Annotated in this window: 45 protein-coding genes; 21 read left to right on the top strand and 24 right to left on the bottom strand. The window is 47.6% G+C overall.

Annotated features, from left to right (window positions below; all coding sequences use genetic code 11):
* Window positions 1-834 precede the first annotated feature (834 nt).
* The 7 genes from HPC38_RS10050 to fis all read left to right on the top strand — a co-directional run bounded on the left by HPC38_RS10050 (window position 835) and on the right by fis (window position 19,729).
* Window positions 835-14,088: a YadA-like family protein gene (locus HPC38_RS10050; protein WP_208121145.1), complete on the top strand. Its 13,254-nt coding sequence runs from the start codon at window positions 835-837 to the stop codon at window positions 14,086-14,088.
* 53 nt (window positions 14,089-14,141) lie between these two features.
* Window positions 14,142-14,891, top strand: a complete 750-nt coding sequence (locus HPC38_RS10045) for an OmpA family protein (protein WP_208121144.1) — start codon at window positions 14,142-14,144, stop codon at window positions 14,889-14,891.
* Between the two features lie 650 nt (window positions 14,892-15,541).
* Window positions 15,542-15,793 carry a YhdT family protein gene (locus HPC38_RS10040; protein WP_208121143.1) on the top strand — a complete coding sequence of 84 codons (252 nt, stop codon included), beginning with the start codon at window positions 15,542-15,544 and terminating at the stop codon, window positions 15,791-15,793.
* On the top strand, window positions 15,786-17,231 hold the full coding sequence (gene panF, locus HPC38_RS10035) for a sodium/pantothenate symporter (protein ID WP_208121147.1): 1,446 nt from the start codon (window positions 15,786-15,788) through the stop codon (window positions 17,229-17,231). Before HPC38_RS10040 ends, panF begins: the two co-directional genes overlap by 8 nt.
* A gap of 2 nt (window positions 17,232-17,233) precedes the next feature.
* A complete protein-coding gene (gene prmA / locus HPC38_RS10030) occupies window positions 17,234-18,118 on the top strand; it encodes a 50S ribosomal protein L11 methyltransferase (RefSeq protein WP_208121142.1) in 885 nt (294 codons plus the stop codon).
* Between the two features lie 309 nt (window positions 18,119-18,427).
* Window positions 18,428-19,399, top strand: coding sequence for a tRNA dihydrouridine synthase DusB (gene dusB, locus HPC38_RS10025; RefSeq protein WP_208121141.1), 972 nt, complete (start codon window positions 18,428-18,430; stop codon window positions 19,397-19,399).
* A gap of 33 nt (window positions 19,400-19,432) precedes the next feature.
* Entirely contained in the window at window positions 19,433-19,729 is a 297-nt protein-coding gene (gene fis / locus HPC38_RS10020) for a DNA-binding transcriptional regulator Fis (protein WP_208121140.1), read from the top strand.
* Between the two features lie 120 nt (window positions 19,730-19,849).
* On the opposite strand, the gene glnB is transcribed toward fis, so the two are convergent.
* From glnB to HPC38_RS09950, 14 genes are all read right to left on the bottom strand, one after another.
* On the bottom strand, window positions 19,850-20,188 hold the full coding sequence (gene glnB / locus HPC38_RS10015; protein ID WP_208121139.1) for a nitrogen regulatory protein P-II: 339 nt from the start codon (window positions 20,186-20,188) through the stop codon (window positions 19,850-19,852).
* A 9-nt stretch (window positions 20,189-20,197) separates the two neighbouring features.
* Window positions 20,198-20,776 (bottom strand): molybdopterin adenylyltransferase, encoded by a 579-nt coding sequence (gene mog / locus HPC38_RS10010; RefSeq protein WP_208121138.1) that lies wholly within the window; start codon window positions 20,774-20,776, stop codon window positions 20,198-20,200.
* On the bottom strand, window positions 20,769-21,683 hold the full coding sequence (gene ccmI, locus HPC38_RS10005; protein WP_208121137.1) for a c-type cytochrome biogenesis protein CcmI: 915 nt from the start codon (window positions 21,681-21,683) through the stop codon (window positions 20,769-20,771). Before ccmI ends, mog begins: the two co-directional genes overlap by 8 nt.
* On the bottom strand, window positions 21,680-22,126 hold the full coding sequence (locus tag HPC38_RS10000; RefSeq protein WP_208121136.1) for a cytochrome c-type biogenesis protein: 447 nt from the start codon (window positions 22,124-22,126) through the stop codon (window positions 21,680-21,682). Before HPC38_RS10000 ends, ccmI begins: the two co-directional genes overlap by 4 nt.
* Window positions 22,114-22,671: a DsbE family thiol:disulfide interchange protein gene (locus HPC38_RS09995; RefSeq protein WP_208121135.1), complete on the bottom strand. Its 558-nt coding sequence runs from the start codon at window positions 22,669-22,671 to the stop codon at window positions 22,114-22,116. Before HPC38_RS09995 ends, HPC38_RS10000 begins: the two co-directional genes overlap by 13 nt.
* The gene (locus tag HPC38_RS09990; RefSeq protein WP_208121134.1) at window positions 22,664-24,622 is read right to left on the bottom strand and encodes a heme lyase CcmF/NrfE family subunit; all 1,959 of its coding nucleotides are present in this window, start codon (window positions 24,620-24,622) and stop codon (window positions 22,664-22,666) included. Before HPC38_RS09990 ends, HPC38_RS09995 begins: the two co-directional genes overlap by 8 nt.
* Entirely contained in the window at window positions 24,619-25,182 is a 564-nt protein-coding gene (gene ccmE / locus HPC38_RS09985) for a cytochrome c maturation protein CcmE (RefSeq protein ID WP_208121133.1), read from the bottom strand. Before ccmE ends, HPC38_RS09990 begins: the two co-directional genes overlap by 4 nt.
* The gene (gene ccmD / locus HPC38_RS09980) at window positions 25,172-25,384 is read right to left on the bottom strand and encodes a heme exporter protein CcmD (RefSeq protein WP_208121132.1); all 213 of its coding nucleotides are present in this window, start codon (window positions 25,382-25,384) and stop codon (window positions 25,172-25,174) included. Before ccmD ends, ccmE begins: the two co-directional genes overlap by 11 nt.
* Window positions 25,381-26,121: a heme ABC transporter permease gene (locus HPC38_RS09975; protein WP_208121131.1), complete on the bottom strand. Its 741-nt coding sequence runs from the start codon at window positions 26,119-26,121 to the stop codon at window positions 25,381-25,383. The genes ccmD and HPC38_RS09975 overlap by 4 nt, the downstream gene beginning before the upstream one ends.
* A 10-nt stretch (window positions 26,122-26,131) precedes the next feature.
* Window positions 26,132-26,794 (bottom strand): heme exporter protein CcmB, encoded by a 663-nt coding sequence (ccmB, locus tag HPC38_RS09970; protein WP_208121130.1) that lies wholly within the window; start codon window positions 26,792-26,794, stop codon window positions 26,132-26,134.
* Window positions 26,791-27,438 (bottom strand): cytochrome c biogenesis heme-transporting ATPase CcmA, encoded by a 648-nt coding sequence (gene ccmA / locus HPC38_RS09965; protein WP_208121129.1) that lies wholly within the window; start codon window positions 27,436-27,438, stop codon window positions 26,791-26,793. Before ccmA ends, ccmB begins: the two co-directional genes overlap by 4 nt.
* Before the next feature lie 231 nt (window positions 27,439-27,669).
* The gene (gene folA / locus HPC38_RS09960) at window positions 27,670-28,167 is read right to left on the bottom strand and encodes a type 3 dihydrofolate reductase (protein WP_208121128.1); all 498 of its coding nucleotides are present in this window, start codon (window positions 28,165-28,167) and stop codon (window positions 27,670-27,672) included.
* 9 nt (window positions 28,168-28,176) lie between these two features.
* Window positions 28,177-28,644 (bottom strand): threonine/serine exporter family protein, encoded by a 468-nt coding sequence (locus tag HPC38_RS09955; RefSeq protein ID WP_208121127.1) that lies wholly within the window; start codon window positions 28,642-28,644, stop codon window positions 28,177-28,179.
* Window positions 28,644-29,429 carry a threonine/serine exporter family protein gene (locus HPC38_RS09950; protein ID WP_208121126.1) on the bottom strand — a complete coding sequence of 262 codons (786 nt, stop codon included), beginning with the start codon at window positions 29,427-29,429 and terminating at the stop codon, window positions 28,644-28,646. The genes HPC38_RS09955 and HPC38_RS09950 overlap by 1 nt, the downstream gene beginning before the upstream one ends.
* 95 nt (window positions 29,430-29,524) lie before the next feature.
* Between HPC38_RS09950 and proB the strand changes: the two genes are divergently transcribed.
* Together proB and proA are read left to right on the top strand one after the other, a co-directional pair.
* Window positions 29,525-30,655, top strand: a complete 1,131-nt coding sequence (proB, locus tag HPC38_RS09945) for a glutamate 5-kinase (protein ID WP_208121125.1) — start codon at window positions 29,525-29,527, stop codon at window positions 30,653-30,655.
* A gap of 9 nt (window positions 30,656-30,664) precedes the next feature.
* Window positions 30,665-31,921 (top strand): glutamate-5-semialdehyde dehydrogenase, encoded by a 1,257-nt coding sequence (proA, locus tag HPC38_RS09940; RefSeq protein ID WP_208121124.1) that lies wholly within the window; start codon window positions 30,665-30,667, stop codon window positions 31,919-31,921.
* Here proA and HPC38_RS09935 read toward each other — a convergent pair.
* From HPC38_RS09935 to HPC38_RS09925, 3 genes are all read right to left on the bottom strand, one after another.
* Window positions 31,908-32,075 carry a hypothetical protein gene (locus HPC38_RS09935; protein ID WP_208121123.1) on the bottom strand — a complete coding sequence of 56 codons (168 nt, stop codon included), beginning with the start codon at window positions 32,073-32,075 and terminating at the stop codon, window positions 31,908-31,910. The two genes, proA and HPC38_RS09935, sit on opposite strands and share 14 nt — an antisense overlap.
* 305 nt (window positions 32,076-32,380) lie before the next feature.
* Window positions 32,381-33,793, bottom strand: coding sequence for a surface lipoprotein assembly modifier (locus HPC38_RS09930; RefSeq protein ID WP_208121122.1), 1,413 nt, complete (start codon window positions 33,791-33,793; stop codon window positions 32,381-32,383).
* A 53-nt stretch (window positions 33,794-33,846) separates the two neighbouring features.
* On the bottom strand, window positions 33,847-35,547 hold the full coding sequence (locus HPC38_RS09925) for a transferrin-binding protein-like solute binding protein (protein ID WP_208121121.1): 1,701 nt from the start codon (window positions 35,545-35,547) through the stop codon (window positions 33,847-33,849).
* A 956-nt stretch (window positions 35,548-36,503) separates the two neighbouring features.
* Here HPC38_RS09925 and cyoA point away from each other — a divergent pair.
* Genes cyoA through cyoE form a run of 5 tightly spaced genes read left to right on the top strand, consistent with a single transcriptional unit; the run spans window position 36,504 to window position 41,314 of the window.
* On the top strand, window positions 36,504-37,454 hold the full coding sequence (cyoA, locus tag HPC38_RS09920; RefSeq protein ID WP_208121120.1) for a ubiquinol oxidase subunit II: 951 nt from the start codon (window positions 36,504-36,506) through the stop codon (window positions 37,452-37,454).
* 11 nt (window positions 37,455-37,465) lie between these two features.
* On the top strand, window positions 37,466-39,457 hold the full coding sequence (cyoB, locus tag HPC38_RS09915; RefSeq protein WP_208121119.1) for a cytochrome o ubiquinol oxidase subunit I: 1,992 nt from the start codon (window positions 37,466-37,468) through the stop codon (window positions 39,455-39,457).
* Window positions 39,457-40,092, top strand: coding sequence for a cytochrome o ubiquinol oxidase subunit III (cyoC, locus tag HPC38_RS09910; protein WP_208121118.1), 636 nt, complete (start codon window positions 39,457-39,459; stop codon window positions 40,090-40,092). Before cyoB ends, cyoC begins: the two co-directional genes overlap by 1 nt.
* Window positions 40,089-40,418, top strand: coding sequence for a cytochrome o ubiquinol oxidase subunit IV (cyoD, locus tag HPC38_RS09905; RefSeq protein ID WP_208121117.1), 330 nt, complete (start codon window positions 40,089-40,091; stop codon window positions 40,416-40,418). Before cyoC ends, cyoD begins: the two co-directional genes overlap by 4 nt.
* Window positions 40,419-40,429: 11 nt before the next feature.
* The gene (gene cyoE / locus HPC38_RS09900) at window positions 40,430-41,314 is read left to right on the top strand and encodes a heme o synthase (protein ID WP_208121116.1); all 885 of its coding nucleotides are present in this window, start codon (window positions 40,430-40,432) and stop codon (window positions 41,312-41,314) included.
* 64 nt (window positions 41,315-41,378) lie between these two features.
* Here the strand turns inward: cyoE and HPC38_RS09895 are convergent, their stop codons facing one another.
* From HPC38_RS09895 to HPC38_RS09885, 3 genes are all read right to left on the bottom strand, one after another.
* Entirely contained in the window at window positions 41,379-41,804 is a 426-nt protein-coding gene (locus HPC38_RS09895; protein WP_208121115.1) for a TOBE domain-containing protein, read from the bottom strand.
* A 203-nt stretch (window positions 41,805-42,007) separates the two neighbouring features.
* A complete protein-coding gene (torA, locus tag HPC38_RS09890) occupies window positions 42,008-44,485 on the bottom strand; it encodes a trimethylamine-N-oxide reductase TorA (RefSeq protein ID WP_208121114.1) in 2,478 nt (825 codons plus the stop codon).
* A 9-nt stretch (window positions 44,486-44,494) separates the two neighbouring features.
* Window positions 44,495-45,604 carry a NapC/NirT family cytochrome c gene (locus HPC38_RS09885; protein ID WP_208121113.1) on the bottom strand — a complete coding sequence of 370 codons (1,110 nt, stop codon included), beginning with the start codon at window positions 45,602-45,604 and terminating at the stop codon, window positions 44,495-44,497.
* A gap of 330 nt (window positions 45,605-45,934) precedes the next feature.
* On the opposite strand from HPC38_RS09885, the gene mutY reads away from it, so the two are divergent.
* From mutY to HPC38_RS09860, 5 genes are all read left to right on the top strand, one after another.
* Window positions 45,935-47,035, top strand: coding sequence for an A/G-specific adenine glycosylase (gene mutY / locus HPC38_RS09880; protein ID WP_208121146.1), 1,101 nt, complete (start codon window positions 45,935-45,937; stop codon window positions 47,033-47,035).
* 30 nt (window positions 47,036-47,065) lie between these two features.
* Window positions 47,066-47,338, top strand: a complete 273-nt coding sequence (locus HPC38_RS09875) for an oxidative damage protection protein (protein ID WP_208121112.1) — start codon at window positions 47,066-47,068, stop codon at window positions 47,336-47,338.
* 10 nt (window positions 47,339-47,348) lie between these two features.
* Window positions 47,349-48,440, top strand: coding sequence for a membrane-bound lytic murein transglycosylase MltC (mltC, locus tag HPC38_RS09870; protein ID WP_208121111.1), 1,092 nt, complete (start codon window positions 47,349-47,351; stop codon window positions 48,438-48,440).
* A 274-nt stretch (window positions 48,441-48,714) separates the two neighbouring features.
* Window positions 48,715-49,656 carry an alpha/beta fold hydrolase gene (locus HPC38_RS09865; RefSeq protein WP_208121110.1) on the top strand — a complete coding sequence of 314 codons (942 nt, stop codon included), beginning with the start codon at window positions 48,715-48,717 and terminating at the stop codon, window positions 49,654-49,656.
* Window positions 49,657-49,659: 3 nt separating this feature from the next.
* On the top strand, window positions 49,660-50,007 hold the full coding sequence (locus tag HPC38_RS09860; protein WP_208121109.1) for a hypothetical protein: 348 nt from the start codon (window positions 49,660-49,662) through the stop codon (window positions 50,005-50,007).
* Between the two features lie 31 nt (window positions 50,008-50,038).
* Here the strand turns inward: HPC38_RS09860 and hemN are convergent, their stop codons facing one another.
* Genes hemN through yihI form a run of 3 tightly spaced genes read right to left on the bottom strand, consistent with a single transcriptional unit; the run spans window position 50,039 to window position 52,405 of the window.
* Window positions 50,039-51,406 (bottom strand): oxygen-independent coproporphyrinogen III oxidase, encoded by a 1,368-nt coding sequence (hemN, locus tag HPC38_RS09855; protein WP_208121108.1) that lies wholly within the window; start codon window positions 51,404-51,406, stop codon window positions 50,039-50,041.
* Complete coding sequence (locus HPC38_RS09850) at window positions 51,399-51,851, bottom strand: DUF2489 domain-containing protein (RefSeq protein ID WP_208121107.1); 453 nt, start codon at window positions 51,849-51,851, stop codon at window positions 51,399-51,401. The genes hemN and HPC38_RS09850 overlap by 8 nt, the downstream gene beginning before the upstream one ends.
* Window positions 51,852-51,853: 2 nt before the next feature.
* The gene (gene yihI, locus HPC38_RS09845; protein ID WP_208121106.1) at window positions 51,854-52,405 is read right to left on the bottom strand and encodes a Der GTPase-activating protein YihI; all 552 of its coding nucleotides are present in this window, start codon (window positions 52,403-52,405) and stop codon (window positions 51,854-51,856) included.
* A 180-nt stretch (window positions 52,406-52,585) separates the two neighbouring features.
* Between yihI and radC the strand changes: the two genes are divergently transcribed.
* Window positions 52,586-53,248: a RadC family protein gene (gene radC / locus HPC38_RS09840; protein ID WP_208121105.1), complete on the top strand. Its 663-nt coding sequence runs from the start codon at window positions 52,586-52,588 to the stop codon at window positions 53,246-53,248.
* A gap of 205 nt (window positions 53,249-53,453) precedes the next feature.
* Here radC and HPC38_RS09835 read toward each other — a convergent pair whose 3' ends face one another.
* Entirely contained in the window at window positions 53,454-54,119 is a 666-nt protein-coding gene (locus HPC38_RS09835; protein WP_208121104.1) for a hypothetical protein, read from the bottom strand.
* Between the two features lie 160 nt (window positions 54,120-54,279).
* Between HPC38_RS09835 and HPC38_RS09830 the strand changes: the two genes are divergently transcribed.
* A partial coding sequence (locus tag HPC38_RS09830) for a DnaJ domain-containing protein (protein WP_208121103.1) occupies window positions 54,280-54,519 on the top strand: 240 nt, incomplete at its 3' end.

The following is a 54,519-nucleotide window of genomic DNA, read 5'->3' as shown; positions in this document are numbered from 1 at the left end:
CGCCGATGGTAGTGTGGGGTATCCCCATGTGAGAGTAGGACACCGCCGGGTTTTACCGAACAAGACACCTTGTAGTGATACAAGGTGTTTTTTTATGCCTAAATTTTACCTGTATCGATGACCGCACTTTGGACGTCTCTAACCGCACTTTCAAAGTGCGGTCAGCTTCTTTGTTTGCTCTGCGCATTGCATTCTTTAGGGTGCTTTTATTTACGATCGTCGTTCCAATATTTGCGCTCGCAGGTTTTTCTTACCCACTGCACCGTATATGCCACTTAGAAGCAGGGTATTGAATACACTATCCAGCTTTGGGCAAAAATAAAACACAAAGGGTAAAGTATGACAACGAGTCGATTTAATATTGTTGATTATCTTGATAGTGAGCAGGCGATGGGTGAATAGCCTTATTTTTCTACAACTGAAACGTACGCTCGCGTGGGTAAAACCGCACTTTTAAGCCGTGTTTAAATGCCGTTCAACCGCACTTTTTCGCCACACAATACGGCTGTGTGGGTGAAAAATGATCTGTGTCAATAAAAAGTAAAATATTTTTCCCGTCAAAATCGCTAAAACGCGCATAAAAAAGACAAAAGTGTGGCTTAACTGATTAAAAAATATAAAAAAATTACTTATGTCAAGTTTTGTCATAAATTGTGTTTTTTTTTTTTGATGTCAATTTTTGTAGATTAGGTGGTGGAGTTGTATTCAAAATTATGTTTTAATTACGCGGATTAACTATTTTGGCACAGTTGTAATTGTGTTTAGCGCAATATACAAAGCCTGCCAATTACAACATAAAATGCTATATAAAACAAAGTGTAACAAGGAATTCACATGAATAAGATTTTCAAATGTATTTATAATCATGCAACGGGTACTTTTGTGGCTGTTTCTGAGCTGGCACGCTCTAACGGCGTCAAATCGACCTCTCACTCCTCAACCGCTTCAACTGAAAAATCATCTGGCGTCTTATTCAAACTCTCCGCCGTTTTCGCCACTATCTTAACCGCACTTTCAGCCAGTACAGCGATGGCAGACGATGTTATGGTAGTGAACCCGAGTGGCTCAGAAAAAACTGTCGTAGTATCCGGTGGTGCAGGTGCGGATGCGGTACCAGCAACGGCTGTTTTAAATGGCGGCATTGCTATCGGCGGTAGCGCACATGCAGCGACGAACGGATCGATTGCTATCGGTGGCGGTAGCTCGGCTGGACTTGCGGATGCTAACTGGGCAGAAGCGATTGTACCTGCAACGGTAACGGTAAAAGATAAAAAAGGTACGATTAACTTTGTCAAAGGACAAAAATTTAAATCCCAAGAAGAATATCAACGCTTCTTGAATATAGATCGTAATGGATCTGATTACGGACCGAATGGAGAGGCAGAAACTACGTATTTCATTCGTTCCCATCAAGGCCATATGTATAACGTTGCTATCGGCGAAGGTGCGGTAGCGAATGGTGGGCGCAATATTTCCTTGGGTTTAGGTGCGGGTGCTCCTACAGGGGACCAAGATAATGGTGTATTTAAAGATAAAGCATTAGAAAAAGCCATTAAATCAGATAACTGGAATACTCATAATGTCAATATCGGTACTAATGCAGGATCTAATTCCCAAAAAGACTATAGTGTAGCGATTGGCTATGAAGCAGGAAAACTGAATGAAGCATCGGCTAAGCAGCAACGTGACTTGTATGCTCCTAAAGATTTTGGTAAACGTTCTCCTAGCGTACTAATTGGTAAAGGTGCCGGAAGTAACAGCATTAGCTACGGTACAATTGCAATCGGTAACGGCGCAGGTGCAGGCATGCGCTTGAATCGTAATAATCAAGAAAGCCGCTCTAATATTTTCTTAGGTCTTAATGCAGGCGCTGGAGCGACTACAGATGACGGTAAGTTATATAGAGCTCCTGATAATGGCTCTGGTTTAAATATTGGCCTTGGTAACTCTGCTCTACAAGCTGTTAATGGCGACGGTAACATCGGTTTGGGTCTAAAAGCTCTTCGTAGCAATACTGGTGATAACAATGTCGGGATTGGTAATATTGTGGCAGCTAATGGTGGATTACGTAATTCCGATCGCAATATTATGATCGGTACTCAAGTTGCTAATTTTGAGGGAGATCCAGTTCCAGGTGGTGGTTCAACACCAAATGCCAATTATACTAAGAACATTTTAATTGGTAACTTTGTTAATACAGGATCAGGTAAGGGTATTGATGTTTCTAATGCTATCGGTATCGGCTCCGAAGTTAATGCATTAGGCAATGGAAGTATTGCTTTAGGTGCAACGGCATTTGCTGCTCAAACGGCAAAACTTGCTACGGCTATGGGACCTGGTTCAAAAGTAAACTCCGCTAGCGCTCAAGCAATAGGTCATGAAGCTAATGTTGAAACTGGCGCTGATAGAGCGATGGCTATTGGCCAAGGTGCTAATGTAAAAACTGGTGCTGTTGACGCTATCGCTCAAGGCACAAGTGCGGTCGCCGAAGGTGAATCAGCCATCGCGATGGGTAACGGTGCGAAAGCGAAAGGCGAAAAATCCATCGCCATCGGTACAGGCAACAATGTGACAGGCGCGAAATCAGGCGCAATCGGTGATCCAAACACAGTGTCTGGCACAGGTTCTTATTCGGTGGGTAATGATAACACTGTTACAGCAGACAATGCCTTTGTGTTGGGCAACAATGTGACCGCAGATGTTGGCGATTCTGTCTATCTCGGGGCGAAATCACGTGTCACCGCTGGCAAAAAAGTGGGCACTAAAGTGAAAAACAGTGAAGGTACTGCTGGTACAACCACCACCGCAGGCGATACTGGTACGGTAAGTATGGGGTCTGTTTCAATTGATTCTCCACAAGGATCGACTGACTGGGGTTCTAATGCATCTAGAGGTGGTAATGTTTATTTAGATTATGGCAATTTTGCGGGTGCAGCTTCGCATGGTGCGGTTTCTGTGGGGGCAGCGGGGGCTGAGCGTCGCATTCAAAATGTGGCAGCGGGCGAAATTTCTGCCACATCAACCGATGCGATCAACGGCTCACAGCTTCACAGTTTCGCTAACAATGGCGGTACTTATTTCCGCTCATCTAACCAGAATATCGTCAACAGTGGTGACCCTGACTTAGTAAAATTTGGCGAAACGCTCACTATTGATGGAGACGAGCATATCAATGTGGGTTATGATGCTAAAACAAACACGTTCCACATTCAGGGAACGGCAAGCACTCCTGCCACTATACCAACATATACCGTGAATGCTGATAGCGGAAACGACATCAAGCTTAATGATAATTCTGGTAATGACACACTAGGCATCAAGGGTAAAAGTGGTGGCAGTATTGAAACCACAGCGAATGATCGTGATGTTGAAATTGATTTAAAACAAGAGACAAAAGATAAAATCGGTGAAATTGACAACAAACTCAATAAAGCTGATGTTCATAAATTAACGTTCAAAGCCAACGGCGAAGATGATCCAAACAAAGTGGAATATAACCCTGCCAACGCCGACAATGTGGTTAATTTTACTGGCGCAGACGGCACTACCGTTGCATTAGGCAGCGACGGCACTTACACCATCTCCAGCAAAACGTTGAAAGACGGCATTGCCAAAAATAAAACTGCGATTGAGGGCAATACAACCAATATTACGAACAATGCTGAAGCGATTAAGAAAGGTTTGAACTTCTCAGGTGACGTTGCCGAAGATCAAACCAACACGTTCAATCGCAAATTGGGTGCAGAAACCAAAGTGGTTGGCGGTAAAAAAGACAAAACCGCACTTTCTGATAATAACATCGGGGTTGTTTCTAACGGCACAGACACCTTAACCGTTAAACTCGCTAAAGATCTGACTGGCTTAACAAGTGCGGTCTTTGGTGATACGATGATTAATGGCGACGGCGTAACCATCAACAATGGTCCGAAAATTGTTAAAAACGGCATTGATGCGGGCGGTAAGAAAATTACCAATGTGGCTGAAGGTAAAGCTGAAACAGATGCAGTTAACGTTAAACAATTGACCGAAGCCATCAAAGGCGCCACACCGAATGTGGGCAAATTTGGTGTAACCGCAGACAGTGGCGACGCGGTTAAGAAAGACTTAGATCAAACCATTGCTGTGCAAGGTGATGGCACGAATATTGAGACTGCGACAGTTACTGATACTGGCGTGAAAGTGAGCTTGAAAAAAGATGTTAATCTTGGCAATGATGGTTCTGTAACCACTGGTGATACTGTAATCAACAATACGGGCGTTACGACTCCTAAAGTGACTGCAGGTACTACTGTTGTAGAAAACGGTAAAGTAACGGGTCTTGAAGATCGTAAACCTGGTACGACTGATGATTATGGTAAAGATCCTAGCCGTGCAGCAACGGAAGGTGCGGTGAAAGAAGTGGCGGGCAATGTGAAAACCAATACCGACAACATTACCAAGCTGCAAAAAGGCTGGAACGTGGACGTTGGCAGCGAAGGCACAGGTCAAGTGACCTCTACCACCAATGCAAAAGCCGTTAAAGCAGGCGATACCGTGAAGGTACAAGCAGGCGACAATATGGCGGTGAAATTGGCTGATCAAACCATCACCCTAGCCACAAAAGATGAAGTAACCTTCAAAAAAGTGACCATTAAAGATGGCGATAACAGCACCGATTTGACATCAACCGCAGATGGTCTTGATGTCGGCGGTGATAAAATCACCAACGTTGCTGATGGCAGCATCGCAGAAGGCTCTAAAGACGCAGTGAATGGTGGTCAATTGCACGACGTGAAAAAAGTCGCCGATACCGCACTTCAGTCTTGGGACGCGAAAGTCAATAATGAAAAAGTCAAAACGGTTGATAAAGAGCACAATGAATTAGAGTTTGTCAACGGTGATAATATTGTAATCACTAACGATAGCGGCAAAGTGAAAGTATCCACCAGCAAAACCCCAACCTTTACGTCAGTGACGGTCACTGACGGCCCTGTGATTAATAATGAAGGCATCACCATGAATGGTGACACCATTAAAAACTTGGGTTCAGGCAACGTGGCGGAAAACTCCACTGATGGTGTTAACGGCGGTGATGTGTATAAAGCCATCCAAGGCACTGCGCAAAAATACAAAGGTGATAACTCAAGTGTAGAAATCACCCGCACACCGAAAGATACCCTTTCTGTGCTTGGTGGCGCAACCGAAATGACCGACAACAACATCGGCACTGTGGGCGACGCAGGCGGTTCAATCACCGTGAAATTGGCGAAAAACCTCACCAAATTAGGCAGCGTGGCAATCGAAAACGGCCCAACGATCAATGGCGGTGGCATTGATATGGCGAATAAGCCGATTTCAAAATTGGCTGCCGCCTCTTCTGATGACCAAGCGGTTAATTTAGGTCAATTGAAAGAAGAAGTGAAAAAAGCAGGCAATTACAGCTTTGACGTTCAAGCCAATAGCGCGGATAACAAAACCATCGCCGCCACTAACGTGGTGAACTTTGTTGATGGCGACGGCACAACCGTGACCAAAACTGACCAAACCAACGGTGCGGATATTAAAGTGGATTTATCTGCGAAAACCAAAGCTGATATTCAAGAAGGCAAAGACGCTAAAACAAAAGTTGATGCGGCCACCTTCGGCTTGGAAGGTCAGTCAGGCAGCCCAGTTACGAAAAAACTCAACGAAACCATCAAAGTGGTGGGTGCTGATAGCAATATTACCACCAAAACCGAGGGTGAAGAGTTGAAAATTGAGCTGGCGAAAACCCTTGATCTTGGTGCTGGTGGCTCCGTAACCATGGGTGACACTGTCATTAATAAAGGTGGCGTAACAATCACTGGTGGTCCTTCTGTAACCAAAGATGGTGGCGTGAACGCTGGCGATAAAAAAGTGACCAATGTTGCTGACGGTACAGTTGCTCCAAACAGTAAAGACGCTGTTAACGGCGGTCAGTTAAATGACGTGAAAAATATCGCTGAAGGCAAACTTGCCGACTTCACCGTGGGTGCGGATGCATCAGCTCAAGCCGCTGGCATTACTGTGGACAAAGACAACAAACGCTTTGACATCGTTGCTGGCTCTGATGCGGTGACTACAGCCGTTGATGGCCGCACCGTGAAAGTCGATTTGTCACAAGACAGCAAAAATGGCATTAAAGATGGCAAGGACGCGAAAAGTGCGGTCGACAATAAAGGCTTAACCTTTGTTGGAAACGAAGGCGAGTCAAAAGCGAAAAAACTCGGCGACAAAGTCGATGTTAAAGGCAGCAGCAACATCACCACCAAAGGGGTTGATGGCGGCATTGAAATTGCCTTGAACAATGCACTTGACTTAACCGATGCGGGTTCTGTGAAAACAGGCGCAACCACCATCAACAACACAGGCGTAACCACACCGAAAGTGACCACAGGCGACACTTATATGGAAACTGGCAAGGTGATGAACCTTGAAAAACGTAAACCTGGTGACGCAAATTATGGTACAGGCGACAATGAGGGCCGTGCAGCCACTGAGGGTGCAGTGAAAGCGGTGGATGATAAAGTCACTACTAACACTGGCGATATTTCTAAGCTGAAAAATGGCTGGAAATTGAAAGCTACTGCGTCTAATGGTGAAGTTTCAGGCGATGCTGAAACACCAGTGAAAGCCGAAGAGTTGGTAGAAATCGACGCAGGTAAAAATATCAAACTTGCCCAAGCCACACGCAAAATCACTGTGGCAACCAAAGATGTGGTTGAATTTACCAGCGCAACCTTTGGCACAGGCACAGATAAAACCGTTATCAACAAAGACGGCATGACTATCACTGAAGGTGACAAAACTGTTTCGTTAACTGACGATGGCTTGAACAACGGTGGTAACAAAATCACCAATGTTGCGAAAGGTACAGAAGGCACTGACGCGGTGAATAAATCACAACTTGATGAGGCTGTTGCTGGTGCGAAAGGTAAACCAACTTCTGTGAAAGCAGGTGATACCAACGTATCTGTTGAAAAATCCACAACTGCCAACGCCGAAGGTGGTGCGGAATATGTGGTTAAACTCGCTGACAAAGTTGCCCTTGGCGCTGGTGACAATAAAGTGACTGTTGACGGCACTAACGGCACCGTAACTGTGGGTGGCGATAATGGCACTAAAGTGGCTAAAGGTAGCGTAACTGGCCTTGACGATCGCAAACCTGGCACAACTGCCGATTACGGAAATGATCCTACTCGCGCAGCAACCGAAGGTGCGGTGAAAGCAGTGGATGATAAAGTCAACACGAATGTTACTAATATCGCCAATAATACTGAGGCTTTAAATAAAGGCTTGGATTTCTCAGGTGATGTTGCACAAGAGCAAACTAACAAATTCAATCGCAAATTGGGTGAAGAAACCAAAGTTGTAGGTGGTCAAACCGATAAAGAAAAACTTTCTGATAACAATATTGGCGTGGTGTCTAATGGCACTGACACGTTAACTGTGAAATTGGCTAAAGAGTTATCTAAATTGACCAGCGCTGAATTTGTCGCAACAGACGGTTCAACTACTGAAATCACTGGTAGTGCCATTACTTCAACTAATGCTGACGGCGATAAAATTGCAGTTCGTACACCAACACAAACAGGCTTTATTGGTGGTACTAATGGTGATGTAACGCTCAGTAATAATGGTTTAGATAACGGCAATAACAAGATTGTTAATGTTGCAGAAGGTGATAAAGATACCGACGCTGTGAATGTGAGCCAATTGAAACCTGTAAAAGAAGCTGTTAAAAAAGGGCTTAATTTTGAAGGTGATTATGATACTGATGGTCAACAAACTAAGAACGCATTTAAGCGTGAATTAGGTGAGGCTGTTTCAGTAACAGGTGGTGCAGATCATGATGATTTGAGCGAGAAAAATATCGGCGTTGTGTCTGATGGCGCTGGTGGCTTGGCTGTTAAACTCGCTAAAAATATTGATTTGACAGATGGTGGCAGTGTAGCAATGGGCGACACCTTAGTGAATAAAGACGGTGTAACCATCACTGGTGGCCCAAGCATCACCAAAACCAACGGCGTTGATGCTGGCAACAAAGTTATTAAAAACGTTGCTCCTGGTGTTAAAGGCACTGATGCTGTTAACAAAGATCAATTAGATAAAGCTATCACCGATAGCGCATACAGCTTCACCGTATCCGATGGCGATGCTACTACTAAAGTAGGCGTAGCTTCAGGTAAAGATGTGAACTTTAAAGGCGCTGACGGCGTGACCGTGACCCGCACAGGCGATGCCAACGAAGACCAAGTATTTACCGTTGGTTTGGGCAATGATGTAAAAATCGGCAAAGATGGTGAGCCAGGTAAAATGGGCATCAATGGCGCTGATGGTCAACCTGCTATTGCACTTGACGGCAAAGATGGCTCAATCGGCTTGAAAGGCAAAGACGGCGCTAACGGCACACTGACCGTGGCGAAAGGTGCTGATGGTCTTGATGGTACGAATGGCCAAAACGGAAAAGACCGTCTTAAAGTCAACGGTGAAGATGTGGCTACTATGAATGATGGCCTCAAATTCACAGGTAACGACACCGCCCAAGTAGTCGCCAAAAAACTCAACCAAACCTTGCAAGTGAAAGGTGGCATGACTGACAATGCTACTGACAAAGTCACTGGCGCGAATACCCGCGTTGATGTTGAAGACGGTGCTCTTGTTGTGAAACTGGCAAAAGACTTGACCGACCTCAACAGCGTGACCGCAGGCACTGGCGACAAAGAAGTGAAAGTTGACGGTACCAACGGCAACATCACAGTCGGTGGTGAGCAAGGCACGAAGATTGAGAAAGGCAAAATCACAGGTCTTGAAGCGCGTGATACTTCTTCTGACCAATACGGTGAAGGCGATAACGCCAACCGTGCAGCGACTGAAAGTGCGGTTAAAGGTGTGAACGATAAAGTGACCACTAATACCAATAACATCACTGAGCTGAAAAAAGGTTGGAATGTAACCACTTCTGCGTCTGATGGCGAAGTGAGTGGAACAACCAAAGCTAATGTTCAACCTGATAATACAGTGACAGTAGATGCAGGTAAGAATATTAAAGTTACTCAAGATGATAAGAAAATCAGCATCGCCACTAAAGACGACGTTGAATTTAAATCTATCAACTTGAAAGATGGCAACAACGAAACCAAGCTCACCACCACAGCCAACGGCTTAGATGTGGGTGGCGATAAGATTGGCAATGTTGCCAGTGGCTTAGATGGTAAATCGTTGAAAGACCTTGCTACAGGTGCTCCTGAATTGACCAACGCCGCTAATATCGGCGATTTGCAAAGTGCGGTTAACGACATCAAAGGCACTGAAAACGGTGGCTTTGGCTTGACCGATGACAATGGCAAAGCTGTTAAACAAGAGTTGGGTCAACAAATCCAAATCAAAGGTAAAGACGGCGTAACCGTTACCGCAGGAACTGAAAGCGATCCAAATGCTAAAGTGCTTGAAGTGGCGTTGAATGGCGATGTCAAAGTCGGCGGTAAAGACGGCAAACCAGGCAGTATTGGTGTGAAAGGTGAAAACGGCAAAGACGGCACTACTATTACCAAAGATGCTGTTGTGTTCAACGGCGTGGATGGTAAAGATGGTGCGGATGGCAAAGTCAGTGTTCAAGTCGAGAAAGGTAAACCAGCTCTTGACGGCAAGGATGGTCAAAACGGTGCTGATGGTCAAACCCGTATTGTTTACACCAAACCAAACGGAACGAAAGAAGAAGTCGCCACCCTTAACGATGGCTTGAAATTCCAAGGCAATAAAGGCGATGTGATTTCTAAGAAACTCAACGAAACCTTGGCTATCAAAGGCGCTTTGGCTGACGATAAAGACGCTTCTGCTGCCAATATCCGCGTGGATAATGACGGTGGCGAGCTGATCGTGAAACTCGCCAAAGAGCTGCAAGACTTGGATAAAGTGGTTGTGGGCGGTGAAAATGGCAAGGCTGGCAAAGATGGTGTGGACGGCAAACCTGGCGTAGCGCTTAATGGTAAAGACGGCTCTATCGGGTTGACGGGTAAAGCTGGCGCTGACGGTGTTACGCCTAAGGCTGATATTACCCTTGAAAATGGTCAACCTGGTGTAAATGGTGCTGATGGCACTCACATGACCCGCATCGTATATGAAGACAAAGATGGTAAGCATGAAGTCGCCACCATGGACGATGGCTTGAAATACAAAGGCGATCTCAATACCACAGCAGCGGTGAAACTCAATAAACTGACTGAACTGACAGGCAATATTGAAGACGGTAAAACCAAAGATGACTTTACCGATAAAAATATTGCAGTTGTGGCAGAGCAAGTCGGTGACAATTTGAAACACGCCAAACTAACCCTGAAACTGGCTAAAGACTTGACTGGCTTAACTAGTGTGACCACCACCGATGCGGACGGTAACACCACCGTTCAAAACGGCAACGGTGTGACCATTACGCCTAAAGCACCGAAAGATGGTCAAAGTGCGGTGAGCCTGACCAAAGACGGCTTAAACAACGGTGGCAACCAAATCACGAATGTGAAGAGTGGGCTACCTGAAAATACTAAACTGGCTGATGCTAGTGGCGACACCTTAACCAACGCTGCTAATATTGGTGATTTGAAAAATGCGACTACTGGCTTGATTGATACAGGTTGGAAGTTGCAAACCAATGATGGTACAGCAGAAACAGTGAAACTCGGCAACACTGTGCAAGTGGTGGACGGCGTGAACACGAAAGTGTCCAAAGTGACTACTGATGGCGACAAACACACCTATCACGTTGACGTGACAGGCTTGCCGGTGGCGTACACTGATGCTGATGGTAATCCGCTGGTGAAAGTGGGCGATAAGTTCTATAAACCAAGCGAAATCAACCCAGCCACTGGCTTGCCGAGAGCTGATGCAATAGAAAGCACCCCTGCGGGTACTACTTTGGTGAGCAACGAGGGCAAAGGCGGCAAAGACAACGCACAAACCCTTGACGGCGTGAAGAGCGCGATCGGTGACGTTGCCAACGGTAAGGATTATGCCAAACAGTTGGCTGATGCGGCTGAAACTAGCCCGAATAAAGCCGTGAACGTGAAAGACCTGAAAAATGCCACCGATGGCGTAACCAGTGCGATTGTGGCGAAAGGCCTTGAGTTTGCGGGTAATACTGGCAACTTCCACCGTGATTTAGGCCAAACTGTTACTATCAAAGGCGAAGGCACGCTGGATGACAATAAATACTCTGGCGAGAACATCAAAACCATTGCTGACAATGAAGGCAATATCACCATTAAGATGGCGAAAGACTTGAAAGTTGACAATGTTGATGTGAAAGACAACGTGATTGTTGGGCCGAAAGGCGAAGACGGCACGCCAGGTGAAGGTGCTGTGGTTATCGGCAAAAACGGTAAAGACGGCAAAGATGGCGCAAACGGCATCAGCATTAAAGGCAAAGACGGCAAAGACGCCGTGGCCATTAATGGCAAAGATGGCGTGGGCACGATTGGTCTAAATGGCAAAGATGGTGCTAATGCTGACATCACTACTGATAAAGGAGACGCTTTCTTAGGTGGTAAAGGTGATGATGGTAAAGACGGCAAAGACGGCACCCGCATTACTTATCAACCGAAAGATAAAGACGGCAAACCAGTGGGTGAGCCGAAACAAGTGGCTACTTTAGATGATGGTCTTGCTTATACAGGCGATGTTGGTGCAGCCAATGTTAAGCTGAACAAGATCACCAATATCACAGGTGGCGTGGCAGATAAAGATAAATTGTCTGACAACAATATCGGCGTGGTGGCTGAACAGAAAGGTGAAAATGCAGATTTGACTATCAAACTCGCGAAAAACCTCTCTGGTCTTGATAATGTGGTGTTTGGCAATGCCAAAGACGACGGCACAGCGAAAGATCCGAAAAACACAGTGTCTATCGGCAAAGACGGCGTGAATGCGGGTGGTAAAACCATTACCAACGTAGCCAGCGCCATCGACCCGAAAGGCGATAGCAAAAACTTTGCTAAAGACTTAGCCGATGCTGCGAAAGACCCTACCAAAGGCAATAGCGCAGTGAACGTTAAAGACCTCCATAGTGCAGTCAGCAATGTAACCGACTCAACTAAAGGCGGTGGCTTTGGTTTGAAAGGTCAAGATGGTAAAGAGATTAAGCAAGATCTCGGCACCACTGTGGAAGTGGTCGGAAATGGTGGCGTAATCACAAAAGTGATTGATGTGAAAGCGGACCCTGAAGATCCAAAATCAAAAGACCATCAAGCGCTTGAAATCAGCCTTGACAATGAACTGTCCGTTGGCGGCAAAGACGGTAAAGATGGTGCTGTTGGCGTGAAAGGTGCAGACGGTACAACAACCGTAGCCATTAACGGCAAAGACGGCGGTTCTATCGTGGTCGGCGGTAAAGATGGCAAGATTGGTGTTGACGGCAAAGACGGCGCACCGGGCATTGCTCTTAACGGCAAAGACGGATCAATTGGTGTAGCTGGTAAAGATGGCGCCAATGCTGACATCACCACCAACAAAGGTCCTGCTTTCTTAGGCGGCAAAGGTGATGATGGCAAAGACGGCAAAAACGGCACCCGCATCACTTATCAACCGAAAAATGAAAAAGGTGAGCCTGTCGGTGACCCTAAACAAGTGGCCACTATGGATGACGGCATTGCCTATAAAGGCGACACAGGTGAAGCGAATGTTAAGCTGAACAAACTCACCAGCATTGTTGGTGGCGTGAAAGAAGCTGACAAACTGGCTGACGGCAATATCGGCGTGGTAGCCGCACAAGATGGCGACAACGCGAAATTAACCGTGAAATTGGCGAAAGACCTGAAAGGCCTTGATAAAGTGACCTTCGGCCCAGTTGATAAAGACGGCAAACCAACGGAAAAAGATCCGAAGAAAGTGGTTTCTGTCGGCAAAGACGGCATCAATGCAGGCAGCAAAGTCATCACCAACGTAGCTGATGGCGATATTTCACCAACATCGAAAGATGCTGTGAACGGTAGCCAATTGCATAAAGTGCAAGAAATCGCTGAAAATGCGGGCTCTTGGGATATCTCCGTCAACGGCGAAGATAAAACCACCGTTAAACCAAAATCTACTGTGGACTTTGGCAGCGCGGACGGCTCTATCGGCGTGAGAAAATCCGTTGAAAACGGCGTGACCAAAGTTGACCTTGCACTTGGCAACGATGTCAACATCGGTGGCCCAGGTAAAGACGGCAAAGACGGTGCCGATGGCAAACTGGCGGTGAACGGCAAAGACGGCAAAACTGGCGTGGCCATTGATGGTGCCAACGGTACTGTCGGCTTGACAGGTCCTGCAGGCAAAGACGGCAAAAATCCTAACGCAGTTATCGGCGTGAAAGATGGAGCCCCAGGCTTGGATGGCAACGACGGCAAAGATGGCGCAAGCAAAACTCGTGTGGTTTACACCAAACCAGATGGTAAGGTTGAAGAAGTAGCCACCTTGAACGACGGCGTGAAATACGAAGGCGACCAAGGCAAAGCTGCTGTTAAACTCAACCAAACCACTAAAGTGGTGGGTGGCGCGAAAGGCGAGCTGACTGATGGCAACATCGGTGTGGTGGCCAGCCAAGACGGCAAAAACGCTAAGTTGACCGTGAAACTCGCGAAAGACCTCAAAGGCCTCAACAGTGTTGAAGCCAAAGATGTCACCGTGAAGAAAGGCGGCAACTTGAAAGTTGAAAATGGTGCTAACGTTGACATGGGCGGCAACCAAGTGAAAAACATCGCCAGTGGCATTAGCGGCAAGTCTTATCGTAATCCGAAAGACAACAACGCCGCTAACATTGGTGATGTGAAAGCGATTGCTAACCAAGCGGTTGCGCCATTGAACAAACGCATCAACGATGTTGACAAACACGCGAGCGCTGGTACTGCCTCTGCCATGGCTGCGGCTGGCTTGCCACAAGCGTACTTGCCAGGCCATTCAATGGTGGCAGTAGGCGCGGGCACACACCGCGGTCAAAATGCGATTGCGGTCGGTGTTTCACGCATCTCTGACAGCGGCCACGTTGTGATCAAACTCAACGGTGCGACTAACTCGAAAGGCGACACCAGCGGCAGCGTTGGCGTAGGCTATCAATGGTAATCACCCCGACCGCACTTTGCACAAAGTGCGGTCACTTTTGATAAGGAAAAGCAATGAAAAAATTAGCAAAATGGGCCTTGCCATTGTTGGCAGCCAGCGTTGTGGCAGCGTGCGGCAACTTAAGTGATGTGAAAAAGAACGGCACAACCGATGAGCCAAAATGGCCGAAGATTGAAGACGCGAGTGTCAACTTCTCAGGCTCTCAATACGGCACTTGGCCAAACTGGGATAACGTGCGCCAAATTGAATCGGGCATGAACAAAGACCAGCTCTATTATTTGATTGGTCGCCCACACTACCAAGAAGGTTTATTCGGCGTGCGTGAATGGGATTATGTGTTCAACTACCGTCAAAACGGCGTACACAAAATCTGCCAATTCAAAGTGTTGTTCGACACCGATATGAATGCACAGTCCTTCTTCTGGCATCCTAAAGGCTGTAACAACCAGTATGAATTGAATGGCGACTTCTTGTTTGACTTTGATTCAGCCAAATTGACACCAAAAGGTAAAAAAGTGGTAGAAACCGTGGTGGAAGGCTTGAAGTCTCAAGGTATCACCGCCGTGACTGTGGACGGTTATACTGACCGTTTGGGTTCAGACAGCTATAACTTGAAACTGTCACAACGTCGTGCGGACGCGGTGAAAGCCTATATGGCGAACCTTGGCTTCCCAGCACAAAACATCTCTACCCATGGCTTCGGTAAAGCCGACCAAGTGGTGGCCTGTGATGGCGAAAGTGGTCAAGCCCTGAAAGACTGCCTGCGCCCGAACCGCCGCGTGGTGATCTCTGCTAAGCAGTAATGGTTAGTTGTTAGTCATATGAGAAAAACCGCACTTTTAAAGTGCGGTTTTTTGTGCTTGTAAAGTCGGTGTCGGCGTTCGTGCGCGTGCGTTTATGAGGCTGTCATTACGCTCGCTGGCGGCTTGAGGGCTTATTTGCGCAAGCTCCAAGACCCCAACGCACCCCTGATGATTTTTTCTTTGCCTTCGCCTAAATTTTCAGTCGAATTTTTATTTTGCATTTTGAAAAAACAAAGTGCGGTCAAACACTCTTCGCCAACCGCACTTTGAGAGTTTAAACCTCATAAGTGATGGGGTTTTGCGCCCCCTATAGAGCCGCTAGTGCGCAGCCGTAGGGGGTATCAGTGAGATTGTTTCGTGTTCGAAGCCCACGTAAGTGGGCAAGTTAAAAAATCGAACGGTGAAATAACCCCACAGCACAACCAGTGACGAACTTAGGGCGCGTAGGTTTTCAAAGGGGCTGTGCGCACAGCTCCTTTTAATGCTACAAGGCGGAACTTGCGATAGTGATGATTAAAAAATGAAAGAGAAAAGAAAAAGTGCGGTTGCGTCACCCAAACGGGTGCTTAATTGTGCAGATTGCGCTGTTTATCTACAAAAACTGCTGTATAATCAACGCCGTTTTGTTAACTGAACGAAAGGAGCGTTAGATGTATACATCACAACGATTTCATCAAGCCACACGGGAGGCACGGTGGGCCTTGATTGTCACAATTGCTTATCTTATCGGCTGGATTTGTTGTGCGTATTTGCCTGCCGACACAAAAGGGCCACTTCATTTTCCGCTGTGGTTTGAGCTGTCCTGCCTGTATTTGCCTGTGGTTTTTATTGTGGTGGCATATTGGCTGATCAAAATTGTTTATCAGGATATTTCGTTAGAAAAGGAAGGGCATGATGAATAATTTGGGCATGATTATTCCGCTGGTAATTTATTTGCTGTTTGTATTTGGCGCTGCAATTTATGCCTACACGCGTCGTAGCCGTGGCGATTATCTCACGGAGTATTATGTGGGCAACCGTTCAATGACAGGCTTTGTGTTGGCGATGACAACGGCAGCAACTTATGCCAGCGCCAGCAGTTTTGTCGGCGGGCCAGGTGCGGCGTATAAGTTTGGTTTGGGCTGGATTTTATTGGCGATGATCCAGCTGCCTGCGGTGTGGCTGGCACTGGGCGTATTGGGCAAGAAAATGGCGATTCTATCGCGCAAAGTCAATGCGCTTACTATCAATGATTTGCTGCTTTATCGCTACAAAAACCGCACTTTGGTCTGGATCTCTTGCGTGGCGTTGCTGCTGGCCTTTTTTGTGGCGATGATTGCGCAATTTGTAGGTGGTGCACGGTTGCTGGAAACTACGCTAGGCATCAATTATCGATTGTCGTTGTTAATTTTTGCACTCACGGTGGCGTTGTACACCTTTATCGGTGGTTTCCGTGCGGTAGTGCTGACTGACACGTTGCAAGGGGCGGTGATGATTTTAGGCACGCTGATTTTGCTCTCAGGTGTGATTTACGCCACGGGTGGCATTGAAAATGCTATGGCGACCTTAAACAGCATTGATCCAAGTTTGACCACACCTTATGGGCCAAATGGCATGCTCGGATTTGAATTTATGGCATCGTTTTGGGTGTTAGTGTGTTTTGGGGTAGTAGGCTTGCCACATACCGTGATCCGCACGATGGCATATAAAGACAGCAAAGCACTGCATAGCGGCATGCTGATTGGCACGGTGGTGCTGGGCATTATTATGCTGGGTATGCACCTTTCTGGTGCGCTGGGGCGGGCATTAATTCCAGATTTGACTATCCCTGATCAGGTGATTCCAACCTTGATGGTGCAAGTATTACCGCCGATTGTGGCAGGGATTTTCTTAGCCACGCCGATGGCATCTATTATGTCCACCATTGATTCTCAGCTGATTCAATCGTCTTCTGTGTTTGTGAAAGATATTTACCTTGCTTTAAAACCTGAAGCGGCGAACAATCAGCGCCGATTATCGCGCATTTCGAGCGTGATTACGCTGCTGATCAGTGTGTTGCTGATCTTTGCCGCGTTAAATCCGCCAGATATGTTGATTTGGTTAAATATTTTTGCCTTTGGAGGGCTGGAAGCGGCCTTTTTATGGGTGATTGTGCTGGGGCTTTATTGGGAAAAAGCCAACGCCTACGGTGCGATTGCCTCTATGCTCACGGGCATGGTCTGCTACATTGGTTTAACTGCCGCAGGTGTGAAATTATTTCACTTCCACGCCATTGTGCCTTCACTCATTTTGGGCTTGCTTGCATTCCTGATTGCGAATAAAGTGGGTGAAAGAAAACAGATTGCAAATATTAGGGAGTGATTATGCCTTGGGTACAAATTCGCATTGAAAGCACCAAAGACGATGCGGAGCAGCTGGAAGATGCGCTGTTAGCGCAAGGGGCGGTGTCGGTCACGTTTATGGACAGCGAAGACTGCCCAATTTTTGAGCCGCTGCCAGGTGAAACCCGTTTGTGGGGCAACACGGTGGTGATTGGCTTGTTTGAGGCGCAAACGTCGATGCAGACGGTTGTCGCCAATTTACAGGCACAAGGCGCGTTGAACGCACAGACGCAATACAAAATTGAGCTGATTGAAGACAAAGATTGGGTGCGTGAGTGGATGAAAGATTTCAAGCCGATTCCGTTTGGCTCACGGCTTTGGATTTGCCCAAGTTGGCTGCCTGTGCCAGATGAAAGTGCGGTCAACGTGATGCTTGACCCTGGCCTTGCTTTTGGCACAGGAACGCACCCGACCACCGCACTTTGCCTCGAGTGGCTTGATGGGCTGGATTTGGCAGGCAAAACGGTGATTGATTTCGGTTGCGGCTCGGGCATTTTAGCCATTGCCGCGCTGAAACTCGGCGCCAAGGCGGCCATCGGGATTGACATTGACCCGCAAGCGCTGCAAGCCAGCTTGCAAAATGCGCAAAATAATGGCGTGGCAGATCGCTTGACGTTGTATCATGCCAGCGAAGTGCCAGCTGGATTGCAAGCACAGGTGGTACTTGCCAATATTTTGGCGGAGCCGCTGCGTCAGCTGGCAGCGCAAATTGCAGGCAGCTTGCTTGATGCCCAAGGGCAAGTGTGTTTGTCGGGCATTTTAGACACGCAAGCCGATGAAATCGCGGAAATTTATCGCCACTATGTGCGCATAGATGAAATCAAAAACCGTGGTGAGTGGTGCCGTGTGGTGGGCACGCACGCTTAAGTAGGTTTAGCAATGCCACCGCACGGGCTTAAGACAGCAAGAGCAAAGTGCGGTGGCAAGTTGTATTCATTTTTTGCCATAACGCTCGGATTTTAAGCAGCTTATAGGCAAGCTGAACCGATTAATCCATAAAAATTTTGCTTTTGGTATGCAAAGTGCGGTCATAATTGGCTAAAAAAGATCCAAAAGTTGGATATGGATCAAAAAAAAAGCATTTGCTTAAAAAATAGTCTTCCCTATCTCTAAAAAAGTGCGTATTATAGCGCCCTTGTTCGGTTTAACGCAGTTGCGTTGTTTAAGTGGGGCGAGATGCGCATTGGAAAATTTCAATTACTAAATCGCGTTTTTCTCGCACCAATGGCGGGGGTCACTGATCTCCCTTTCAGGCGGTTATGCGCGCGCTATGGTGCGAGTTTGACCTATTCTGAAATGATGTCGGCCAATCGAGATGTTTGGCATACGGATAAATCACGCTTGCGCGTGGCGCATCACCCTGAAATTGGCATTAATGCGGTGCAAATTGCAGGTAGCGAAGCGCAAGAAATGGCGCAGGCGGCACGTGAAAGCGTGGCGCTGGGGGCGGAGATTATCGACATCAATATGGGGTGCCCTGCAAAAAAGGTTAATCGTAAACAAGCGGGGTCAGCGTTAATGCAAAACCCTGCGTTGGTGGCCTCAATTTTGCAGGCAGTGGTGAGCGCCGTGGATGTGCCTGTCACCTTAAAAATGCGAACCGGCTGGGATAAAGCACACCGAAACTGCCTTGAAATTGCGCATATTGCAGAGCAAGCAGGCATTTGTGCGGTGACCATTCATGGGCGCACGCGCAGTTGCATGTATGAAGGTGAAGCGGAATATGAGCATATTCGTGCAGTGAAACGTGCTGTGAGTATCCCAGTGATTGCCAATGGTGACATCACCTCGCCTGAAAAGGCCAAATGGGTGCTGGATTACACTGGGGCAGATGCGGTGATGATTGGCCGAGCGGCACTTGGGCAGCCTTGGCTGTTTGATCAAGTGGGCAGATTTTTGCAAACAGGTACATTGCATAGTGGGCCTGATTTAGCAGAAAAATGTCAAATTGCTCTTGAGCATATCCGTGCGCTCCATCAATTTTATGGGGCGCAGAAAGGTTTTAGAGTAGCGCGCAAGCATGTAGGCTGGTATTTGGATAACATTAAGCCTGACATGACGTTTAAACGCCAATTTAATGCCATCAGTGACCCTGATGTGCAGCTTACGGCGTTAGGCGCGTTTTTTGACTCAATTTTAGCAAATTGAGAAGTTTTTATCGTTAAATGGAATAAATTGAATATGTTAGAACAACGTAGTAATTCAGAAGCATTAACCGTATCGACGTTGAATGCACAATCTCAACTTACAAATAAACCACTAAGAGATTCTGTTAAGCAAGCATTGAAAAATTATTTGGCACAACTCAATGGCCAAGACGTCAATGATCTTTATGAATTGGTCCTCTCTGAAGTTGAGCACCCAATGCTGGATATGGTGATGCAATACACGCGTGGCAACCAAACACGCGCGGCGAATATGCTCGGGATTAACCGTGGTACATTGCGCAAAAAATTAAAAAAATACGGTATGGGCTGATAATCAGCTAGATGTAAAAAAACCCGCCTTGTGCGGGTTTTTTATTGGCTTTCGAGTTCTTGCAAGTTCGGCATTTTATAAAAAGCACTTGTACTGCTGAAATCGTAACCCAAAGTGCGGTTACAATGCCTCTTCGTTCTCTTCCCCTGTGCGAATACGCACCACGCGCTCGACATCATAAACAAAAATTTTGCCGTCGCCAATTTTGCCTGTTTGGGCGCTGTCGATAATGGCCTCAATGGCGCGCTCAACATCTTCATCTAGCACCACAATGTCTAATTTGACTTTGGGCAGAAAATCTACCATATATTCTGCCCCGCGGTACATTTCCGTGTGCCCTTTTTGCCGCCCAAAACCTTTGACTTCTGAGACGGTCATGCCCGTGATGCCCACATCAGAAAGGGCTTCACGCACATCGTCAAGTTTAAAGGGCTTGATAATCGCTTCAATTTTTTTCATATTGGCTCCTTATCGGCGCGCCGATTTTGGACGGAAAGCGCGAACCACCGCATCATGGGTTTCCACATAAATGCCACTGAGCAGCTGCAAGCAGTAAGGCACGGCGCTGAAAATGCCTTGCACAACGCTGTGGCCGTCGGCGTCTTTCACGCCTTCAAGGGTTTCTTGAATGGCTTTAGGTTGCCCTGGCAGGTTTAAAATTAGGCTCTCGGCGCGAATCACACCCACTTGCCGAGATAAAAGTGCGGTCGGCACAAAATGTAAACTCACTTGCCGCATTTGTTCGCCAAAGCCTGGCATTTCGCGATCCGCCACAGCTAATGTGGCATCAGGGGTGACATCACGTTTAGCCGGCCCCGTTCCGCCTGTGGTAAGCACTAAATCGCAGTGATGAGTGTCCACTAACTCGATTAAGGTTTGCTCAATCAGTGGTTGCTCGTCGGGGATAAGGCGGCTTTCAATGGTAAATTCGCCCACAATGGCGGATTTTAACCAGCTTTCTAAGGCGGGCAGCCCTTGGTCTTGATACACGCCAGTGCTTGCGCGGTCGGAAACAGACACCAAGCCGATTTTGAGTTGTTTATTCATTGGGTTTCTCCTGTGAGGGCACCGCACTTTGCTGTTTCTTCAATGCCTGTTGAGCTTGCTCAATACTACGCTGAATTAATGCAATGCGGCTGTCATCGTTGGGTAACAATTTTAGCATCATTTTCCATGCCGTGAGTGCCATGGTGTAATTTTCTTTTTCGTAGGCGTTGAACGCCAGCAGGCTCAAGGCTTGCGTGTTGGTGTGATCTTGCTTGATCACTTGGCGCAACAGCACTTCGCCCTGCACGTTATCGCGCTCATCTTGTGAGAACAACAACACCCGTGCGTAGCTGACTTTATAGTTGAGATTGGCAGGGTCGAGATTAAACGCGCGTTTGTAGCTTTCCATCGCCAGCTGTCCGTTATTGGTATTCATGCCAATTTGCCCCAGCAGCCACCAGCCTTTGGCATCATTTGGGTCTTGTTGCAAATGGGTGCGTAGTCCGATGGTGAGCTGCTGCAATTCGTTCATGTTCAGCGGCTTGCTTTGTTCTTCATCTAAGCGTTGATAAAGTGCGGGCAGCTGCGCTTGTGCGTGGTCAAGCTGTTGTTGCGCGCGCCATGAGCCAACACTGAAATACGCCGCAAGGGCGATGCTTACTAGCGCTAAGGTGGCCGAGATAAACCATATGCCGCCACGCTTAATGCGTGTGGGTGCAACCGCACTTTCGTGTTCAGGAATGTCAGTGAGCAAGCGCTGTTGCAATTCTTGCTGCGCTTGCGCGCTGTTATCAAGCACGCCTTCGGCTTGCTGTTGCTGCACTTCATCAAGGCTGTGGTAATAAAAAGCGCGATTCAGTGCATGTTGGCGAGTGAAAGTGCGGTTGTGGGTGCGCACTAACAACGGATAAAACGCGATGGACGCCACAATCACGGTCAAGCCGAGTATCAAGAGCCACAATGTCATGATTTTTGCTCCTCTTTCTCATTTAGCACGTTTTCAAGGCGTGTGGGGTCAACGGTGTTGGTTGATGGCGTTGGCGTGCGTTTAAAAAAGAGCCAAAGCCCGATCAGTAGTAATAAAATCGGCAATGCCCATAAAATCACGGTCGAGAACGTCAACGGTGGGTCATAGGTGACAAAGTTGCCGTAGCGCGCGACCATGTAGTCCACGATCTCCTGCTTGCTTTTGCCCTCGTTGAGCAGCTCAAATACTTTGGCGCGCATATCTGTTGCAATGGTGGCGTTGGAGTCCGCAATGGAATTATTTTGGCATTGTGGGCAGCGTAATTGCTCGGTTAATTGGTGATATGTGGCTTCTTGCTGGCTGGATTGAAACGACAATGCTTCAATGGCCGCGTGGGCGTGCACGGCAAAGAGCAGCCAAAAATAGCAGATTATTTTTGACATATTGCCTCCTTGGCGTAGCGCTCATACAGCGGCTTGAGAGTGTTTTCCCAAACACGGTTGTCCAGCGCGCCAGCAAAGCGATAACGAATGATGCCAGCGCAGTCGATGAGAAAGGTTTCAGGCGCGCCATATACGCCTAAGTCAAAGCCGAGCGCGCCTTTTTCATCAAAAATTACTTGTTGGTAGGGGTTGCCTAAATTCTCCAGCCAGCGCAAGGCGGCGTTGCGGTTGTCTTTGTAGTTGATGCCCACCATAGTCACCGCACTTTTGAGCGTGTTGAGGTAACTGTGCTCAGCATAACACGTCGGGCACCAGGTCGCCCACACGTTTAACAAAAACGGCGTGTGGCTTGGCAGGCTTTGTGTTGCAACCCGCCCTTGATCAGGGGCAAGCGCGGGCAGGTCAAAGTGCGGTAATGCTTTGCCCACAAGGGCAGATTCCAAGGCTTTGGGGTCATCACCGTGAGCGTTGCGCAGCAGTTGCCAGCCAAACAGTGCCACCAAGATAAAAAAGGCAATCAAAGGTAAAAAGAGTTTTTTATTCATGTTGTCCCTTTTTGATAAAACGAGAGAGACGATAACGCCGATCGCTGATGCACAAAAGCCCTCCTAATGCCATAAACAGCCCGCCGAACCAAATCCAACGCACGAAAGGTTTAAAATATAAGCGCAGCGCCCAGGCGTTATTATCCAAGCGCTCGCCGAGTGCGACATACAGATCACGGCTAAAGCCCCAATCAATCGCTGCCTCTGTCATGCTCATTTTACTTACGGTATAAAAGCGTTTTTCCGCATGCAATTGCGCGTGTGGCTGCCCGTGTTTACTGATGGCAATCTCCGCGCTGGCGCCTTGATAATTTGCGCCATCTTGCGCTTTCACGCCTTGAAAGGTGAACGTGTAGCCTGCAATATCAATGCTATCACCAACTTGCATGCGCACATCACGCTCAATGCTGAAATTTTGGCTAAAGGCAATGCCGAATACCGTCATCGCGACACCTAAGTGGGCGCTAATCATGCCAAAATGTGAGCGTGAAAGTTTGCGTAAGCCTGCCCAAAAACGGTGTCGATGGGTGGCGCGCAGGTGCAGCTCATAGAGGCTGAGCAAGACAATGATCGCCGCCATCATGCTGCCGAGCACCGCGGTGGTGGTGAGCTGATCAAATAAGGTGTAGGGCAAAATCAGCCCCAGTGCGGCCATCAATACAAGGCTGATAATAACAGGGCGACGAATTGCGCTCGGCTGATCCCGCCGCCATTTCACCAGCGGGCCAATGCCAAGAATAAACGAAAATGGCACCATTAAAATGATAAACATTTGATTGAAAAAAGGCGCGCCCACGGAAATGGAGCCAAGCCCGAGCTGCTTGTGCAGCAGTGGCAATAATGTTCCGATCAGCACCACAGAAAGTGCGGTCATCAACAGCACATTATTGAGCAGCAGCAGGTTTTCCCGCGAGTAACGGGCGTAGTGATTAAGCGAGCGAATTTGGTTGCCTCGAAAGGCATACAGCGTGAGCGAGCCGCCGATCACCAGCACCAAATAAGCGAGGATAAACATGCCGCGCGTTGGATCGGAGGCGAACGCGTGAACAGAGACCAAAATGCCCGAGCGCACCAAAAAGGTGCCGAGCAAACACAGCGAAAAAGCGAGAATCGCCAACAGCACTGTCCATGCCTTGAAACTGCCACGTTTTTCGGTGACAGACAAACTGTGAATTAATGCGGTGCCTGCCAGCCACGGCATTAGGGAGGCGTTTTCCACAGGATCCCAAAACCACCAGCCGCCCCAGCCGAGTTCGTAATACGCCCACCATGAGCCGAGCACAATCCCAAGGGTTAAAAACACCCACGCGGCCAGTGTCCACGGGCGTGACCAGCGCGCCCATGCAGTGTCGAGCTGCCCGCCAATCAACGCGGCGATGGCAAAGGCAAAGGCGACTGAAAAGCCAACATAGCCCATATACAGCAGCGGCGGGTGGAAAATCAACCCCACATCTTGCAGCAGCGGGTTCAGCTCGCGCCCATCAACAGGAAAGTCAGGAAAAGTGCGGTCAAATGGGTTGGAGGTGAAGAGGATAAAAATTAAAAAACCGATGCTAATCAGCCCCATCACCGCCATCACGCGCGCGATCGCCTCTAATGGCAGGCTTTTGCTGAGCACCGCCACCGCCGCCCCCCACAGGGAAAGCAGCCAAATCCACAACAGCAGCGAGCCTTCATGCGAGCCCCACACGGCGGAAAGGCGATAATAAAGCGGCAGTTGACTGTTGGAATTATTGACCACATATTGCACGCTGAAATCATTGATCGCAAACAGATAACTGAGGCTGATAAACGCCACGCTAAGTGTGAGGAACAAGCTGAGACTCAATGGGCGGGCGAGCAGCATCAAAGTGCGGTTATGGCGCGCGCTGCCAAAAGCAGGCAACAGGGTTTGCAACACCGCCAGTGCCAGTGCCAGTGCGAGGGCGTAATTTCCAAATTCAGCGATCATTTTTGCCCCTTGTCGGCGTCAATGGTTTGTTTTAAGTGTTGTTTGAATTTCTCAATGGCTTGTGCGTCGCGCGCGGATTGCCCTTTGAGATCACCACTGCTTACGCCCATTGGCTGATGCACTTTCTGCATTTGGCTTTCCAGCTCAGGCGGCACATAGTTTTCATCGTGTTTCGCCAACACTTCGCTGGCTTTCAGCGTTTTTTCATCAAGCAACACGCCTTGTGCGACAATGCCTTGCCCTTCGCGGAAAAGATCCGGCAATATGCCTTCATATTCCACTGTGATAGCAGGGCCAATGTCATTGAGATCAAACCGCACTTTTAAGCTGTTAGGGTCGCGCACGACAGATCCTTCCACCACCATGCCCCCCACGCGCAGGCGCTGGCCAGTGTGTGGCTTGGCGTCAGGCTTATTGTCTTTGCCATAAATCACCTCAGAGGGGGTGTAGAACAAGTCAATATTTGAGCGCAGGGCAAACAGCATTAAGGCAACTGCGGTGCTTAAGCCGATGAGCACCAACACAAGGATTTTTAGGCGTGATTTGCGTCTAGGATTCATGCTGACCTCGTTTAAATTGCGCTTGTTGCGCTTGGCGTTGATGATATTTTGCAATATTACGCAGCAGCTGTTTGCGCTCAATGAGGGTGAGGACAATCAGCAACAGAAGGCAAAGTGCGGTCAAGCCATAGCAAAGCCAAACATAAAAGCCATAGCCCCCCATGTGAATAAAGTCGGCAAAACTGCCAAAAAATGGTGTCATGATTTCACTCCCACTAACGCTTTTACCCACGGGCGTTTATAGTCTTCTTTGATTAATGCGTTGCGATAGCGCATTAAGGTTAGCCACAGGGTTAAACATAAAAAACCGAAGATCGCTAAAATCAGCGGATATAACATCGCATTTGCCATCGAGGGCTTGGCAAATTTCGTAATGGTGGCACCTTGATGTAAAGTGTTCCACCATTGCACGGAGAAATGGATAATCGGTAAATTTACCACGCCCACCAGTGAGAGCACACCAGCGACTTTTGCACCACGGCGGCTGTCGTCGAAGGCGTTGTAGAGCGCAATAATGCCGATGTACAAAAAGAACAAAATCAGCTCGGAGGTCAGCCGCGCGTCCCACACCCACCACGTGCCCCACATGGGCTTGCCCCAAATGGCGCCTGTGATGAGCGCGATAAATGTGATCACCGCGCCAATGGGCGCCATGGCGATCATCGCTAAATAGGCTTGACGAATTTGCCATATTAAGCCCACTGCAGCCGCGCCCGCCATTGCGGCATAAATGCCCATCGACCAAATCGCACTGGGCACATGCACATAAATCATACGAAAGCCGTTGCCTTGCTGATAATCCGCAGGCGCAAAGGCCAAGCCCCAGACAAGGCTTATCACCAGCAGTAAAAGTGCGGTCAGTCCGAAAAACGGCATGAATTTAGTGCACAATGCGTATTGTGTTTCGGGTTTTGCATAAGGGTGAAGCCATTTCCACATGGGGTTGTCCTTACTCTAAATGAATTTTCACCGCCCCTGCAATGGCAAAGGGGGCAAGCGTTATGGTTAACATCATGATCGCGCCTAAAATGGCAAGCTGAGGTGTGTAATCCAGTTGTAGCTGTGCGGCATCGAGCACGGCGGCGGAGAAGATCAGCACAGGGATAATCAACGGGATCACCAATAAGCTGAGCAATACGCCACCACGGCGCAAGCCAACGGTTAATGCCACGCCAATGGCGCCAATGGCGCTTAATGTGGGCGTACCTAATAGCAAGGTTAACAGCAAAGCCCACCACAGTGTCACATCAAGGCTGAGTAATAATGCGGCAAGCGGTGAGAGCAAAATCAGCGGCAGCGCGGTGATAATCCAATGGGCGAGCATTTTCGCTGCCATCGTCAACGACAGTGGTGCGCGCAACAATGTCAGCTGCTCAAGTGAACCGTCACGAAAATCATCGGCAAACAGTCGTTCGAACGCTAATAGGGCTGAAAAGAGCGTTGCCACCCACACCACACCTGGCGCAATGCGTGCAAGCAAGGAAGGCTCAGGGCCAACAACGAGCGGAAAGAGGCTCACCACCATTAAAAAAAACCACAGTGGGTTCAGTAGCGCAGATTTATTCAGCCAAGCCAACTGCAATTCACGTTTTAAAATGGCAGAGAAGATCATAACGCCTCCTCACACTGAAATTCACTGAGATCAAGGCGTTTAAGCAGTGGGCTGTTAACGGCTTGATGGCTGGTCAACATTACAATCCCGCCGCGCTGACAGTGCTGTTCAAAAAGTGCGGTCAAGTCAAGCTGGCCTTGTGTATCAATGGCGGTGAAAGGCTCGTCGAGCAGCCAAATGGGCGCTTGAGAGAGATAAAGCCGCGCCAAGGCCACCCGCTTTTGTTGCCCTGCGGAGAGCTGAAAAAGTGCGGTGTCCTCAAGCCCCATCAAGCCGACACGGTAAAGCGCATCTAAAACCGCACTTTCTGCTTGCACACACGGACTGACACGCTGATAAAAACGCAAATTATCCCACGGGCTAAGCTGCATTTTCAGACCCGCGTGATGCCCGATATACAGCAGGTGCGTGAGATAGCTTTCCCGCTGTTGGCCAATTGGGGTGCCGTCGAACAGCACGCGCCCTTGCAGCGGCTGTGAAAGCCCCGCAATAATACGCAGCAGGCTGGTTTTCCCGATGCCGTTATGCCCAACCAGCTGCACCATCTCGCCACTTTGCACGGCAAGCGAAAGTCCCGCGAACAGTGTGTTATCACCGCGCTGACAAGCAAGCTGATGCAATGTGAGTTGATGTTGGGCAAACATAGGGCACCTTATTTGTTAGTTGAATGAGAATTTTAGCACAGCCTTTTCACCCAGTGCTAATCTCAGGCGCGCGGTGGGTTAACTCAAAAGATGTAGAGCGCGTGAGAATTTGCCCCGCCATTAGCGAAAATAAGCAGTAATGATTTGATTTTCAAAACGAATTTTGCCGAAAAATAGTTGCAATAATTTTGATCTATCGCAAATTGCAACCACGCTGACCGCACTTTAAGGTTAGGCCTGTGCATCTGGAATGCGTTGATAAATACAAAAACGGCAGTCAAAGGCGTTTTTCGCATCTTTTTCCGCCCACTGTTCAAACACCTGTTCCCAGCGCACGGGTTCAATCTCAGGGAAGTACGTGTCGCCGTCGAGGTGCGCTTGAATTTCAGTAAGATACAAGGTGGTCGCCAGAGGCAGGGCTTGTGCAAACAGTTGCCCACCGCCGATGATCATCACCTCACTGGCTTGCACGCAAAGGCTCAACGCTTGGTCTAAATTTTCCGCCCAAGTGACATCGGGTGCCTTAAACGGCGTGCGCGAAAGCACGATATTATGGCGATGGGGCAGCGCTTTGCCGATCGATTCAAAGGTTTTGCGCCCCATGATAATGGGCTTGTTGAGAGTGTTTTGCTTAAACCAAGCCAAATCGCGCGGCAAGTGCCACGGCATGGCGTTGTCTTTGCCGATAACGCGATTTTGGCTCATCGCCACAATTAAACTGATTTGCATATTCGCTCCTTACACCACAGGGCGCTGGCGGAAGAACAACAACCCTGGCAGCGCCAAGCCAAACGCAAGTGCGCCAATGATAAAGCCCGATTTCACAAAGTTGTCCACTGCCTGTTGAAAGAGGGCATCAGCATAGCCGAAATGGTGGATTTGCACAATCGCGATCATCGCTTTATAGGCATAGACACCTGGAATCATCGGGATAATCGCCGCCACCGTGAATACTTTCGGGTGCGCGAGGAAACGCTGCGAGAGATAGACGCCGATAAAGCCAATCAGGCTGGCGGCAAAAAACGTGGCAAACACCATTGGCATATCAATGGTGAGCAACAAGAGCTTACGAAAAGCGTGCCCCAGTGCGCCGAGCAGCGCGCAATATTTCAGCGCATTGGGTGGCACATTAAACAGCAAGGCAAAGCCCACCGCAGGAATGGCAGCGAAGAACATATCGTCAAGCAAGGTTAAAATTAAATCCATTAGCCACCCCACTGGTGAATATTAAGCAAACTCAAGGCAAACACAATCCCGATACAAGCGCCAAAGGTCAACACGGTGGCGAGCGCCCAGCGACCAATCCCCATATTGGTGAAGCCTTTTAAAATATCAGATAATGAATTGATGTATGGAAACCCTGGCACCAATAGCAACACGCTGGAAGCGATTGCCACTTGTGGGTCGTTACCAATGCCAAAACGCAGTGATACGCTGGAAATGCAGGTGGCGACAAAGGCGGTGGTGGCAAACACAATGGTCGGGTTATAGTGGCGCATGGAAAGCGCTTGGCGCACATACATCGCCACACACGAGGCGAGAAAGGTGATCGCGCAAATGTTGGCATCGCCCCCTGAAAGGCGCGCAAAACTCGCACACGACAACCCCACCATCAGCACTACCAAATAGCGATTGTATTTATAGGGGCGAATGGCGTAGAGTTTTTTGTGTACCGTTTCAGTGTCGTAAATATGATGCTCAGCGGCAATCACAATGTGTTGCACCTCAGTGACCACGTGCATATTAATGCCGCGATCTTGATTGCGCCGCGTGGTGGTGATGCAGTTGCCATTATGGCGAGTGGTCAGCACCACCGCGTTGGCAGTGAGCGCAATCTCCACACTTTCGACCCTAAGCGCTTTGCCTAAACGCTCAGCCACTTGGCTGACCAGCGTGCTTTCAGCGCCGTGTTGCAGCAGTAAAAGTGCGGTATGCACGCATAATCGCGTGATCTCCTGCTGCTCACTATGAGAGAGTTTTTTAAGCTCCATGGATAAAGTCCTAGACAACGATTTTATGAATGATTTTTAACGAGAATAATGGTAACGTAACAAAAAATTTTTTTCATTATTTAAGATTAAAAATTATGCAAAAAGTGCACATATCGGATCACGCCGATGCCAAAACCGTTGTATTAAAATTTGGCACCAGCGTGCTCACGCAAGGTTCGCCGAAACTTAACCGCCCTCATATGCTCAATATTGTGCGCCAATGTGCAATATTGAGAAAAATGGGGTTGCGCGTGGTGATTGTCACCTCAGGCGCGGTGGCGGCAGGGCGCGATTATCTGCGCCAGCCACAACTGCCACCGACCATTGCCTCAAAACAGATGCTCGCCGCCGTGGGGCAAAGTCAGCTTATCCAAACGTGGGAACAATTGTTTGATATTTATGATATTTTTATCGGGCAAATGCTGCTCACCCGCGCCGATTTGGAAGATCGCGAGCGCTTTTTAAATGCACGCGACACCCTCAATGCTCTGTTGGATAACGACATCATTCCGATTATCAACGAAAATGATGCGGTAGCCACGGCCGAAATCAAAGTGGGCGACAACGATAATCTCTCCGCGCTGGTAGCGATTCTCGCCAATGCGGATCAACTCTATTTGCTCACGGATCAACAAGGCCTCTTTGACAGCGATCCGCGCACTAACCCTGAGGCTAAGCTGATTTCGGTGGTGGAGAAAATCACCGATGAAACCCGCGCCATTGCCGGCGGAAGTGTGTCAGGGCTAGGCACAGGGGGCATGAGCACCAAAATTACCGCCGCCGACATCGCCACCCGTTTTGGGATTGAAACCATTATCGCCCCAGGTACGCAAGAGAATGTAATTGTTTCTCTTGCGCAAGGGCAGGCGATTGGCACCAAATTTGTCTCCACCAGCCACACCTTACAACGGCGCAAACAGTGGCTATTTGCCGCACCAAAAGCAGGGCGTGTGATCGTCGATGACGGTGCGTCGCAGGCCATTTTGCATGAACACAGCTCGCTATTGCCTGCGGGCATCGTGCAGGTTGAAGGGCGTTTTGCCCGCGGTGAAGCGCTGAATATTTGCAACGCGCAGGGAAAAACTTTGGCGATTGGCATGGCGTGTTATAACAGCGATGCGCTGAATGTGATCAAAGGGCACAAGTCGGGCGAGATCACCGCACTTTTGGGGTATGAATACGGCCACGTGGCGATTCATCGTGATGATATGGTGGTTTTAGATTAAGGATAAAATATGCAACTCATTGAAATGGGAAAGCGCGCCAAAGCCGCCGCTTTTCAACTGGCACAACTAAGCACCCACACGAAAAACCACGCTTTGGGCGTGATTGCCGATGAGCTTGAGGCCAACGCCAAGCACATTTTGGCTGCCAATGCGCAAGATATTGAGGCTGCCTGCGGGCAGGGCTTAAGTGAGGCATTAATCGACCGCTTGCTGCTCACCCCCGCACGATTGGCAGGCATTGCCAACGACGTGCGCCATGTGATCACCCTCGCCGATCCTGTCGGGCAGGTGATTGACGGCGGGCAGCTCGACAGCGGCTTGGCCATCTCCCGCGTACGGGTGCCACTGGGTGTAGTGGCGACCATTTATGAAGCGCGGCCGAATGTCACTATTGATGTAGCCTCATTGTGCTTGAAAACAGGCAACGCGGTGATTTTGCGCGGCGGCAAAGAAACGCGCAACACTAACGCTGCCTTGCTTGAGGTAGTGCAAATCGCACTTTCCCGCGTGGGCTTGCCGCAAGATGCGGTGCAGGCGATTTTAGACCCTGACCGCACTTTGGTGTTAGAACTGTTAAAACTCGATCGCTATGTGGATATGATCATCCCACGCGGCGGAGCGGGCCTGCATCAATTATGTAAAGAGCAGGGCACGATCCCAGTGATTGTGGGTGGCATTGGCATTTGCCATATTTTTGTTGAACAAAGTGCGGATCAAGCTCGCGCGTTAGCGGTCATTAACAATGCCAAAACCCAGCGCCCAAGCGCTTGCAACGCGCTGGAAACCTTGCTGGTGCAACGCAGCATCGCGGCAGAATTTATCCCACAAGTGGTCGCCGAACTGGCGGGCAAAAAAGTGCATTTTTACGGCGATGACGACGCACTGGCGATTTTGCAAAAGTGCGGTGCGAGCGCCAGCGCGGTTGGCAACGAGCAACTGCGCCGTGAGGCGTTGTGCAACGACATGAACGTGGTGATTGTCGATGACATCGAGCAGGCGATTACCCACATTCGCGAATACGGCAGCGCGCACTCAGACGCGATTTTAACCCAATCGCCACAGCTGATGACGCAGTTTGTCCGCCAAGTGGATTCGGCAACAGTGTATGTCAACGCCAGCACGCGTTTCACCGACGGCGGGCAATTTGGCTTGGGTGCCGAGGTGGCGGTGAGTACACAAAAACTCCATGCCCGCGGCCCCATGGGGCTAGAGGCGCTGACCACCTACAAATGGGTCTGCGTGGGGGATTATCTTAGCCGCGGCTAGGTGCGGTAGGAATTGGCAAAGTGCGGTTGGTGAGTGCGACCGCACTTTTGATTTTCGCGCTCTTCTCCGCCTGCGGCGGTGCTTTGTTCTCTGCCATGACTCCGTCATCGCTATCTTTTCCGCCTGCGGCGATGACCGCACTTTTCTCTTTCATGACTCCGTCATCACGCTACGGTTTCGCCGTTGGCGACCCGATTTCTTTGCTCGCCCAAAGAAATCGGGGAAAGAAAGGGCGTTGCCATTTTTAAGGAAATCTCGCTTGTTGGGAATTTCTACGTCGCATGCAATACAGGCGTTTGCATGCTTCCTTGAAATTTACCCAACCGCTCCATTTCCGCGCGAAAAATGGCGGGATCGAACTACAACGCTCCGTGTTTTGTAGATCAAAGTGCGGTCTCAACATTGGTTAAAAGTGCGGTTAAAGGTGATTTAAAAGTGCGGTCGAACCGCACTTTGCGATCAAAAATCCCTAGTAATCACCAAGTTGATATTTTTCTCAGTGTACGAATAAAGCGTTGGTAGATTGCTGCGCTGTTTCTTCCAACTTAGCTGCACTTTGGGCGTGAAGCCTTGCCATTGCCAATCTCGTTTCCACACCGTGAGGTTGGCGTTGTAAAGGGTGTCTGACCGCACTTTGCCCAGTGGCAGAATGCCGCCGAGCTTGGCAGGCGCTTTGTAATCGCGTTTCGCCACTGAAATACCCACTCGAGTGGCGATATTCCACGGCCATTCTTGCCCAATGCCAACGCGCAACGTTTTGGTGTCGTTGGCGAGCCTGCGGGTGGCAGTTTTTTCACGGTTGAAATCCACGCCCGTGTAGAGATAAGTTTTTGCACCTGCGAGCCACAGCAGCGTGGCCGAGCCGAGTTGGTTAAACCCGTTGAGTTCAGGGTTGTCAGGATAATGTGCTTTGGCGTATTCGCCCGCCAGTGAGAGCTGCCAGCGGTCGCTCAGCCAACGATTCCATTCTGCTCGCACGCCCAAGCCACGTTGATAACGGCTGCCCGCCACCCAACGCCATTCGGCAAACGGCAATAGGCGCACGGATTGCACCGCACTTTTATGCGCCAGCCCCACTAAAGTGCGGTTAAGCACGTCGTTGTAATCCTTGTTATCCCAATAATATTTGCCGAATAAATTGTTCTCAAAGGCGAGATAATAATGCCCGCGCAAGTTCCAGTCTTTGGCAAGGTTAAAGGCGTACGCCAGCCCGTGCGCCGATTGCGGCAGCATATCGTCATTTTTGATAAAGCCAGTGCTTTCAATCCGCCGCTCGCTGCTGGTATTGTTGACATTGTGGGTGCGTAAATAGTTGGCATTGGCGTTGATTTGCCAACGTTCGCGGTTATCCAGCGCACGCAAATAGTGGTTAATCAAGGCGTGAATTTCCGCTGGTGGATTAAACTCTTGCGCACGCTCAAAGGCGGCACGCGCAGCGTTGTTTTGCTGGCTTTCAAAAAGTGCGGTTGCCAGCTCAATACGCACGGGGTTGAGCTGCGGATTGCGCGCTAAAATCGCCTCAAACTTCGCCACCGCCGCATCAAAGTCCCCACGGGATTTTGCCATTGCCCCTTGGGCAAACAGCACTAAAATCGGGTCATGCCCAGCAAAAGTGCGGTAAACAGGCAGCACGCGTGCCACCACATCATAACGGCGCTGGGCAATCGCCAAATTCAGCACTCGCTCACACAGTGGTAAATTGTGCGCCAATTCATCGAGTGAAAACGCCAACTGCCCCGCAGCACGCTCACGCACCACCGTCTGCTCGGGTGCAACAGGTTTCGCCACCTGCGTGACCGTCTCCGGCTTAAACGCTGGGCTCACCGCCACGGCAGAGAGCGGCAATAAAATTAAAAGAGATAATTTTTTCATAACAACATCGCAAAAAAAGCCACCGCAAAGCAGTGGCTTGTGGGAAAGTTAGGTTATTGTTTTTCGGCTACGAAAACGGCGTTGAGTTTTTCCTCTGAGCTATATTCTTGTTTTTTAGACAATTGTGCAGAACCAGCTAACTGCTTCGCCTCTTTGCCCATAAATTTGCCTTCGTAATTACCTTTATAATCACCTGAAGTAGCCTTACCATTGAAGACAATTTGATCGTTTTTAGCTTGAATTGTGCCATTTTCTAGCTTGATTTGGGATTTTTCAGGGTAGTTAAAGTAATAATTGATTTCACCCTTAATGGCTTTTTTATTAAAATCAGCGGTTAAAGATACTGTGGCATCATCGATATCTTTATCACGAACATAAGAGCTAGTTTCTGCAACAAAGGCTTTACCACTATATGTTGCCGTACCCGTCAGTGATTTTAAGGCTTCCGCTTTAGTTGGATACCCTGCGTAAGCGAGTTTTGAGCCATTTTTATAGCTTCCTTTATATCCAGAAAATGAGGCTTCTGATAATTCAATTCCTGCATTTTCAAGATTATAGACATAGCTTCTGTAACTTGTACTCGTTGGTTTATTATTTTCATCAACACCCTCTTGAGAATCAGAAGTGTATCCACGTTCTTTCGAACGGGTATATCCGTCCGCTGTAATCTTAGATGGCGCAAATTCAGTAAAACCATCGTCTAGTATAATCTCTTTACTGGTTTTTTCGCCAACAAAATCAGCTCGTTCTTTTTGTGCTATTTCTGTTTGCTTAGCGATATTTTCTTTTTTTATCTCTTCTATTTTATCAAAGGCGCTTTGAATATTGTTAAGTTCATCTTTTGTACCATATGTTTGTGCAATATCCAAAGCCGTTTTCTTATCTAGCCCATCTTGAATTGCTGTATTATAAATAAATAGAGCATTATTAAATTTTTCATATTCACTGGTATCAAAAAGTTCAGCAAATTTTTGAGCCTCTTGCTTGCTCATCCCTGCGTTTTCTAATTTTATTTTTCTATCTCTTTGAATTAACTCGTCTTGGTATGCATAAGGATCAGTATCATTTCGATGTCTTTTTAAGAAATCATCTAATTCATCTTTTGTCATACCAGCTTGCCCTGCATCTCTAATGAGGTTTCTGTCTCTTAATTCTTTTCTATAGGCATAGATATCTTCATCATTTTTGTGTTTTTCTACAAATGCAGCAACCTCTTTTTCATTCATACCTGAGTGAGTTGCTTCTTTAACAATTTTTAAATCACGCAGTACTTTTTTGTATGCAGAGTGATCTTTATCTTTATAATATTTTTCAGCAAATTCATCTGCTTTTTTTTCACTCATACCAGCATTTCGTGCTTTCTCGAATAATTCTTTATAACGAATTTTGTTATATTGTTTGTTAAGCGCAGCAAGATTGCTTTCATATTCTGTAATTTTAGTTTCTAATGTTTGTAATTTGTCATTTGAGGTTTTAATCTCTTGAGTTGTTTTTTTATGCTCTGTAGCGGAGTTTTCTTTTTCTTTTTTTAGTGCTTCTTCACTGGCATTTAACTGTTTTTGTAATGCGTTAATTTGTGCCTGTAATTTTTCCTTCTCTAGGTTGTTTTCTTGTTTTTGTGGTTTTGGATTTTCTTTCACCACAGGTTGTTTTTGTTCTGTTGAACTGCTGTCGCCACCACCACTAGATCCACAGGCGACAGCACCGAGGGAGATGAGGATAGCCAATGCAGTTGTTTTGAATGTTGGTTTCATTTTTTGTGTCCTTAAGTTCGGGTTAACAGAAAAATTTTGTGTGGTGTTTAGGCCGTTTTGCTGAAATTTTGCTTAAACGGACTAAGTTTAAAAAAAAAAAAAAAAACAATGCGATAGCGATCTTTTTTAATGATTTTTGATCTTTGTCACGTTTTTAAACCGCACTTTTGCTGTTCCGCCTTGTGGCGTCCAAAGGGGCTGTGCGCGCAGCCCCTTTGGAAACCCACGCGCCCCAAGTTCGCTACTGGTCGTGCTGCGCTGCGGGGTTATTTCACCGTTCGATTTTTTAACTTGCCCACTTACGTGAGCTTCGGACACGAAAAAATCTCATTGATACCCCCTACGCTTCGCACTAGCGGCTCTATGGGGATCATAAAACACCACAGCCATTTACGAGGTTTAAACCTCCAAAGTGCGGTCAAAATGATTTTTACGACCGCACTTTAGGTTTTCAAAATGCAAAACGTGAATGCTGGATCCTTCCCCTTATGTTTTTTCGCAGGCTGAGCCGTGAAGAATTTTCGGGTGAATTTTTCGTGTTTGAGCGCGCGCAGCGCGTGAGTTTAAAAATTCGCCTGAAAATGGAGGCGAAGGCAAAGAAAAAATCATCAGGGGTGCGTTGGGGCCTTGGGGGGCTTGCGCAAACAAGCCCCCGAGACACCGCAAGGCGGAATTTGCGATAGTGGCAAAGGCGAAACACAATAGTGGCAAGAAAAAGTGCGGTTTTTTGTGATCGCTCTAGAATAAATTACAAAAATTTGTATTAAAAATGTTAATTTCTTGCGAGAGACATTAACAAACCCTATAATAGATGACCAAATAAGCCGTTTTTATCGTCTTCATGCCGTACACTGCGCGCAAGGCTTATTGAAATTGAGTCTGCACTTAACGATTTATACTCCTTATTCTAAACACTTTTTGCAGCATAAATGTTAAATTCACAGAGGTTAAATGTGATGAGAAAATCAAAATCCGTCGCTTGGATATTGGGTTCTTGCTTGCTGCTGTTGCTCGCGGGCTGCTCGGGGGGCATCTTAGACCCCAAAGGGCAAGTGGGTGAAGCAGAGCGCAACCTGATTTTGACAGCAACTGGCCTGATGCTAATTGTTGTTATCCCTGTTATTGTGATGACCTTCTATTTCGCGTGGAAGTACCGTCACAACCGTCCAGATGCAGAAAAAGACTATGAGCCAAACTGGGCGCACAGCAACAAAATTGAATTTGTGATGTGGGCTATTCCAATCATTATTATCGCCATTCTTGCCACCATTACGTGGAAAACGACCCATAAACTGGATCCGTATCGCCCGTTAGCGGCCGAGGAAGATACGATGACCATCGAAGTGGTGTCGATGGACTGGAAATGGCTGTTCATCTACCCTGAGCAAAATATTGCCGTGGTCAACGAAATGGCACTGCCAGTGGGCAAAGCGGTGAAATTTAAAATCACATCGAACTCGGTGATGAATTCGTTCTTTATTCCGCAATTGGGCAGTCAGATTTATACTATGGCGGCGATGCAAACTCAGTTACATTTAATCGCTGATCATCCTGGCGTTTATCAAGGATTGTCGTCTAACTACAGTGGTTCGGGTTTTTCGGATATGACCTTTAAAGTCTATGCGGACGATAAAGCAACCTTTGATGCTTGGGTTGATAAAGTGCGGTCAAGTAACACGGCGCTGACGTTGGCAGAATACAAAGCCTTGTCAAAACCAAGTGAAAATAACCCTGTGACCTACTATTCGAGTGTGGAAAACGGCTTGTTTAGCTATATTCTCAATGAATTTGGTGGGCACTTTAGCCACGGAGGCCATGCGATGGGTGGTGAAGGTGAGCACCAGTATCACCACGATCATGAGCATTCACATGGGGCTGAACATTCGCATTCAGCGACACAACAGTAAAGGAATTTGCGATGGAAATGTTATTAGGTAAACTTTCTTGGGATTCCCTAGCCTTTTTGCACGAGCCGATTATTTTAGGCGCTTTTATCTTTATGATTTTAGGCGGTGTTGCGGTGCTAGGCGGGATTACCTACTTCAAAGCATGGGGCCCTTTGTGGCGCAATTGGTTGACCACCGTTGATCACAAAAAAATTGGGATTATGTATATTATCGTGTCTATTGTCATGCTGGTGCGTGGCTTTGCCGATGCGATTATGATGCGTACCCACCAAATGTTAGCTAATGCACCTGATATGGGGTATTTGCCACCGCACCACTACGACCAAGTGTTCACCGCCCACGGTGTGATTATGATCTTCTTTGTGGCGATGCCACTGGTGGTGGGCTTGATGAACGTGGTGTTGCCGTTGCAAATTGGCGCACGTGATGTGGCGTTCCCATTCTTGAACTCATTGAGTTTTTGGCTCTATGTGGTGGGTGTGGTATTGGTCAACTTGTCACTCATCATTGGGGATTTTGCCGCCACAGGGTGGTTGGCGTATCCGCCACTCTCGGGGCTGGAGTATAGCCCGACGGTGGGGATGGATTACTATATTTGGGCGCTGCAGATATCGGGGCTGGGTACTTTGCTCAGTGGGGTTAACTTTATCGTTACCATCATCAAAATGCGCGCGCCTGGCATGAACTATATGCGTATGCCAGTGTTTACTTGGACATCACTGTGCGCAAGCTTATTGATTGTGGCTTCGTTCCCGATTTTAACTGGCACGCTGTTTATGCTCTCCCTTGACCGTTATCTTGATATGCACTTTTTCACCAACGACGCGGGTGGAAACATGATGATGTATATCAACTTGATTTGGATGTGGGGCCACCCTGAGGTGTATATCCTCGTGTTGCCAGCCTTTGGTATTTTCTCTGAAGTGATCTCTACTTTTGCGAAAAAGCGCCTGTTTGGTTACACCAGCATGGTTTACGCCACCATGGTTATCGCAATTTTGAGTTTTATCGTGTGGTTGCACCACTTCTTCACTATGGGATCGGGTGCAAACGTCAACGCGTTCTTTGGTATCACCACGATGATCATCGCCATTCCAACTGGGGTGAAGGTGTTCAACTGGTTGTTCACCATGTATAAAGGTAAAGTGCGGTTTACTGTGCCTGTGCTGTGGACGTTGGGCTTTTTGGTTACCTTCGCCATCGGTGGTATGACAGGGGTGATGCTCTCTGTGCCAGGTGCCAACTTTGTGTTGCATAACAGTTTGTTCTTGATTGCCCACTTCCATAACACCATCTTAGGTGGCGCAGTATTTGGTTACTTTGCGGGCATGAGTTTCTGGTGGCCGAAAATGTTTGGCTTCAAGCTCGATGAAAAATGGGGCAAGCGCGCATTTTGGTTCTGGATTACAGGCTTCTATGTGGCGTTTATGCCGCTGTATGTGCTCGGCTTCTTGGGCATGACTCGCCGCACTAACCACTACGACAACCCAGTGTGGCAAATGTGGCTAATTGTTGCTGCCATCGGGGCATTCTTGATTTTGCTCGGCATCGCCTGCCAGTTCATTATGTTCTATGTCAGCTTCAAAAACCGTCATCAATTGCAAGATGTCACCGGCGATCCATGGGATGGCCGCACCTTGGAGTGGGCAACAGCCTCACCACCGCCAAGCTACAACTTTGCGCAAATTCCGGTTATCCGTGATGTTGATGCGCTGGCAGATTTGAAAGACAACGGCTGGACACCAAGCAGCAAGCCTGCCCATTACAGCCCAATTCACATGCCAAACAACACCTCTGTGGGTGTTTTACTGGCGCTGCTGAGCCTCGGCTTTGGCTTTGGCTTCGTATGGCACATTTGGTGGATGGTGATTGCAGCTACCATCGCGATGTTTGCCTTAACCATTGGCTATGCCTTCTGGCGTGATAACGACCATATTATTCCAGCGGAAGAGGTCGAACGCATTGAAGAGGCACATTATGATCGAATTGCAGGAGTGAAATAATGGCACATGTTCAATTACCACCGTTACAAGGTGGCTTTCACCAGCTTGGTGACAAAACCCACGCGGATCACCACGACATGAGCGAAACCAAAGTTTTTGGATTTTGGCTCTATTTGATGACCGACTGTATTTTGTTTGCATCCCTGTTTGCCACCTACACCATTTTACACGTGGGTGTGGCAGAAGGCCCAACACCGAAAGAGATTTTCGAGCTGCCATTTGTGTTGGTTGAAACCTTCTTGTTGTTAATCAGCTCCATTACGTTTGGCTTTGCCATGATCAGCGCGTTTAGCCACGATCTCAAACGCGTATATCAATGGCTGATTGTGACCGCACTTTTCGGTTTAGGCTTTTTGGCGATGGAGCTTTACGAGTTCCATCACCTTATCGCCCAAGGGGTTGACCCAACCGTGAGCGCGTTTTTATCATCATTCTTCACCCTTGTGGGCACCCATGGGTTGCACGTAACCTTCGGTGTGATTTGGCTGGTTAGCATGCTCTTTTTGTTGCGTCGTGACGGGCTAAGTGGTGAAAATGTAATGCGTTTGAAATGCTTAAGTCTTTTCTGGCACTTCTTAGATATTATCTGGATTTGTGTGTTCTCTTTAGTTTATCTTGCGGGGGTAATTCAATGAGTCATGATTCTTCTCAGCCATTCAACGCCTGCGCTGCGCGCAAGCAATACATCATTGGCTTTATCATCTCCGTGTTTTTGACTGTGGTGCCATTTGTTGCGGTGATGGGTGGAACGCTCGCACAGCAAAGCGCGCTGTTGTTGGTGGCGGCGATGGCGGTGTTGCAAGTGATTGTACAGGTGTATTATTTTCTGCACATCGACACCAGCCAAAAACAACGCTGGAATGCGTTTTCTTTAGGCTTTACCTTGGTGATTGTGGCGATTGTGATTGTCGGCTCATTGTGGGTGATGTATAACCTCAACGCCAACATGATGCACGGCTAACTGGAGTGGCTATGAGTGAGTTGATGAGTTTAAAATCGCGTTTAATGACAACCTCGTGGGTGCAAGTTACCAAGCCAGGGATTGTCAGTGGCAATGCTATTGCCGTGCTCGGTGGCTATTTTTTAGCCGCGCGCGATGAATTTCACTTGCTCACCTTGCTCTCGGCGTTGCTGGGCACGATGCTCGTGATTGCCTCAGGCTGTGTCGCCAATAATATCATTGACCGCGACATTGATGGCACCATGAGCCGTACGCGCAACCGTGTGCTGGTCACCGGCCACATGGCGGTTAAAACCGCACTTATCTATTCCATCGCACTGCTCTCAGCGGGCGTGCTGGTGTTGTCGTATTGCGGGGATTTGGCGGTGAAATCGGCCTTGTTTGGCTACGGCGTGTATGTCGGCTTGTATAGCTTGTATTTCAAACGTCACTCCATTTGGGGCACATTGATTGGCAGCTTTTCAGGCGCTATTCCGCCCGTGATTGGCTATGCTGCGGTGACCAATCAAGCCGATGCGGCTTATTGGATTTTGTTTGCGATGTTCTCTATTTGGCAGTTGCCACATGCGTATGCCATTGCGATCTTCCGCGACAAAGATTACCTCAAAGCCAACATCCCTGTGCTGCCATTGCGGGTGAGTTTTACGACCACACGCGTACATATGATTGTCACCATCGCCGCATTTGCCACCATTGCGTCACTGTTGACACTGCTGGGTTATACGGGGTGGATCTATCTGACCGCACTTTTACTGTTAAGTGGCATGTGGCTGCAAGTGGCGTTGCAAAACGTGCCCGACCGTGCTGCAGAGCGAGGAAAATGGGCGCGTAAAATCTTTGGCTATTCAGTTGCGATCATCACCGTATTGAGTTTTTGTATGGCAATTCATATCTAGCCGTGATGCAATAAACAAGAAAAAAGCCGATCAAACGATCGGCTTTTGTTTTTTGCGTTAAACTTTATTTTTTTACAGCCAATAAAACGTGAGAGGCTTTCACCAACACTTGCACGTTGCTGCCTTGGGCAAGGTTCATGTTTTTCGCGCTGGTTTCGGTGATGATTGCCACGATTTTTGCGCCACCTTGGGTTTTTACTAACACTTCACAGTTTACTGCGCCATGGTTGACACTTTCAACCACACCGCGCAATTGGTTGCGGGCAGAGAACACAAGGCTTTCGTCTGTTGAGAGGATCACAGAAGGCGCTTTAAACACCGCCATCACATCGCGGCCTTCGCTCAAGTTGAGGTTTTGGGTGCTTTCGCTAGTGATCACTGCGACTAATGTTTCTTTGTCATTTAGGCTGAGTTCAATTTGATCATTAACTGCGCCAGCTTTAATTGTTTTTACTTTAGCAGACAGTTGGTTACGAGCACTAATTGTCATTTCGTTTATCCTTAATTTATCATTTCATCATGAGGGTTAAATAGTGTTTTATTTTTAAACACCCGAATTGTAGCAACGCAGGCAAGTGAAACAAGTAGATCGCACATTTTTATTGTTTAAAGATTAATAATTGATCAAGAATAGAACAAAAAAAGCCCAACAAAAGCGACGCACTTTATTGGGCTATATAGCGTAGTGTGCTTTCACACTGTTTTATATTGCGGCTCGTCAAACACTGTCACGGGCGGCAATGTCTCAGTGAATTTTTCCACTTGCACAATGGCAGTGTTAGGTGCCGTGGCCTGTGCCAGTTTGGATGAACCTTTGTCGATCGTCAGCACATTCGGGTTGCCAAACTTACAAATCGGTTCACCGTTGAGTTCACCAAGGTCAAGCCATGCACCTTCATGTAAGCAGATGGTGCCTTTGATCACCCCGTCACTCACCACAGCCCCCGCCAGCACTTGCCCACGTTTGTTGAATATGCGCACGACATCACCGTCGCGAATATTGCGGGCACTGGCATCATCGGGGTGAATGATCACTGGCTCACGTCCTTGTACCGTGTAGTGCCCACGCAGGTGTTCAGAAAAACATAATTGGCTGTGTAAGCGATAGTACGGGTGCGGCGTGATGAGTGCTAGTGGCGCCTCGTCGGTGACATTGCCAGCATATTCATCTGGCACAAACCAAGTTGGATGTCCTTTGCAGTCATCATAATTCATTTTAGCGATAACATCAGAGAAAATTTCAATTTTACCCGATGGCGTACCTAACGGATTAAGCAGAGGATCTTTTCTAAAATCGCCATAACGCACCCATTGTTTAGCCTTGTCTTTTGCTTTGAAGGTCAGGGGTTTATTTTCCCGCCAGAAATCATCAAAACGTGGAATCACCACTCGATTTTGTCGCGCGCTGTCAAATGCTGTTTGGTAGAATTCTCTTAGCCAATCCATTTCTGACTTGCCTTCGGTGAATTGCTCTTCCACCCCTGCCATTTTCGCCAGCTGCGCAAATATATCGTAGTCATTACGCGCTTCAAATTGTGGTTCAACCACCTTTTTCATTGGGAAGATATTCAAGTTAGAATAATCGCCACTCATCGTTAAGTCATTGCGCTCAAATGAGGTGGTCACAGGCAGTACAATATCAGCCATACGCGCGGTTGGTGTCCAATAAATTTCATTGACCACAATGGTCTCTGGCCGTTGCCAAGCCTTGATTAATTTATTGGTGTCTTGATGATGCACAAACGGATTGCCCCCCGTCCAATAAATAAATTTAATGTCAGGGTAGGTGACTGTTGTACCGTTGAAATCAATTTTTTCACCTGGATTGAGCAATACATCGGCGATGCGTGCCAGTGGGAAGCTCAAACCAGACACTTTGGCTTTCCACGACATATCACTGGTGTTGCGCGCACTGCCTGTGTTGGCGGAAATCGCACTGATTTTGCCCCCTGTGGAGGTTGGCACGCCGCCGTTGGAGTAATGATAACTCAAACCAAAGCCGCCGCCAGGCAACCCAATTTGCCCCAGCATCGAGGCGAGTGTGACTAGCATCCAGTGGGCTTGCTCGCCATGTTGTTGGCGCTGCATGCCCCAGCCCGCCATAAGCATTGTGCGGTGGCTGGCGAAATCAAGCGCCAATTGGCGAATGGTGTTAGCCTCCACGCCACAAATTTTGCTTGCCCATGCAGCATCTTTCACCACGCCGTCTTCTTTGCCCAGCACATACGGCTCAAATTTGTCATAGCCTTTGGTGTAGTGCTTCAAAAAGTCTTTATCAAGCTTGTTTTCAGTGATTAATGTATGCGCCATGCCAAGCATCAAAGGCACATCGGTTGCCGTGTGCAGTGGAATCCACTCCGCACCTAAATATTCGCAGGTTTCGCTGCGCACGGGGTCAATGCAAATTACCCGCTTGCCACTTTCTTTGAGCTTTTTATAATAAGCAATGCCTTGTTGGTCGGTTGATGTCCACGCAATCCGCAAGGTGGTCATCGGATTAGCAGACCACAACACCACAATTTCGCTGTCGGATAAAATAGTCTCCCAACTGGTTTGTTGCTCATAGACCTCAATGGTACCGAGCACATGCGGCATAATGATTTGCGCAGCTCCTGTAGAGTAGTCCCCTTTGTGGCCGACAAAGCCTCCCGTCACATTCATAAAACGGTGTAACAAGGTGCGGCAACTGTGCAATGCGCCAGAGCTTTTCCAGCCATAGGATCCCGCAAAAATCCCACTGGCACCTTCGCGTTTACGCACATCTTGCAATTGATTATGCACCAGTTCAAGGGCTTTGTCCCACGACACCCGAACCCATTCATCGCGTCCACGTAAGCTAGTGTCGCTTTTGCCTGGATTTTCTAAATAGCTTTTGCGTACCATCGGGTATTTCACACGTACTTTTGTGTGTACTTGCTCAGGCACGACAGCCTGTAATTCATTAGTGACAGGGGCTTCAATCGCAGGGCCTGATTTCACCACTTTTTCATTTTCGACCACAATGCCCAGCGGCCCCCAGTGCGCGGCGGACACCACTGTGCGAGTGTTGACCGCACTTTTGCCTGCCTCAGCCCACGCGGTTGCAGGCAGTGAGCCGAATGACGCCAGCCCGACGCCAGCAATTGAGCCTTTTTTCAAAAATGTTCTGCGTGATGTATTCATCTTTTTCATACAGCCCCCTTATTTTTCGTTATCAGCGCTTTGGCTGTCTTTGGCGTGATGTTGCAGGTAAATGGTTAGTGCTCGCACTTGCTCATCGTTCATCGAAGTGCGGTCTTTCATGGAGTTGATCACACCAATCCACTGGTTAGCCGTGTAATGATCTGCGCCGATTACCGCATGGCAGGTACCACAATGGGTTTGGTTGAGGTTATCGCCATAGCTATTCAAGCCGTTGATATTAGCTGTGAGCATCGATCTTGGTGCTTGCATAGACACACTTACCTCATTCCAATCTGCGTTGGTTATCTCATCGTGTATGGTTTTGTCCACTTTGACCGCACTTTTCGCATCATCGTCTAACACAGCGACCAAAATGCGCTTGCCCAGTTCTTGATAAATCAAGTTTTCCGCACCAGCTTGTTGCCAGCCGCGTACCACACCTTGCACGTTTTCGCCCTTGAGTTTCCAGTCGTTGACCTGGGCATACGGCATTAACCGCACTTGGCCATCACCCACGTTGGCGCTGGCAATTTGGGTGGTGTAGAGCGTTTTATTTTGCTCACTAAAGTCCCCACCACTGATGCCTGCCTGAGTGCTGGCATTGCTGTCCATCTCAGGCATAAAGTGCACAATGCCTTTGTGACAGTCGATACAGGTTTGCCCACTTTCTCGCATTCCGTTGTGCATTTTCTGTGCGGTTTTGGATTGCTCGTGCAGCAGCCATGCTTCGCTGTTATGGCACGAGCGACAAGTGGCAGAATCTTGTTCTTTCATCGTCTTCCACACCGATTGCGCCATCTCCAAGCGATGTTTTTCGTAGGTGGCTTCATCAGGGATTTTGCCCGTCAGCTCGCCCCACACGTCTTTCACTGCCATGATTTTGGTTTTCAGATAATCCAGCCCACTGTGCGGCACGTGGCAGTCGTGACACTCGGCACGAATGCCTCGTTTGTTCATAAAATGGTTGCTGCCTTCCCATTCTTTTTGCGGTGTGTGCATTGAATGACAGCTGACACAAAATTCAGTACTATTGGTGTGATGAAACACCTGCTGTGCTCCCCACAGCACCAGCGCACCTAGGGCAAAAAGACCCACCCCAGCCAAGGTCCATTTTTTTCGTCCACCCATAATTGTCTCCTTAGTAATTATGTTAATTATCACTAACATAACGCGAAGATGCCTTCACATCGTCAAAATTATCTTGCTTGAATCACCTCACAGAAGAATTGATTCATATCAAAAGTTAATTTATTTCGGCAGTTGTTATGCAATTTTTTTATAAAAATGTGATGTTTTAGGCATTTTTAAAATAAAAATAGCTTTTTTTTGTATTCGTAATTTATTTTTTTATATAACGATTAATGTCTGCTGGATTTTTTGTCTAACAGAGAATGAATGGCTCGATTTTCCATGCGCAATCAGGTAAAGTGCGGTTTTATTTCACTGCAACGAGGGCTTATGCAAGCGCAATCAAGCACATTCGCACCCTTTGCCAGCGCCGTGTTGGCATGGTATGAGCGTTTCGGGCGCAAGCAATTGCCATGGCAGCAGGGCAAAACGCCGTATAAAGTGTGGCTTTCTGAGGTGATGCTACAACAAACCCAAGTGGCGACGGTGATCCCGTATTTTGAGCGTTTTATTGCCACCTTTCCCACCATCACTGCGCTAGCCAATGCACCACTGGATGAGGTGCTGCATCTTTGGACGGGGCTGGGTTACTATGCCCGTGCGCGCAATTTACACAAAGCGGCGCAAAAAGTGCGGGACGAGTTTGCAGGTGAGTTTCCAACGCATTTTGAGCAGGTGCTGGCTTTGCCTGGCATTGGGCAGAGCACGGCGGGGGCGATTTTATCATCGTGTCATCAAGCGCCGTACCCTATTTTAGACGGCAATGTCAAACGTGTACTTGCGCGCGTGTTTGCCGTGTCAGGCTGGCCAGGTGAAAAGACCGTGAGTGATAGATTATGGACCTTGAGTGCGCAGGTCACGCCCACCGAGCAGGTCGCGGAATTTAATCAAGCGATGATGGATATCGGCGCAATGGTTTGCACTCGCAGCAAACCAAAGTGCGGTCTGTGCCCGTTGAACACGCAGTGCCTCGCCAATGCCAACGACAACTGGCAGGATTACCCTAGCAAAAAGCCGAAAAAAACGTTGCCCGAGAAGCAGTGCTATTTTGTGTTATTGCTTGATCAAAGTGCGGTGTTGTTGCAACAGCGCCCCGCGGCTGGGCTATGGGGCGGGCTTTATTGCTTGCCACAATTTGAGGATAAAGCCAGCGCACTTGCCTTTTTGCAAAAGTGCGGTGCGCAAGCTGTGCAAGCATTGCCGATGTTTCGCCACACGTTTAGCCATTTTCACCTTGATATTCATCCGTTAGTGGGGCGTTTGGCGGAGGGTATGCAAGAAATCGCTACAGATTATGCCACAGGCGTATCGAGCGAGGCGAATTATTGGTATAATTTACAATCAAATGCCAAAATTGGCTTGGCAGCGCCAGTGAAAACCTTGCTTGAGATGCTAACGCGCATGCAACAAAATGGCTATTTCACTGTCTGATAATAATGTAAGATGTAAAAGGATGACGATATGGCACGAACCGTTTTTTGTGAATATCTGCAAAAAGAGGCCGAAGGGCTTGATTTTCAACTCTATCCAGGCGAGCTTGGCAAGCGCATTTTTGACTCCATCAGCAAACAAGCGTGGAGTGAATGGATGAAAAAACAGACCATGCTGGTCAACGAGAAAAAACTCAATATGATGAACCCTGAACATCGTGCTTTGCTTGAAGCCGAAATGAAAGGTTTCTTGTTTGAAGGGAAAAATGTTCACATCGAAGGCTATGTTGCCCCAGAAAAATAGGCAGGGTGCCATGAAAAAATATTTGCCGTTATTGATTATCCCTTTTTTAGTGGCGTGTGGCTCCTCCACATCTAAGAAAAATAATCCTTTTGATTACGACGATGCTTTCGCCAAAGACATGCGAGGCTTGGATATTTTAACGGGGCAGTTTTCGCATAACATCGACAGCAAATGGGGCGTGAACGAATTGTTGGTGGCGAGCCGTAAAGATTATGTGAAATACACCGACCAATACAATACTCGCAGCCATATCAGTTTTGATGAAGGTAAAATCACGATCGAAACTCTCGGCATGGATGCTTACCGCCTGAAAAAAACCATTGTACACACCTTGCTGATGGGCTCTGATGCCAACGGCATTGACTTGTTTGCCGACGGCGATGTGCCAATCAGCTCGCGCCCGTTCCTCTCAGGGCAGGTGGTAGACCAAGCAGGGCGCAGCATCAACACAGTGGCAGGCGCCAATGATTTCGCCAACTATTTGCTTACCAACAAACTGCAAACACGTCGATTGAGTAACGGCCAACTGGTGGAATTTGTGACCATCCCGATGATTGCGAACCACATCAACATTCGGGCACAAAAATATGTACCGTTTGTGCGCAAAGCGGCGCGCCATTACAACATTGATGAAAGCCTGATTTTGGGGATTATGCAAACCGAATCAAGCTTCAACCCGTATGCGATTAGCTACGCCAACGCTATGGGCTTGATGCAAGTGGTGCCGCACACTGCTGGGGCGGATGTGTTTAGAATGAAAGGCATGCGAGGGCAGCCATCGCGTCAATATCTGTTTGATCCACATAGAAATATTGATGCGGGAACTTCTTATCTGTGGTTGTTGCAAAATAAATACCTGGCGGATATTACCGACCCAACTTCACGGCGTTTTGCGGTCATCTCCGCTTATAATAGTGGGGCTGGTGCGGTGTTGCGCGTGTTCTCGCCAGACAAAGATGAAGCGGTGCGGATCATCAACTCCTTGCTGCCAGAGCAGGTTTACCGCATATTGACCACGCGTCACCCATCGGCGCAAGCCCGTAATTACTTATATAAAGTCGATAAAGCGCAGAAGAGTTATCGCGTGCGCGCGGCTAACTAAAAAAGTGCGGTCAGATGACCGCACTTTTGTTTATTGCACATCAAAGGTGAGAGTAGTTTCAATCATATCTAAATCGTAGTGCTTTGCATCATGGAATTTTTTCTTCCACTTCTGCACCTAAATCATGACACCACATCATGATTAATGCAGCTTAGCAAAATAATGAGTGTTATTTTATGAAAATGTATGAATTGAAGGCAATAAGGGGCATTTTGCATTGCATTTCAGGCAAAATCATTCCATTATGACAGTCTAATCTACGCTAAGGACGATTATGCAGCAACGAGAACCGCACTTTGCCCATTTTGTGTTAAATACCTTAAGCAAATTTATCGCCGATTTTCCACTGCAATTTTTGCAAGGTCAGCAAGGCTGCGCGATTGCTTATCGCTTTTTTCGTCATCGCCATGCCTCAGAGCGCCGTTTGTTGGTGCTGGTCAGTGGGCGAGGGGGCAATATGCTGAAATGGAGTGAAGTGGCCTATGATTTTTATCACGCAGGCTTTGATGTTATGCTGTTTGATCACCGTGGGCAGGGGTACTCAGGGCGATTACTGCGTGAGCGAGAAAGGGGCTATGTGGATCATTTTCACTACTATTTAGATGATCTTGATGCTGTGATTCATCAAATTGATGATTTGGCGTGTTATCACAGCAGGGTGCTGTTGGGGCACTCGCTGGGAGGCTTGATTGCCACGCACTATTTGGCGCGCTACCCCCACAGTTTTGATAAACTGGTGCTCAGTGCACCGTTGTTTGGCTTGCCGCTCAAACGTGGCGTGCTTGATCGGGTGCTGGTGAATTTGGCGGTGCTGCTCGGGCAAGGTCGGCGTTACATTCCAGGCAAAACAGATTATCGCCCTGTGGATATTCACAATAACGATCTCAGTGCGTGTAAAACACGTATGAAATGGATTAATCGGCTTTCTCGGCGGTTTCCTAAATTAGCACTCGGCGGGCCAACTTTTGGTTGGGTACATCAATGTTTGAATTTTATGCAGCGTTTGCCCGCGGCAGCGAGAAAAATCACAATACCTGTTTTGATTATTCAAGCGCAAAAAGATACGATTGTATGCAATCAGGTGATTGCGCAGAGTGCGCCACTGTTTAAAAATGCGCAGTGCAAACAAATTGCCCATGCTAAGCATGAATTGCTATTCGAGCGTGACCACATCCGTTACGCAGTGTTAACCACAATTTTTGACTTTTTACGTTAACTTATGCAAAACACAACGCCCACCCCTAACACCACGATGGATATTTTAGGCATCAATCAGCTGCAACTCGTGCTGGCGGAAAAGCGCACCGTGCTTGCTTCTATGCGCATTGGTATTTCCATGCTGGCGCTGCCACTGGCGATTTTCAGTGCCTTGATTGCGACTTCAAAATATTATGAAATTGAGCACGTTTGGCTGGTGCTGAGTTTTATCAGCACGATTAACATCATTTTGATTGTGGTGGCTTGTTATTTAATTGTGCATGCGCTAATTCGTGTGCGCCATTATGATGTGATGATTGAAAATCTTAAGCGCCAGCACGAGAGCTTGCAGCCATTAATCGAAAATTGACCGCACTTTTATATGCAAAGTGCGGTTTTGCTCAAATAATGCGTGAGAATTGTTGGCGTTTGGCAAGTTGGCGTGAGTAGGTATCGAAGCACAAGCAGATATTACGAATCAACAAACGCCCCTTGGCGCTGACCTCAATGCTGTGATCATTGAGAGTTAGCAGACCATCGGCTACCAATGGTGCGAGCAGCTCAAGATCTTGAGCAAAATGCTGTTTGAAATCAATGCCATATTGCTGCTCAAATGGCGCAAAATCCAAGCGGAAGTTGCAAATTAGCGCTTTGATCACATCACGACGCAAGCAGTCTTCCTCGCTCATCACAAAGCCCTTCGCAAGCGCTGTGCCGTGCGCTTCCACCGCGGCGTAGTACTCTTTCAGCACTTTTTCATTTTGTGCGTAGTGATCGCCGAGCAGGGAAATCGCCGATACGCCAAGGCCGAGCAAATCCGCCTCTTCTTGAGTGGTGTAGCCTTGAAAATTACGGTGTAGCACGCCGTTGCGCTGGGCAATCGCCAGTTCATCATCGGGTTTGGCGAAGTGATCCATACCAATGAATTGATAGCCCGCCTTTGTTAACGTTTCAATCGTGTTTTGTAAAATGGTCAGCTTGCTTTTCGCGGGTGGTAAATCGTGTTCTTTAATTTTGGCTTGCCCTGCAAAACGCGCTGGCAGGTGTGCATAATTAAACACGCTCATGCGGTCTGGGTTGAGTTCACTTACGCGCTTAAGGGTTTGCATAAAACTCTCCACCGTTTGAAACGGCAGGCCATAAATCAAATCAATATTGGTGGAGTGAAAGCCGAGCTGGCGCGCTTTTTGCATCAAGGCGAAGATAAAGTCTTCATCTTGAATGCGGTTAATCGCCGCTTGTACATCTTTATTGAAATCTTGAATGCCCATCGACAGGCGATTGAAGCCGATTTTGCGCAGGTGATCGAGCATCGAAAGCTCAATCTCGCGCGGGTCCATCTCGATGGAAATTTCGGCATCATCGGCCACTGTGAAGTTGTCAGTCAGCATTGCCATCAAGCGCGCGGATTGCGCTTCACTGAGATAAGTCGGTGTGCCACCACCCCAGTGAATTTGGGTCACCGTGCGTTGTTTAAACAGCGGTGCGCGGCGGAGAATCTCTTTTTCGACGTAATCAAGATAAATATCCGCCTTGTGTTGATGACGGGTGATCACCTTGTTACAGGCGCAAAAATAGCAGAGCTTATGACAAAATGGAATGTGTACATAAAGCGACAGTGGGCGGTTTGGATAACGCTTGGTAGCGCGCAGAAAATCCTGCTCGCTGTAGTGTTCATTAAACTCAAGTGCGGTCGGGTAAGACGTGTAGCGCGGGCCTGATTGGTTATATTTTTGAATAAGCTCAAGGTCCCAAACGATCTCAGACATAAGGTTTCCTGTGTTGTAAATCTTGTAATAATTGGCGCGTTTCGCTCAAAATTGCTTCTTGTAATTCAGCTTCTTTGCTCTCGCGCGTTAAATCATAACGCATGCGTTCATTGCGCTTGAGTGCGCGGCGCTCATCTAAAATCGGCATGGCTTTTACCGTGTCATAAAGCGCTAGCATCGCAGGGTAATCACGTAGCGCCATGCCGCCAATATTTGGCAGCAGCCCATTAATGCGCAACACGCCTTCTGATAGATTGCATTCATCACGCAGCATAGCGTTGGCGATGATCTCAATGCTCTCTTTGGCAAAGTCAAATTGGCGCAATTTCACCGCATTGATGCGCTGCTTTTGCTTATTGACAGCCAGCATCAAGCTGCCTGCCCAGCCTGCCAGCCCTACAATGATGACAATCCCCACAAAAAGTAAAATTTGAATGGTGCTCATAGCTATCTAAATTGGTTGATGTCCACTTGCGAAAAGCGTTTTAACAGATCGTCTTCCTCGTCGTCTTCTTCCGCTAAGCCGAGTGTTTGCATCAGCTCATCAATGCGTGCCAAGCACTCATCAACAAAGGTTTGATCGGCGGCAGATAATGTTTTGCCTGCGTCGAGTTGATCGAGCAGGACATTTAAACATTCGTTATTTTCCAGTGCGGTAAGCTCTGCCATCGGGTCAAGTGCGGTCGGTTTTTCTTCTCGCACAGGCGGTATCAGTTGACCTTTTTCAGGTTTATTGACAAATTCGACCATCAGCGGAATTTTTTTGCGACTGCCCACACGTGGATCGCGCACAACCGCACTTTGTTGTTTGCCATTGCTTTGGCTGACACTGTGGCGGCTGCCAGACGGTAGCCCTTTACGTTTTTTCTTGCGCTTTTCTTCACGCGCTTTGGCATCTAGCTCATAGCGGCTGGATTTGCGCGGGAGGCCTGCGGGTTTATCGGCTTTGCGCGCAGGCATAATGTCGCTGATTTTGCGCGTTTTCTTCTGACGACTCATGTTCTCTCCGTCGTAAAATAAAAGTTGATCGCACATTGTAGCATTTTCGCAGAAAACACACAGCATAAATTCGCAGGATGTCATGATTTTTACGATGTAGATCGCGCAGCGCAGTTAACGTGTTGGTAATTGGCGTGAAAATGCGACAAAGTGCGGTTATTTGCAACGAATTGAGGTATTATGCAAACATTATTACCACGCGAAAAATTATTAAAGTGCGGTGCGGCGGCATTGAGTGATGATGAGCTGCTAGCGATCTTTTTGCGCACAGGGATCAAAGGCTGTTCGGTGATGATGCTGTCTAAAGAGGTGCTGGCGCATTTTGGCTCGCTTCGCTATTTACTCAGCGCGAATGCAAACGAGTTTTGCGCGGTTAAAGGGCTTGGTATTACGCAGTTTGTGCAGCTGCAAGCCAGCATTGAAATGACTAAACGCTACCTTTCCCAGCAATTGCAGGCGAAGCCGAGTTTTAATTCGCCTGAACTGGCGCGAACGTATTTGCAAAGCCTGCTCGAAGGCAAGCAGCGTGAGGTGTTTGTGGTGCTGTTTTTGGATAATCAGCACCGCTTATTGCGCCATGAAGAGATGTTTCTCGGCAGCATTAACAGCACCGCCGTCCACCCGCGAGAAATTGTCAAAACCGCACTTTCACTCAATGCGGCCGCGATCATTTTGGCACATAATCACCCCTCAGGCGTGGCGCGCGCCAGTGAGGCGGATCGTATGATCACCGACAAGATCCAACGTGCCTGTGCGCTGGTGGAGGTGCGGGTGCTGGATCATTTCATTATTGGGCAGGGTTGCTATTTGGCTTTTTCTGAGCAAGGTTGGATTAGAGGTTAGTATTTCAATAAGCAACATTATAGTTGTATTAGAATGATTTTGATTTTCTCTATCCAATCAGATTATCTATTTAATTTTATAAGATGATTATATTCATATAAATCAATTTCGTAAATCGATACAAGATTAGAGATATATTAACGTATTTATTTGAAAGATAATACCCGACTGACTACAGTTGGGATTTCATCAAGCAACGATAATGTTATTTGTAGATTTCAGGTAAAACTAAGCTATTTGTTATCAAGTAAAAAGCTAATTCATATATATCCATTTCTTTTTTGGAAATTGATTTTCCAGGTTTTTGATTGGGAATAATACCTTGTAGGATTATTAATTTTCCTTTATAAGGAATCACAAATGATGTACTGTACATATCTATTTTATAGCCTAATCTTTCTTGGTATATTTTTGTTTTAAGCCAAAATCCGTTTAGTGTCTCAAGAGTTATAGGGCCACTACCTAAAATTTGAGCATTATTTGGTACAAAGTCTTTTAAATTATTTTCGTCGCTCAAAAATTCCTTGATGTCAGACTTCGATAATCTAATATCAGGGTCATCTAAATCAGGAATACTATGAATTAGAACAAGATAAACAGCAAAAGTATCGCCTTGTTTATTAATGAATTTTTTTACTACATGAGGACGATTTCCATCCTTGGCTTCCCATGATTTAGGTATTTTAAGGCTAAATTTTATACCTTGCGCTTTCCCAGCGCCATCATTGTTATAAGTATACGTATTACTGTTAAATTCTTCTACTGGATTGTAATTTCGTGGTGTGGCGGCATAAGTTGTTGCTGAAAAACATGGATATTCAATGATTACAATTAGTATTGAGGCTAATATACACTTAATATATTTACTCATTGCTCTTGCTCTCCGATGCTCATAAAATTCCTTTCATTCTGACATAATGAAAATATAATGTAAATAAAAAATCTGAGCACATTGTGCATTTTTTAGGTAGTATGCACTTTTTCCTTTGCCGTGTATAATATCTACATTTTTCTATTACTAGAAACAGATAATGGATTTTAAAAAAGATTATTATAGTATACTGAAAGTTGAGTGTTCAGCCTCAAAGTTAGAAATAAAGAAGAGCTATAAAAAATTATGCCTTAAATATCATCCAGATAGAAGAGGTGATGAGATAATTATGAAAGACATTAATGAGGCATATGAGGTTCTATCATCTCCAGAAAAGAGAAGAGTATACGATTTACACTATACAAAGAATCATGAACGGGAAAGAGAAGAAAGACAAAGA

The organism is Spirabiliibacterium pneumoniae (genome assembly GCF_014884995.1).
Taxonomy (GTDB): Bacteria; Pseudomonadota; Gammaproteobacteria; order Enterobacterales; family Pasteurellaceae; genus Spirabiliibacterium; species Spirabiliibacterium pneumoniae.
The sequence above is the reverse complement of the archived record's forward strand: the minus strand, read 5'-3'. Positions and strand labels throughout refer to the sequence as shown.

Excerpts from the sequence above, each read along its gene's own strand:
- hemN (WP_208121108.1), bottom strand. The coding sequence starts at position 51,406 with ATGTCTGAGATCGTTTGGGACCTTGAGCTTATTCAAAAATATAACCAA.
- yihI (WP_208121106.1), bottom strand. The coding sequence starts at position 52,405 with ATGAGTCGTCAGAAGAAAACGCGCAAAATCAGCGACATTATGCCTGCG.
- HPC38_RS10045 (WP_208121144.1), top strand. The coding sequence starts at position 14,142 with ATGAAAAAATTAGCAAAATGGGCCTTGCCATTGTTGGCAGCCAGCGTT.
- HPC38_RS09995 (WP_208121135.1), bottom strand. The coding sequence starts at position 22,671 with ATGAATAAAAAACTCTTTTTACCTTTGATTGCCTTTTTTATCTTGGTG.
- proA (WP_208121124.1), top strand. The coding sequence starts at position 30,665 with ATGCAACTCATTGAAATGGGAAAGCGCGCCAAAGCCGCCGCTTTTCAA.
- HPC38_RS09860 (WP_208121109.1), top strand. The coding sequence starts at position 49,660 with ATGCAAAACACAACGCCCACCCCTAACACCACGATGGATATTTTAGGC.
- HPC38_RS09990 (WP_208121134.1), bottom strand. The coding sequence starts at position 24,622 with ATGATCGCTGAATTTGGAAATTACGCCCTCGCACTGGCACTGGCACTG.
- ccmI (WP_208121137.1), bottom strand. The coding sequence starts at position 21,683 with ATGACATTGTGGCTCTTGATACTCGGCTTGACCGTGATTGTGGCGTCC.
- HPC38_RS09895 (WP_208121115.1), bottom strand. The coding sequence starts at position 41,804 with ATGACAATTAGTGCTCGTAACCAACTGTCTGCTAAAGTAAAAACAATT.
- ccmB (WP_208121130.1), bottom strand. The coding sequence starts at position 26,794 with ATGATCTTCTCTGCCATTTTAAAACGTGAATTGCAGTTGGCTTGGCTG.
- HPC38_RS09975 (WP_208121131.1), bottom strand. The coding sequence starts at position 26,121 with ATGTGGAAATGGCTTCACCCTTATGCAAAACCCGAAACACAATACGCA.
- cyoB (WP_208121119.1), top strand. The coding sequence starts at position 37,466 with ATGGAAATGTTATTAGGTAAACTTTCTTGGGATTCCCTAGCCTTTTTG.
- HPC38_RS09875 (WP_208121112.1), top strand. The coding sequence starts at position 47,066 with ATGGCACGAACCGTTTTTTGTGAATATCTGCAAAAAGAGGCCGAAGGG.
- HPC38_RS09950 (WP_208121126.1), bottom strand. The coding sequence starts at position 29,429 with ATGGAGCTTAAAAAACTCTCTCATAGTGAGCAGCAGGAGATCACGCGA.
- HPC38_RS09835 (WP_208121104.1), bottom strand. The coding sequence starts at position 54,119 with ATGAGTAAATATATTAAGTGTATATTAGCCTCAATACTAATTGTAATC.
- mutY (WP_208121146.1), top strand. The coding sequence starts at position 45,935 with ATGCAAGCGCAATCAAGCACATTCGCACCCTTTGCCAGCGCCGTGTTG.
- ccmA (WP_208121129.1), bottom strand. The coding sequence starts at position 27,438 with ATGTTTGCCCAACATCAACTCACATTGCATCAGCTTGCTTGTCAGCGC.
- radC (WP_208121105.1), top strand. The coding sequence starts at position 52,586 with ATGCAAACATTATTACCACGCGAAAAATTATTAAAGTGCGGTGCGGCG.
- cyoE (WP_208121116.1), top strand. The coding sequence starts at position 40,430 with ATGAGTGAGTTGATGAGTTTAAAATCGCGTTTAATGACAACCTCGTGG.
- cyoA (WP_208121120.1), top strand. The coding sequence starts at position 36,504 with ATGAGAAAATCAAAATCCGTCGCTTGGATATTGGGTTCTTGCTTGCTG.
- panF (WP_208121147.1), top strand. The coding sequence starts at position 15,786 with ATGAATAATTTGGGCATGATTATTCCGCTGGTAATTTATTTGCTGTTT.
- HPC38_RS09935 (WP_208121123.1), bottom strand. The coding sequence starts at position 32,075 with ATGAAAGAGAAAAGTGCGGTCATCGCCGCAGGCGGAAAAGATAGCGAT.
- HPC38_RS09885 (WP_208121113.1), bottom strand. The coding sequence starts at position 45,604 with ATGGGTGGACGAAAAAAATGGACCTTGGCTGGGGTGGGTCTTTTTGCC.
- HPC38_RS09930 (WP_208121122.1), bottom strand. The coding sequence starts at position 33,793 with ATGAAAAAATTATCTCTTTTAATTTTATTGCCGCTCTCTGCCGTGGCG.
- HPC38_RS09850 (WP_208121107.1), bottom strand. The coding sequence starts at position 51,851 with ATGAGCACCATTCAAATTTTACTTTTTGTGGGGATTGTCATCATTGTA.
- folA (WP_208121128.1), bottom strand. The coding sequence starts at position 28,167 with ATGCAAATCAGTTTAATTGTGGCGATGAGCCAAAATCGCGTTATCGGC.
- HPC38_RS10050 (WP_208121145.1), top strand. The coding sequence starts at position 835 with ATGAATAAGATTTTCAAATGTATTTATAATCATGCAACGGGTACTTTT.
- cyoD (WP_208121117.1), top strand. The coding sequence starts at position 40,089 with ATGAGTCATGATTCTTCTCAGCCATTCAACGCCTGCGCTGCGCGCAAG.
- ccmE (WP_208121133.1), bottom strand. The coding sequence starts at position 25,182 with ATGAATCCTAGACGCAAATCACGCCTAAAAATCCTTGTGTTGGTGCTC.
- dusB (WP_208121141.1), top strand. The coding sequence starts at position 18,428 with ATGCGCATTGGAAAATTTCAATTACTAAATCGCGTTTTTCTCGCACCA.
- proB (WP_208121125.1), top strand. The coding sequence starts at position 29,525 with ATGCAAAAAGTGCACATATCGGATCACGCCGATGCCAAAACCGTTGTA.
- glnB (WP_208121139.1), bottom strand. The coding sequence starts at position 20,188 with ATGAAAAAAATTGAAGCGATTATCAAGCCCTTTAAACTTGACGATGTG.
- HPC38_RS09955 (WP_208121127.1), bottom strand. The coding sequence starts at position 28,644 with ATGGATTTAATTTTAACCTTGCTTGACGATATGTTCTTCGCTGCCATT.
- cyoC (WP_208121118.1), top strand. The coding sequence starts at position 39,457 with ATGGCACATGTTCAATTACCACCGTTACAAGGTGGCTTTCACCAGCTT.
- mog (WP_208121138.1), bottom strand. The coding sequence starts at position 20,776 with ATGAATAAACAACTCAAAATCGGCTTGGTGTCTGTTTCCGACCGCGCA.
- fis (WP_208121140.1), top strand. The coding sequence starts at position 19,433 with ATGTTAGAACAACGTAGTAATTCAGAAGCATTAACCGTATCGACGTTG.
- torA (WP_208121114.1), bottom strand. The coding sequence starts at position 44,485 with ATGAAAAAGATGAATACATCACGCAGAACATTTTTGAAAAAAGGCTCA.
- HPC38_RS09925 (WP_208121121.1), bottom strand. The coding sequence starts at position 35,547 with ATGAAACCAACATTCAAAACAACTGCATTGGCTATCCTCATCTCCCTC.
- HPC38_RS09865 (WP_208121110.1), top strand. The coding sequence starts at position 48,715 with ATGCAGCAACGAGAACCGCACTTTGCCCATTTTGTGTTAAATACCTTA.
- ccmD (WP_208121132.1), bottom strand. The coding sequence starts at position 25,384 with ATGACACCATTTTTTGGCAGTTTTGCCGACTTTATTCACATGGGGGGC.
- mltC (WP_208121111.1), top strand. The coding sequence starts at position 47,349 with ATGAAAAAATATTTGCCGTTATTGATTATCCCTTTTTTAGTGGCGTGT.
- HPC38_RS10000 (WP_208121136.1), bottom strand. The coding sequence starts at position 22,126 with ATGTCAAAAATAATCTGCTATTTTTGGCTGCTCTTTGCCGTGCACGCC.
- HPC38_RS10040 (WP_208121143.1), top strand. The coding sequence starts at position 15,542 with ATGTATACATCACAACGATTTCATCAAGCCACACGGGAGGCACGGTGG.
- prmA (WP_208121142.1), top strand. The coding sequence starts at position 17,234 with ATGCCTTGGGTACAAATTCGCATTGAAAGCACCAAAGACGATGCGGAG.